Annotated in this window: 32 protein-coding genes and 1 tRNA gene; 25 read left to right on the plus strand and 8 right to left on the minus strand. The window is 33.9% G+C overall.

Annotated features, from left to right (window positions below; translation table 11 throughout):
- The first annotated feature begins 337 nt into the window (after nucleotides 1–337).
- The 3 genes from BUA03_RS06045 to BUA03_RS06055 all read left to right on the plus strand — a co-directional run bounded on the left by BUA03_RS06045 (nucleotide 338) and on the right by BUA03_RS06055 (nucleotide 3,971).
- Entirely contained in the window at nucleotides 338–901 is a 564-nt protein-coding gene (locus tag BUA03_RS06045; protein ID WP_066077735.1) for a porin family protein, read from the plus strand.
- 74 nt (nucleotides 902–975) lie between these two features.
- Nucleotides 976–1,389 carry a type II 3-dehydroquinate dehydratase gene (aroQ, locus tag BUA03_RS06050; RefSeq protein WP_066077733.1) on the plus strand — a complete coding sequence of 138 codons (414 nt, stop codon included), beginning with the start codon at nucleotides 976–978 and terminating at the stop codon, nucleotides 1,387–1,389.
- A gap of 95 nt (nucleotides 1,390–1,484) precedes the next feature.
- Complete coding sequence (locus tag BUA03_RS06055) at nucleotides 1,485–3,971, plus strand: DUF5686 and carboxypeptidase regulatory-like domain-containing protein (RefSeq protein WP_066077732.1); 2,487 nt, start codon at nucleotides 1,485–1,487, stop codon at nucleotides 3,969–3,971.
- A gap of 253 nt (nucleotides 3,972–4,224) precedes the next feature.
- On the opposite strand, the gene BUA03_RS06060 is transcribed toward BUA03_RS06055, so the two are convergent.
- From BUA03_RS06060 to BUA03_RS06075, 4 genes are all read right to left on the minus strand, one after another.
- On the minus strand, nucleotides 4,225–5,094 hold the full coding sequence (locus BUA03_RS06060; RefSeq protein ID WP_066077729.1) for a cation diffusion facilitator family transporter: 870 nt from the start codon (nucleotides 5,092–5,094) through the stop codon (nucleotides 4,225–4,227).
- A gap of 112 nt (nucleotides 5,095–5,206) precedes the next feature.
- Nucleotides 5,207–6,517, minus strand: coding sequence for a UDP-N-acetylglucosamine 1-carboxyvinyltransferase (gene murA, locus BUA03_RS06065; protein WP_066077728.1), 1,311 nt, complete (start codon nucleotides 6,515–6,517; stop codon nucleotides 5,207–5,209).
- A 79-nt stretch (nucleotides 6,518–6,596) separates the two neighbouring features.
- Nucleotides 6,597–7,322 (minus strand): DUF4290 domain-containing protein, encoded by a 726-nt coding sequence (locus BUA03_RS06070; RefSeq protein WP_066077725.1) that lies wholly within the window; start codon nucleotides 7,320–7,322, stop codon nucleotides 6,597–6,599.
- 87 nt (nucleotides 7,323–7,409) lie between these two features.
- Nucleotides 7,410–7,694 carry a DUF493 family protein gene (locus BUA03_RS06075; RefSeq protein ID WP_066077723.1) on the minus strand — a complete coding sequence of 95 codons (285 nt, stop codon included), beginning with the start codon at nucleotides 7,692–7,694 and terminating at the stop codon, nucleotides 7,410–7,412.
- Between the two features lie 147 nt (nucleotides 7,695–7,841).
- Here BUA03_RS06075 and BUA03_RS06080 point away from each other — a divergent pair, with 147 nt between their 5' ends.
- The 5 genes from BUA03_RS06080 (at nucleotide 7,842) to BUA03_RS06100 (ending at nucleotide 12,411) form a co-directional block, all read left to right on the plus strand.
- The gene (locus tag BUA03_RS06080; RefSeq protein WP_066077721.1) at nucleotides 7,842–8,381 is read left to right on the plus strand and encodes an AAA family ATPase; all 540 of its coding nucleotides are present in this window, start codon (nucleotides 7,842–7,844) and stop codon (nucleotides 8,379–8,381) included.
- A 57-nt stretch (nucleotides 8,382–8,438) separates the two neighbouring features.
- A complete protein-coding gene (locus tag BUA03_RS06085; protein ID WP_066077720.1) occupies nucleotides 8,439–10,334 on the plus strand; it encodes a RecQ family ATP-dependent DNA helicase in 1,896 nt (631 codons plus the stop codon).
- Entirely contained in the window at nucleotides 10,334–11,281 is a 948-nt protein-coding gene (gene fmt, locus BUA03_RS06090; protein ID WP_066077718.1) for a methionyl-tRNA formyltransferase, read from the plus strand. The genes BUA03_RS06085 and fmt overlap by 1 nt, the downstream gene beginning before the upstream one ends.
- A gap of 178 nt (nucleotides 11,282–11,459) precedes the next feature.
- Nucleotides 11,460–11,732 carry an HU family DNA-binding protein gene (locus BUA03_RS06095; RefSeq protein WP_066077716.1) on the plus strand — a complete coding sequence of 91 codons (273 nt, stop codon included), beginning with the start codon at nucleotides 11,460–11,462 and terminating at the stop codon, nucleotides 11,730–11,732.
- Between the two features lie 118 nt (nucleotides 11,733–11,850).
- Nucleotides 11,851–12,411, plus strand: coding sequence for a YqgE/AlgH family protein (locus BUA03_RS06100; protein ID WP_066077714.1), 561 nt, complete (start codon nucleotides 11,851–11,853; stop codon nucleotides 12,409–12,411).
- Here BUA03_RS06100 and BUA03_RS06105 read toward each other — a convergent pair.
- Together BUA03_RS06105 and BUA03_RS06110 are read right to left on the minus strand one after the other, a co-directional pair.
- Nucleotides 12,408–13,247 carry an aminotransferase class IV gene (locus BUA03_RS06105; protein ID WP_066077713.1) on the minus strand — a complete coding sequence of 280 codons (840 nt, stop codon included), beginning with the start codon at nucleotides 13,245–13,247 and terminating at the stop codon, nucleotides 12,408–12,410. The two genes, BUA03_RS06100 and BUA03_RS06105, sit on opposite strands and share 4 nt — an antisense overlap.
- A 55-nt stretch (nucleotides 13,248–13,302) precedes the next feature.
- Nucleotides 13,303–13,695: an START-like domain-containing protein gene (locus BUA03_RS06110; protein WP_066077711.1), complete on the minus strand. Its 393-nt coding sequence runs from the start codon at nucleotides 13,693–13,695 to the stop codon at nucleotides 13,303–13,305.
- Between the two features lie 154 nt (nucleotides 13,696–13,849).
- Between BUA03_RS06110 and BUA03_RS06115 the strand changes: the two genes are divergently transcribed.
- The 15 genes from BUA03_RS06115 (at nucleotide 13,850) to BUA03_RS06185 (ending at nucleotide 32,322) form a co-directional block, all read left to right on the plus strand.
- Nucleotides 13,850–13,923 (plus strand) — tRNA-Met (locus BUA03_RS06115).
- 53 nt (nucleotides 13,924–13,976) lie between these two features.
- The gene (locus BUA03_RS06120) at nucleotides 13,977–15,341 is read left to right on the plus strand and encodes a tyrosine-type recombinase/integrase (protein ID WP_066077710.1); all 1,365 of its coding nucleotides are present in this window, start codon (nucleotides 13,977–13,979) and stop codon (nucleotides 15,339–15,341) included.
- A 146-nt stretch (nucleotides 15,342–15,487) separates the two neighbouring features.
- Complete coding sequence (locus BUA03_RS06125) at nucleotides 15,488–18,190, plus strand: restriction endonuclease (protein ID WP_066077708.1); 2,703 nt, start codon at nucleotides 15,488–15,490, stop codon at nucleotides 18,188–18,190.
- Nucleotides 18,191–18,310: 120 nt separating this feature from the next.
- Nucleotides 18,311–19,135: a KilA-N domain-containing protein gene (locus BUA03_RS06130; RefSeq protein ID WP_066077706.1), complete on the plus strand. Its 825-nt coding sequence runs from the start codon at nucleotides 18,311–18,313 to the stop codon at nucleotides 19,133–19,135.
- On the plus strand, nucleotides 19,136–21,055 hold the full coding sequence (locus tag BUA03_RS06135; RefSeq protein WP_066077704.1) for a site-specific DNA-methyltransferase: 1,920 nt from the start codon (nucleotides 19,136–19,138) through the stop codon (nucleotides 21,053–21,055). It begins immediately after the preceding gene.
- 3 nt (nucleotides 21,056–21,058) lie between these two features.
- On the plus strand, nucleotides 21,059–23,191 hold the full coding sequence (locus BUA03_RS06140) for a hypothetical protein (RefSeq protein WP_066077702.1): 2,133 nt from the start codon (nucleotides 21,059–21,061) through the stop codon (nucleotides 23,189–23,191).
- A gap of 2 nt (nucleotides 23,192–23,193) precedes the next feature.
- A complete protein-coding gene (locus BUA03_RS06145) occupies nucleotides 23,194–25,509 on the plus strand; it encodes an nSTAND3 domain-containing NTPase (RefSeq protein ID WP_066077700.1) in 2,316 nt (771 codons plus the stop codon).
- 2 nt (nucleotides 25,510–25,511) lie between these two features.
- Nucleotides 25,512–26,867: a HEPN domain-containing protein gene (locus BUA03_RS06150; RefSeq protein WP_066077699.1), complete on the plus strand. Its 1,356-nt coding sequence runs from the start codon at nucleotides 25,512–25,514 to the stop codon at nucleotides 26,865–26,867.
- 75 nt (nucleotides 26,868–26,942) lie between these two features.
- Complete coding sequence (locus BUA03_RS06155; protein ID WP_066077697.1) at nucleotides 26,943–27,845, plus strand: phospholipase D family protein; 903 nt, start codon at nucleotides 26,943–26,945, stop codon at nucleotides 27,843–27,845.
- Nucleotides 27,846–27,868: 23 nt separating this feature from the next.
- The gene (locus BUA03_RS06160; protein WP_139255610.1) at nucleotides 27,869–28,996 is read left to right on the plus strand and encodes a hypothetical protein; all 1,128 of its coding nucleotides are present in this window, start codon (nucleotides 27,869–27,871) and stop codon (nucleotides 28,994–28,996) included.
- A 159-nt stretch (nucleotides 28,997–29,155) separates the two neighbouring features.
- Complete coding sequence (locus BUA03_RS06165; protein ID WP_066077693.1) at nucleotides 29,156–29,452, plus strand: helix-turn-helix domain-containing protein; 297 nt, start codon at nucleotides 29,156–29,158, stop codon at nucleotides 29,450–29,452.
- 2 nt (nucleotides 29,453–29,454) lie between these two features.
- Nucleotides 29,455–29,922, plus strand: a complete 468-nt coding sequence (locus BUA03_RS06170) for a hypothetical protein (RefSeq protein WP_066077690.1) — start codon at nucleotides 29,455–29,457, stop codon at nucleotides 29,920–29,922.
- Between the two features lie 79 nt (nucleotides 29,923–30,001).
- Nucleotides 30,002–31,057: an AAA family ATPase gene (locus BUA03_RS06175; RefSeq protein WP_066077689.1), complete on the plus strand. Its 1,056-nt coding sequence runs from the start codon at nucleotides 30,002–30,004 to the stop codon at nucleotides 31,055–31,057.
- Entirely contained in the window at nucleotides 31,057–31,257 is a 201-nt protein-coding gene (locus BUA03_RS06180) for a hypothetical protein (protein WP_066077687.1), read from the plus strand. The genes BUA03_RS06175 and BUA03_RS06180 overlap by 1 nt, the downstream gene beginning before the upstream one ends.
- Nucleotides 31,258–31,317: 60 nt before the next feature.
- Nucleotides 31,318–32,322 carry a DUF6371 domain-containing protein gene (locus BUA03_RS06185; RefSeq protein ID WP_066077686.1) on the plus strand — a complete coding sequence of 335 codons (1,005 nt, stop codon included), beginning with the start codon at nucleotides 31,318–31,320 and terminating at the stop codon, nucleotides 32,320–32,322.
- A gap of 577 nt (nucleotides 32,323–32,899) precedes the next feature.
- Here BUA03_RS06185 and BUA03_RS06190 read toward each other — a convergent pair.
- Nucleotides 32,900–33,904 (minus strand): PorP/SprF family type IX secretion system membrane protein, encoded by a 1,005-nt coding sequence (locus tag BUA03_RS06190; protein WP_066077684.1) that lies wholly within the window; start codon nucleotides 33,902–33,904, stop codon nucleotides 32,900–32,902.
- A gap of 5 nt (nucleotides 33,905–33,909) precedes the next feature.
- On the minus strand, nucleotides 33,910–42,813 hold the full coding sequence (locus BUA03_RS06195; RefSeq protein ID WP_066077682.1) for a PKD-like domain-containing protein: 8,904 nt from the start codon (nucleotides 42,811–42,813) through the stop codon (nucleotides 33,910–33,912).
- Nucleotides 42,814–43,277: 464 nt separating this feature from the next.
- Here BUA03_RS06195 and BUA03_RS06200 point away from each other — a divergent pair, with 464 nt between their 5' ends.
- Both BUA03_RS06200 and BUA03_RS16470 read left to right on the plus strand, forming a co-directional pair.
- The gene (locus BUA03_RS06200) at nucleotides 43,278–48,602 is read left to right on the plus strand and encodes a reprolysin-like metallopeptidase (RefSeq protein WP_066077681.1); all 5,325 of its coding nucleotides are present in this window, start codon (nucleotides 43,278–43,280) and stop codon (nucleotides 48,600–48,602) included.
- Nucleotides 48,603–48,662: 60 nt separating this feature from the next.
- Nucleotides 48,663–48,884 carry a hypothetical protein gene (locus tag BUA03_RS16470; RefSeq protein ID WP_139255611.1) on the plus strand — a complete coding sequence of 74 codons (222 nt, stop codon included), beginning with the start codon at nucleotides 48,663–48,665 and terminating at the stop codon, nucleotides 48,882–48,884.
- The last annotated feature ends 391 nt before the right edge of the window (nucleotides 48,885–49,275 follow it).

Consider the following 49,275-nt stretch of genomic DNA (forward strand, 5'->3'; position numbering starts at 1 on the left):
GTTAACATTTTTTATTTGATAAAATTAAAATTTACAGTACCACAAAAAATACAAATACTACATTCATAAGTGATTCTTTAAAAATTAATATTAAATAAAAAAATTAAATTAAGAATAGCTGCGTAAAATATAACACGCTATTAATTACACCATTAGACCACATAAAAGCGTATATTCGCATCAAAATGCATTAAAAACAGACAACGAAGAACAATTCAGCAAAGTTTTGGACCAATTTTTGACTTTTGGATATTTGAAATGGTTCACAATAATTAATAAACAAAACAGTTTTAAGTAAGAGTCCCATTTCAATTAATAATAATCAATAAAAAAAATTATGAAAAAAATAATTCTAGTAGCAGTAGTGCTTCTTGCCGGATCCGTAGATGTGCAAGCACAGTTAGTACGATTTGGATTTAAAGGTGGTTTAAACTACGCAAACCAAAATGGCAGTAATATCACCGTAAACAGTGACAATTACAATACGGACGCGATAACCAGCTATCATGCGGGTTTAGTGGCTGAACTTAAATTAACAGATGGTTTCTCGATACAACCTGAATTACTGTATTCAACTCAGGGAGCTACTTACAAAAATGCGGTTGAAGAATTCGAAAATGAATTGGGTTACTTATCGATTCCTGTTTTAGCCAAATTTAATCTAAACAAAACTGTTAGTTTGGATCTTGGCCCACAAGCATCTTTTTTATTGAGCGAAAGAAATCAATTTGACGTAAAAAATGCAGAAACTTTTGAGTTTGGAGTAGCTGGAGGTTTGAGTTTAAATTTAACTAAAAGATTTTTCATACAAGGTCGTTACGTGTTAGGATTAACAGAAGCTTCAAGAGAAGCAGAGGTTAAAAACTCCGTACTTCAAATTTCAGCTGGATTTAAATTTTAAAGTAATACAATTAAATTTATCAAAACCGTTCTATAAATTGGAACGGTTTTTTTATTTTTACCAAAACAAGTTTTATGAAAATTAGTATCATCAACGGACCCAACCTCAATCTACTGGGCAAACGCGAACCTGAGGTTTATGGAAATCAAACTTTTGAAGAATATTTTACCACTTTGCAAATACAATTTCCGACAATTGAATTTACTTATTTCCAAAGTAATATTGAAGGTGAATTAATTGATAAAATTCAGGAATTTGGTTTTTCTTTTGACGGAATTATCTTAAATGCCGGAGCTTACACACATACTTCAGTAGGAATAGGTGATGCTGTGAAAGCAATTACAACTCCCGTTGTGGAAGTTCACATTTCGAATACGTTTTCTCGGGAAAGTTTTAGACATCAATCCTATATATCGGGAAATGCTAAAGGTGTTATTCTAGGCTTTGGATTAAAAAGCTATGAGTTGGCTGTGCAGTCTTTTGTATAACTTTCAAGTAGTAATAAACTATTTTATAAATGTTTAACATATAATTAATACCTTGTTTTCAAACTTCTTCTATTTTTGTGAGAGAAAAAACTTTCATGAAAAAACACTACTTACTTTTACTGTTCTTAAGTTCCTTTGCTTGTACAGCGCAAATAAAGGGAACCGTTTCTGATGAGAAAGGCAATCCTTTGCCTTTTGTCACTATTTTCCAGGAGGACACCTACAATGGAACAACTTCTAATGAACAAGGAAACTTTGAATTTAATGTGAAGACTAAAGATAAACAAACGGTTGTCTTTCAATTTCTAGGCTTTAAAACTCAAAAAATAGCGATAGAGACCAACAAATTACCTTATTCCATTAACATTAAAATGATCGAAGAAAGTTTTTCATTGAACGAAGTGATCATCAACAAGAAAAACAATCCAGCTTTGGCAATTATAAAAAATGCTATTGCTAGCAGAAAACAAAATACGGAAAAAACAAATCGGTTTAATGCCGACTTTTATTCCAGAGGTATTTTTAAACTGAAAAATGCACCTAAAAAAATATTAGGACAAAAAATTGGTGATTTGAATGGTTCTTTGGACTCTACAGGAACAGGGATCATCTCTTTATCTGAAACCTTTTCGAAAATATCTTTTGAGAAACCCAACAATTTAAAAGAAGTAGTTACTGCTTCTAAAGTAAGTGGTAGGGACAATGGATACAGTTACAATACGGCTCGATCTTCCTTCTATGACTTCTACGAAAACACCATTGATTTTGGTGTTCAAATGATTTCGCCAATAGCAAATAACGCTTTCAACTACTATAATTATAGGTTAGAAAGTACTTTTATTGACGAGAATAAAAATATGATAAACAAAATAAAAGTAACTGCAAAACGGGATAGCGAACCTGTTTTTGAAGGATACCTATATATTGTAGAAGATTCATGGGCAATTTACGCAGTAGATTTAGACATCAAAGGCTATCGAATGAAGGAAGAATTTGTTGATGTGATGACTTTAAAACAAAACTTTAGCTACAACAATAGCAATAAAATTTGGGCTAAAAATACTCAAAGCCTCGAAATTACAGCTGGTGCTTTTGGTATAAAATTTAATGGGAAATACAATTATGTGTATAGTAATTATGAATTTATAACTGCCTTTGCCGCCAAAACATTTACCAATGAAATTACCCGTATCGAAATAGCGGCCAATAAAAAAGACAGCCTTTTCTGGAACGCGAACAGACCCATTCCGCTAACGCTCGAAGAAAGTACGGATTACGTTAGGAAAGATAGTATTTACAAAGTGCGGAATTCTGAAAAATATTTAGACTCTATTGATAGAAAAGACAACAAGTTTAAACCAATGAAGGTACTCAGCGGTTACACCTATAAGAACAGTAAAGAAAAATACAGTCTCAGTTATGAAGGTTTATTAAACCTAGGTTCACTAAGTTTTAATACCGTACAAGGGTATAATTTTGATTCTGGATTCCGCTATACGAATTGGAAAAACCAAGAGGAAAAAGGCAAATACACTTCTATCAGCACCAAACTCAATTATGGCTTTGCTGAAGATCGCTTGCGTGTAACTGGTCAATTCATCCATCGTTTTAATAAAATGAATTATGCAACTTTCTATTTAATTGGAGGAAGCTCCGTGAAACAATTCAATCCGAATGAACCCATTAGTAAAGTTATAAACACTATAAGTTCCTTGGCATTCAAGAATAATTTTATGAAGTTGTATAATTTGGAATCGCTAGCAATAGGATACAATCAAGATATTGCCAATGGAGTAAATCTTGGAGGAAAGGTAGAATACCAGCAGCGCAAACCATTATCTAACAACACTGATTTTTCTTATTTTAACAAAAATGATTTATATTCTTCCAATAATCCTTTGGCCCCGAATGATTTTACCACTCCAGCATTTGAAAAACATCATGTAACCAAAGCCAATTTACTTGCAAAAGTAAATTTTGGAAACAAGTATTCCTCCCGTCCAGACGAAAAATTTAACATTAGAAATGAAAAATATCCGACACTTTACCTCGGATATGAAAAAGCATTTGCATCCAATGATAAAAAATACGAATTTGACCACTTCAACACCCGATTAACCTATGATTTGACGATGGGAAACAAGGGCGTTTTAGGCTTGAATTTAAAAGCCGGAAAGTTTATGAATGCAGATAATATAGCTTTTATCGATTATAAACATTTCAATGGGAATCAAACCCATATTGGACAAACCGAACGCTATTTGAATGTATTCAACTTGCTGCCTTATTATTCTAACAGCACAAATGACAGTTATTTTGAAGCACATGGCGAGTACAACGACAAAGGGTATATTCTGAATAAAATACCATTGTTAAATAAACTAAAATCGACTTTAATATTAGGCGCTCATGCATTGTCTACTCCAAATACCAAACCCTATACGGAAGTCACTGTTGGCTTGGACAATTTAGGTTTTGGTAAATTCAAAATGCTCCGCGTCGATTATGTTCGTTCCTATCAAAATGGTTTTCAAGGGGATGGTGTAGTTTTTGGCCTTAAATTTTTAAATATATTGGAGTAACTGGCTCACTGAACATCTACAAAAAAGCTAGATGAAGAGCATGAATTATGAGGTAGCTACAGCATTTAATAAAAAAAGAGAATTAGGGAATACTGTGTATCTTAAAATAAAAAAGGATTCAAAAAAAGGAGCAGATTTAAAAATCTACTCCTTTTTTTATTGCGTATCTGCTATGAAATCGATAGTGTAACTAAATTATAGTTCTTCCTCAACACAAAGAGTTAATCTGAATATTTTAGTATACGGTCTAATTTTAGTCGTTTGGCTCCACGTGAATCAACACATGTCCGAGTTCTGGGATTTCTTCTTGTAAAGTATCTTTAAGTTTGTGAGCCAAATCGTGCCCTTGTTTTACGGTAATATTTGAATCAACCGTCGCATGCAAATCGACATGATATTGCATTCCTGCTTTTCTAATAAAACATTTTTCAGTATCCAAAATTCCATCTACTTGCAGGGAAACAACTCTAATCTGAGCTATTAAATCATCGTATAAATGTTCGTCCATAATCTCGCCTAAAGCGGGTCGGAATATTTGATAACTGTTGTATAAGATGAATCCCGAAGCAAAAAGTGCTGCCCAATCATCAGCTGATTCATACCCGTTACCTAAAATTAAAGCAATTGAAATCCCAAGAAATGCCGCAATAGAAGTTATAGCATCACTGCGATGGTGCCACGCATCCGCTCGTAGCGACGAACTGTTAGTTTCTATACTTCTTTTCATCACTACCCTAAAAGAATATTCTTTCCAAATAATAATGGCGCCAAGAACAAGTAAAGTCCATGGTTTTGGCAATTGATGTGGTGTTCCTATATTGACAATACTTTCATAAGCAATAATCATAGCTGAAGTGATTAAAAAACCGACTACCAAAAAGGTAATTAACGGCTCAGCCCGACCGTGTCCGTACGGATGATTTTTATCTGCCGGCCTATTGGAATATTTAATTCCAAACAACACTAAAAAAGAAGCAAAAATATCAGTAGTAGATTCAATTGCGTCAGCAATCAAGGCATAAGAATTTCCAAAAAAACCGGCCAACCCTTTGACAATGGCCAAGAAAGTGTTTCCAATGATACTAAAATAAGTTGCCTTTATTGCTGTTTGTTCGCTTGACATGCGCTTTGTTTAAGAAGGATTTAAAACTAAAATCGTTTAAATAAACCACTTGGATTTTGAAATTCAAATCCTTTATGGTCTACTTAAACGAAATTTTTTATGATTTAGTTGATTATGCGCGTACAATATTAGCTCCAATAGCTCTCAATCGTTCATCTATTCGCTCGTACCCTCTATCGATTTGCTCAATATTTTGAATGATACTCGTTCCTTTAGCAGAAAGTGCCGCAATCAATAAAGAGATTCCCGCACGAATATCTGGCGACGACATGGTTGTTGCTTTTAATTGTGATTTAAAATCATGTCCCATAACAACGGCACGATGTGGATCACAAAGCATGATTTTTGCTCCCATGTCAATCAGTTTATCAACAAAAAACAACCTACTTTCAAACATTTTTTGATGGATTAAAATATCCCCTTTTGCTTGCGTGGCCACTACGAGAACAATACTCAATAAATCTGGTGTAAATCCAGGCCAAGGCGCATCAGCAATTGTTAATATAGAACCATCAATATCAGTTTTTACTTCATAACCATCTACGTGAGCAGGAATGAAAATATCATCTCCTCTGCGTTCTAATGTGATTCCTAATTTTCTAAATGTATTTGGGATTAATCCAAGGTTATCCCAGCTCACATCCTTTATCGTAATCTCAGATTTAGTCATAGCAGCCAGACCAATCCAACTTCCTATTTCGATCATATCAGGAAGAATTTTATGCTCGCAACCACCTAAACTTTCAACTCCTTCAATAGTCAATAAGTTAGATCCTACACCTGTTATTTTAGCCCCCATAGAATTCAACATCTTGCATAGTTGCTGCAGGTAAGGCTCACAAGCAGCGTTGTAAACCGTTGTTTTTCCTTTGGCCAAAACAGCAGCCATAACAATATTAGCGGTGCCGGTCACAGATGCTTCATCCAGTAACATAGCAGCACCTTTTAATCCTTTAGGCGCTTCTACCCCATAAAAATGATCTTCCCTATTGTAACGAAATTTGGCACCAAGATTTATGAATCCTTCAAAATGGGTATCTAATCGTCTGCGTCCTATTTTATCTCCACCTGGTTTTGGAATGTATCCTTTACCAAATCGTGCTAAAAGTGGTCCAACAATCATAATAGAGCCTCGTAATGACCCGCCTTCTTTCTTGAATGCCTCTGTTTCCAGGTACTGTATATTCACTTCGTCTGCTTGAAAAGTATACGAGCCAGATCCGTTTTTTTGGATTTTAACTCCTAAATTTCCTAAAAGCGTAATTAGTTTATTGATGTCAATAATATCCGGAATATTATTGATAATCACTTTTTCAGGAGTTAAAAGAACGGCACATAAAATTTGTAACGCTTCATTTTTGGCTCCTTGTGGCGTGATTTCTCCTTTAAGACTAATGCCGCCTTCTATTTTAAAAATTCCCATTTTTTTTAGGTTATGGATTATCGGGCATGGGTTGTGAGTTGCTACTTAAAGAACAAATAACTTATGACCAATAACTGTTTTACAAAGGTTTTCTGTTTTGGTTTTTGTGCACTGGATTTGGTTTTCCCGTTTTTGTATTCTTATTACTAAGAATTTTGGGTTGTCCTACCGGCAAGATTTTATTAGAAACCCGTTTATTGGTGCGTAACAAATCAGTGGTATTTAATAATTCTTCGGTGCTTTGAATCAAATTCAACTTGCCATCGGACAATTCATATAAATGTTCAAAAATAACATCATCTTTTACAGTGTCTTTGTTCCAACTCAAATAGGACTTTTTCATGTGATTAGCGATTACTTTCACTAAAGCGCTTTTCATCTCACCATCCTCCCATTTATTGGCTACATCAATCATGTATTTAATGTTGTTGCCGTAGTACCTGTATTTGGGAAAATTCTGCGGGTATTTCAGGACATCCGGTTTTAATTGCAACACCTCGCGGGAAGGAATTGGATATGGAGAATCAGCATCCAATTTAAAATCAGACATAATAAAAAGTTGATCCCACAATTTGTGCTGAAAATCAAGAACATCACGCAAATGAGGATTCAAACTACCCATAACCTGAATAATGTATTTTGCCGCTTTGTTGCGTTCAACACTATCTTCAATTTGAGTGGCTTGATCAATCAATTTCTGCAAATGGCGGCCATATTCTGGAATGATTAAATGCGATCGCTCTGCATTGTATTCCAAATGATGCACCACATCGTTCGAGTTTTCTTTAATATATTTTGAATTCATATTCGAATGTATCTGTTTTGATTCGTATGTTTTTTTTCGAAAATTAGTAGTATTCGAACATAGTTCCTCAACTATTTTAGTATGTATCTAAAGGGAAATAATTCCTTTTATTGTAGAAACTTCTAGGTATTTATCTACTATTTCTTGTGAATTTTTCACGGTGACATCTACAGATATGCTGGTAAACTTCCCTGTCTTGGATTTTGTAGTTTTTATAACCGAACCCATGCAATCAAAAGCCAACTCAACACGTTCTACATTATCACTTTCTGTTGGTACAATAAATTTAAATAAGTATTCTGCTGGCCATGTATTACTCATATCCAACTCTACTTTCAATCTATCATAAAATTCTTCGGTCTTCTTGTCCATTTTCTATTTAAAAATAAAGGCAAATATACTGTTTCAAACGTACATTATGAATTTTGAATTATGATTTTTTACCGAAACGCATTTTAAAAGCAATGATTTTTTCAAATCCCAATAAGTTTAAGTAAATTTGCCCCTTATTTTTTAAAAGTGCAAAAAGAAATCATAGTTATTATTGGCGGTCCCGGAACAGGTAAAACAACTATCATCGGCGGATTGGTCGCTAAGGGACATTGCTGTTACCCTGAAATTTCTCGGGAAGTTACTTTGGAAGCAAAAAAACAAGGAATCGAACAACTTTTTCTTGAAAAACCTTTGTTATTCAGCGAATTACTGCTTGAGGGACGAAAGAAACAATTTTATAATGCTACCAAAGAGCCTCATGAAATTGTATTCATCGACCGTGGGATTCCAGATGTTTTAGCGTACATGCATTATATTGGCGACAGCTATCCAGCCACTTTTGATATAGCCTGTCGTGAACATACCTATTCAAAAATTTTCATTCTTCCGCCATGGGAAGAAATTTATATCAGCGACGATGAACGTTATGAAAACTTTGAACAAGCCAAACTTATCTACAATCATCTAACGGAAACGTATCAAAATTACGGCTACAATCTTATAGAAGTGCCAAAAGATACGATGGATAACCGAATTCTTTTTATCTTAGATGAAATTTCTAGATAACTCACATGTTTAGAATTTACGATTGAGGATGTTTTAATGGACTGAAACGGGTAATCTATGCAAGAAGCAGTAGCAATTCTTCAAAAATATTGGAAACACGACAAATTCAGGTCGCTTCAAAACGAAATCATCAACTCCGTTTTGAGCGGTCACGATACTTTTGCATTGATGCCTACCGGCGGCGGTAAATCAGTTTGTTTTCAAATTCCGGCTTTAATGAACGAGGGCATTTGTTTGGTAATCTCGCCTTTGGTAGCGTTAATGAAAGATCAAGTTGCTAATTTGCAAAAGCGAAACATCAAAGCTATAGCATTGACCGGCGGCATTCGATCCGAAGAAATGATAGATTTACTGGACAATTGTCAATTTGGAAATTATAAATTTCTCTATTTATCACCAGAACGATTACAATCGGATTGGATATTGGAAAGAATAAAAAATCTTCCCATAAATTTAATAACTATCGATGAAGCGCATTGCGTATCACAGTGGGGACATGATTTTCGACCCGCTTATTTAAAAATTTCAGCATTAAAAAAACATTTTCCAAAAACTCCTTTTTTAGCGCTTACCGCCACTGCAACACCCAGAGTCAAAGAAGACATCATTAAGGAGTTAGGATTGCAGGAACCGCTTATTTTCGAGAAATCATTTGCAAGGGAAAATATTGCTTATATGGTTTTTGAAGTAGAAGACAAACTATTTAGAATAGAACAAATCCTAAAGAAAAATCCACAACCCTCAATAATCTATGTGCGAAACCGAAAATCATGCCTTGAAATTTCGTCACAATTACAAGCATTAGGATTCAGCGCCACCTATTATCACGGAGGACTTTCATCCAAAGAAAAAGACAAAAACATGCAGTCCTGGATGCAGGAAAAAGTACAAGTGATTGTGGCTACCAATGCTTTTGGAATGGGAATTGACAAAGCCAATGTAAAAACCGTTATTCACATCCAACTGCCAGAAAACATAGAAAACTATTATCAGGAAGCGGGACGCGCAGGAAGAAATGGAGAAAGAGCGTTTGCACTATTATTGACCAGTCCGTCTGATAGTATTCAGGCCGAAAATCAATTTATGAATATCCTTCCAGATAAAAAGTTTTTGAATCTAATGTACCTCAAGCTGAATAACTATTTTCAAATCGCTTATGGAGAAGGCATTGATGAGCAGTTTACCTTCAACTTGCACCATTTTTGTTTAAAATATGAATTCCCCACTTTGAAAACCTACAATGCACTGCAATTTTTGGATAGACAAGGAATTATTAACTTGTCCCAAGAGTTTTCAGAAAAAATTACCTTACAATTCCTTATTTCTTCCAAAGAAGTGATTCGGTATATAAGTTTAAACCCGAACGATGAAGAAATCATTCTGGCTGTTTTGCGCACTTATCCGGGAATTTATGAAATGCAAACTGCGTTCAATTTACAATTGATTGCCAAAAAATCAAACCATAAGGAATCTGAAATACAAGCCGTTTTACATAAATTAAAAGAAAAAGAAATTATAGACTATCATTCTAAAAACAATGATGCAACCTTAATTTTCAATGAAGTACGAGAAGATGACCGCACGATAAACAGGGTTGCTAAACATTTAGAGAATCAAAACCAGTTAAAAAAAGAGCAACTACAATCCGTCATTCATTACGTAAATGAGAAAGGAGCTTGTAAAAACAAGTTAATTCTAGACTATTTTGGTGAAAAAACAACGGTTGATTGCGGTATTTGTTCATTTTGCATCACCAAGAAAATTAAGAAAAAAGATACTACGCTACTTTCTAAAGAAATTATTACGTTACTGCAAGCCGAAGATTTAAATTCAAGAGCTATTCAAAACAAGACTAAAAACAGTCCAGACGAAGTTATCTTTGTGCTTCAGAATTTATTAGAAAACAATACTATTTTGGTTAAGCCAAATAACAAATACACCTTAAGATCATAATGGAAAAATTACGAATTATTTTTATGGGAACACCTGAATTTGCCGTTGGAATTCTGGACACAATTATCCAAAATAACTATGACGTTGTTGGGGTTATTACCGCTGCGGACAAACCAGCTGGTCGGGGACAAAAATTAAAATATTCCGCTGTAAAAGAATACGCATTGGCTAACAACCTTACATTATTGCAGCCTATCAGTTTAAAAGAGGAGACTTTTCTTGCTGAACTAAAAGCATTAAATGCTAACCTGCAAATTGTAGTCGCCTTTAGAATGTTACCAAAAGTAGTATGGGAAATGCCGTCTTTAGGTACTTTTAACCTTCATGCCTCACTCCTACCTAATTATCGTGGTGCCGCCCCTATAAATTGGGCTATAATAAACGGCGAAATTAAAACGGGCGTCACCACCTTTTTTATTGATGATAAAATTGATACTGGCGCAATGATTTTAAGTTCGGAAATACCCATTGCTGCAAACGAAAACGCAGGTCAACTACACGATCGATTAATGGACTTGGGAAGTAAAACCGTCGTTGAAACCCTTGAAATGATCGAAAAAGGAAATGTAACCACGATGGTCCAGAAAGACAACGCTAGTATAAAAACAGCGTACAAACTCGACAAGGAGAATTGCAAAATCGACTGGACAAAATCAGCTTTGGAAATAAACAATTTGATACGAGGTTTAAGTCCTTATCCTTCGGCATGGTGCTTTTTTTCAGATAAAAATGAAGAATGGAATGTTAAAATATACGACGCCAGAATTAGTACTGAGGAACACAATTACGCCATTGGGAGTTTAATTTGTACCAAAAAAGAAATGAAGGTTGCGGTAAAAAACGGATTTATCCAAATACTTCAGCTACAGTTTCCAGGCAAAAAGAAAATGAGTACTCCAGAATTACTAAATGGGCTTTCATTTTCAGTTAATGCAAAAGCCTATTAAAGTCAACAAAAACGGGGTTTTTTTGACTTTAACCAGAAATAATCGTTGATTTATGAACAAAAAAATTAAGTTATCAACAAAATAAACTAAATTAACACAAAACACTTGCAAGGAACGTATTTCCTATTAAATTTGTGTATTAACAATTTTTTATAACCAACAATTAATAACTATTATTATGAACAAATCAGAATTAATCGATGCTATCGCTGCTGATGCAGGAATAACAAAAGCTGCAGCAAAATTAGCTTTAGAGTCATTTTTAGGAAACGTAGGAGGTACTTTGAAAAACGGTGGAAGAGTATCTTTAGTAGGTTTCGGATCATGGTCTGTTTCTGCTAGAGCTGCAAGAGACGGTAGAAATCCTCAAACAGGAAAAACTATCCAAATCGCTGCTAAAAATGTAGTGAAATTTAAAGCAGGTGCAGAATTAGAAGGTGCGGTAAACTAGTTTTAGTTCCCCCTATATAAGCAAAACCTTCCATCTGGAAGGTTTTTTTATACGTTTCAACGATTTTATTTGGCATAATAATAATAAAAAACTTAAATTTAATAAAAAATCTACTCCGATGATCACAGATAAATTAAAAAAAGGATATTTGCTTATAGCAGAGCCTACGATAATAGGGGATTTGTCGTTCAATAGATCGGTAATTTTATTAGCTGACTATAACGAAGAGGGGTCCGTTGGTTTTATTATTAATAAACCTTTAAAGTACACGATACACGATTTGATACCAGATATTGAGGCACGCTTTAAGATTTACAATGGTGGTCCCGTGGAACAAGACAATCTTTATTTTATCCATAACATCCCAGAACTGATTCCCAACAGTATTGAGATATCGAATGGAATTTATTGGGGAGGAGATTTCGAATCTACAAAAGAACTGATCAACAAAGGAGAAATAAGCAATGATAACATCCGATTCTTTTTAGGGTATACCGGCTGGCATGAAAATCAATTAGAAAGCGAAATGGAAAGTAATTCATGGATCATCACCGCAAATAGTTACGAGAACAAAATTATAGGAAAATCAGCTACGCACTTCTGGAAAGAGCAAATCATGGAATTAGGCGGAGAATATGTCATTTGGTCAAATGCACCAGAAAATCCATACCTAAATTAGGTATTCCTAATCATTTCATTAAGTTTTTCTAACAGTTGCATCGCTGTATTCGTTTCAAAACTCTTTTTACGGTATTGGGTTATCGGTTGAATTCCTTTTATAACATTGGTAACAAATAATTCATCTGCTTTTTGAAGGTCAAACGGAGAGATGACTGCCTCCTGCACCTCTAAATTTTCCATTTTTTTAGCCAAATTTAGAATTTGTCTTCTCATTACACCATTTAAGCATCCTTCAGAAACGGGCGGCGTAATCAATTTATCGCCTAGTAACATAAAGATATTTCCTTGCAAGGCCTCAACTACGTTTTTACTATCATTTAGCAATAAGCAATTGTCTAAACCATTTTCATTTGCAAAAATGCTTCCTGTTATATTTATAATTTTATTGGTCGTTTTAATTGACGAAAGTAATTGTTTTGTGACATAGAAGTCCTTGTACAAATCTACTTCATACTTCTTTTTTTCAACTTCATATAAACTATTTTCAAGTGGCTGACTGTAAATTAGGAACGATATTGTATTATTTTGTGGTAAATAGTAGCCACCATCATTTCTATAAACCGTAATACGAGCACGGGCTGAAGTCGAGAAACCATTTGCGGCTACCACCGAAAGAATTTGCTCTTCCAAATATTCCATAGTAAAATTCATGGGAATTTCCATTCGAACCACCCGCATAGAAGACATCAATCTAAAGTAATGATCTTCCAAAAAAAGAATTTTATTGTCTATTATTTTAACTGTTTCAAATACACCATCACCGTATAAAAAAGCACGGTTTTGGATCAATATATTGTCGTCCTGAGACACGATGGTTCCATTAAAATTAATCATAAAAAAAGCCCTAAATTTTATTCAGGGCAAATATAAGTCATAAAATATGATTTTACTACACAGAACCAATGAGATGTTTCAGATCCGAAATTTGATTTTCCCACAATAGTGTAGCTTCATCTACCTCATCTTTGTCAGCAAAATCAACAACCATTAAGGAAACGTCTTTGGTAAGTTCATCGACTAAGATATGCAATTCAAAAAAGTACTCGGTATCTTTACTGTTTTCATCAACCCATTTGAATTTCACCTTTTCACCTGTTTTCTTAGAGGCTAATCTTGCTTTTTCCTCGGAGTCATTCCAAATAAAAGTAAAGAATTCGCCACGAGAATTTACATTATCGGCAAACCATTCAGACAGACCTGATGGAGTCGATATATATTGATACAATAATTGAGGCGAGGAATTTATGGGGAACTCGATTTCGTAACGTACTTTTTGATCCATGAGTTGCGTTTTATTTTTCCGAAATATATAGAATATAACTACAAAAAAAAAGTGTTTTGAAAAATATTTTTTTTTATTAAAAATATACTTGCAAGCTCTAATATTATTTTTATATTTGCACCCGCGTTCAAGGGCAGTATTCCTTGGAACATTTGGCGAGATAGCTCAGTCGGTTAGAGCGCAGGATTCATAACCCTGAGGTCCCGAGTTCAAATCTCGGTCTCGCTACTAGATTAAAATCAATAAGCAAGCGGCTTCGTGTACACGAAGCCGCTTTTTTTATGGAATCAATTTCACTACTTTTACGTGCCGTACACGTTTCCGTACACGATTTACCTATGAAACTTAACTATAACACACCAAAATTTTACACTGGAGGAATTGATATTTCACAATGGAATAGACTCTCCAAAACCGAACAAAAAGAGGCACTTTCTAAAGAATGGTATCTCTATTATTCTTTTAGGAATCCTGATACCAAAAAATTAGTTCGACGAAACAATATAAAAGCAGGTGTCAATTTATTAAAGACAAAAGAAGAACGATTAAAATGTTTAGAAATTCTAAAAATAAATCTTCTACACTTATTAAAAAAAGGGTTTGACCCAAATAAAGAAAACACTGCTCTTATCAATGAAGTTTTAAACATTGAGGAGACGGATGAACCAAAAGTTATTGTCTCTGCTATTGACATAGCTCCACAGGTAATTCAAACTAAAACTGACATTACTACCGTTCCCATCCTAAATGAAATGACTATTCGAGAAGCCTTTGACTTTGGATTAAAAATCAAAGCCAAAGTAATAAACAAAACTTCGTACAGTGGATTACAAGGAAGAATCAATCGGTTTTTAAATTGGATGGATTTAAACAATGGATCTACATACGGAATTTCAACATTAGACAAAAAAACGATTATCAATTACTTGAACTTAGTTTTAGAGAACACTAGTGCTCGAAATAGAAATAATACCCGTATCGATTTAAGTTCATTGGTTCAAGTTTTAGTTGATAATGAAATCATAAAAGATAATATTGTTACAAGTATAAATACATTGAAATCCACCCCAGAAAGAAACAAAACCTACTCTATCAATCAAGAGATTGATTTATTAAAATATCTACGAGAAAACGACGAAATTCTACTCTTATTTATCCAATTCATATCGTATAACTTTTTAAGACCCGTTGAAGTTTGCAGGCTCAAAGTAGGTGATTTGGACTTAGAAGGCAAAAAACTATTCGTTAGAGCCAAAAACAAAGCAGTCAAAATTAAAATAATACCTCAAAAACTATTAGACCTATTACCCGATTTATCGAAAATGAACCCTACTGACTACTTATTTTGTCCAACTCAAATTGGAGGGGAATGGGAAGCGGAAGAAAATAATAGAAGAGATCATTTCTCTAAACGATTCAAAACAGTAAAAGATCAGTTTAAATTAGGAAAGGATTATGGGCTTTATAGTTTCAGACACACCTCAATAACAAACTTGTACAGAGAGTTAAACAAAACCTTAACCCCTTTTGAAACCAAAAGTACCTTGATGCAAATTACAGGACACCAAACAATGGAAGCTCTTGAAAAGTATCTCCGTGATATTGATGCTGCTTTACCTGAGGATTATTCTCATTTGTTGAAGTAAGGCACTGTAAAAGAAAAAATTCACTTGTACTTATTTGTGTTATTTTTTTTACCTTTTATTACTTACTTTTACTAATATTTTTTGTTTCAATATTATTTTTAAAGGTATATTTCGAATACACAAAATTAACTCAGCTTATTTTCAAAATGGAATTCAAATTAGAAAGTCTAAAATACCAAGAAACTGCAATACAAACTATTGTGAAAGTTTTAGAAGGAACAGTAAAAAACACATTTGATAATGCGTGTTTTGAAGGTATCCGTTCCAATATGTCACAGCTTACTTTAGATGAAATTCAAGATAACATTAAAAAAATATTGTTCGAAAATGGAATATCTCAAGAAGTAGCTAAACTTTCGACAGATAAGGATATTTGTGTTGAAATGGAAACAGGAACAGGAAAAACACTGGTATATATTAAAACCATTTATGAACTTTTTAAACATTACGGTTTTACAAAATTCATAATTCTAGTTCCGTCGGTAGCAATTAGGCAAAATATTATTGGTACATTCAAATCATTTGATAAGCAGCTGGAAGACATTTACGGATTCAAACCAAATGCCTTTGAATACGATAGTAAAAAACTTCCAAAAGTTACACAGTTTATCGAAGAGCAGCATCCACAAGTGATGATTATGACTTTGGCTTCTTTTAATTCAGAGGACAAAATTCTCAATCAAGCACAACGAGAAGATTTATTCAACAATATCCCTTTCATTGAGGCAATTGGAAAAACAAATCCAATTATTATCATGGACGAGCCACAAGAAGGAATGGATACTGATAATTCAATAAAACAAATCGCAAAGCTTAATCCTTTGTTCAAACTTCGTTATTCTGCAACTCACAAAATAATTAAAAATCTTTTGTACAGGTTAACGCCTTACGATAGTTACAAAGAGGGCTTGGTAAAGAAAATAGAGGTGCTTACGGTAACCGAAAAAAATGATGAAGCTTCCCTTAAAATTGAATTGACCGATATTCAAATAGGAAAAGGCGATCCTAAGGTTAAACTAAAAGCTTGGCATCTCAACAATTCATCGGGTAAGATTGATTTTAAAAACACTGCTTGGTTAAAAGTCGGGGATAATGTAGGGGACAAAACAAACAACCCGAGTTATCTAAATTATAAAATCTCACAAATAAATAAGAGCCTTAAAACACAAAAATGGACAGTAAGCTTCTCTAATGGAGCAGAAATTCTTGAAAAACAAATAGCAGGCAGTTTAGAAAATATTTGGGCATTACAAATAGAATGGTTAATGCACCGGCATTTTACTAAATCACAAAAGCTGCTGGAGAAAAATATAAAATGTTTATCCCTTATTTTTATTGACAGAGTGGCTAATTATATGGGGGAAACACCACTTATAAAAAATCTGTTTGTTCAAAAATACAAGGAAATATATCCAGAATATCATGGAGGAAAGATTCCTACCGCTGAAGAAATTCAAGCAACTCAAGGATATTATTTTGCACAAAAAGCTAGTGGAGAGTATGCAGACAATGAAGGGGGTATAAAAGAACAAAGCAAAATTTATGATTTGATATTAAAAGGTAAAGAAGAACTTTTAACAATATCCAATCCCGTACAATTCGTTTTTTCTCATTCTGCTTTAGGTGTGGGTTGGGATAACCCTAATGTATTTAATATTGCGACTTTAAACAATTCTTATTCCGAAATAAAAAAGCGTCAAGAAATTGGGCGTGGTTTACGTATTTGTGTAAATCAAGACGGCCAGAGAGTATATGATGCTTTAAATGTAAACGAAAATGATCGTGTCAATCAGCTAACAGTAATCCCTAATGAAACTTACGAAACTTTTGTAACTCAATATCAGGAAGAAATTAAATCCGTTTATGGTACAGCAAATGCAGGTGCAGGAATGTCGCATTCACATAAAGGTATTTCAGCCGATGAAGTGAACTTTAAACGTAATCCTTCAAGCGAAATAGACAAAGCCTTTAAGAAATACTGGACGGCTCTAGCAAGAAAGACAGAATATACTATGTCTTTTAATGAAGAGAATTTGATTAACGATTCCGTAAAGAGAATTAATAAAATTGAAATCCCTGATTTTGTAATTGAGGCTTCCAGTTTTTTAATTAATTCAATTGCCGAGGAAGGGAAGAACGACACTTTTCAAGGTTCGGAAAACGTAGTGCAAAAATCAACTTTTACCCCTTTGGATTTAATTGAGGAAATAAGTGAAAACACAGGAGTCAGTTACAATACCTTATTTAAGATAATTAGCCGTTTGAACAATTTAGATCAATTGGTTAAAAACCCTCCTCGATTCATTCATGAAACATCAATTATTATTCGTGATGTGGAATTAGATGAAATGATACGTGGTTTAGATTATCAAATTACTGGAGAAAGTTACCCTTTTGATTTTAATGATTTCATAAAAAACATTTCTAACGAGGCTTATGTAGAAACACCACACAAAGGAGTTTTTGACAAGATGCTTGTTGATAGTGATGTAGAGAGGAAGTTTTCACTCGAAGCTGATACTGATGTCGAAGTGGTTTGTTTTCTTAAACTGCCAACTTGGTATAAAATTCAAACACCAATAGGCCCTTACGAGCCTGATTTTGGATTGGTAATGAAACGTAAAAGTTTAAAAACAGCGAATGAAAGCGAATTCTATTTTGTAATTGAAACTAAAGGAACTAACGACATCCATGACAAAAAAGCACTGAAAGAAAGTGAAATATATAAAATACGTTGTGCGATGAAACACTTCTCAAAATTAGGTTTGGACGTGCATTACAAAGCGCCGGTTAAAGAATATAAATATTTTAAAACACAAGCTGACAGTAGCATTAGTGCAAATATGTAGAAATTAATCGCTTTCCTGATCTTGGGAATCTGATAACATCTCAAAACAAAAAATATAAAACAAAAACCATATTCTTGACATTAGGAAAATGGTCATTACTATAAACGCAAACAGATTATAATGGCTAAATCAAGTAAAATAGCAGTAAAAGGTAGTGAAATAAGTATTTTTTCAAATTTAGAGCAAGATTATATTTGCATTACAGATATAGCCAGATATAAAGACCCTGATCATACCGATGATATTATAAAAAACTGGTTGCGCAACCGCAATACCATTGAACTTTTAGGTTTTTGGGAAATATTAAATAACCCCGATTTTAAACCCGTCGAATTCGACGGGTTTAGAAAAGAGGCAGGCTTAAATAGTTTTACAATGACCGCCAAAAAGTGGATTGAAAACACGAACGCTATTGGAATAATTTCTAAAGCGGGGCGTTACGGCGGAACTTACGCCCATAAAGACATCGCTTTTGAATTTGCTTCTTGGGTTTCTATTGAGTTTAAACTCTATATTATCAAAGAGTTTCAACGTTTAAAAGAAGAAGAAAGTAACACAAAAAAACTAGAGTGGAATTTACAAAGAACCATTTCTAAAATCAATTATAAAATTCATACCGATGCTATTAAAGAAAATTTGATCCCCTTAGCTATCGCACCGGCTCAAAAAAACTTTGTATATGCAGATGAGGCTGATGTATTGAATATCGCTTTATTTGGTAAAACAGCCAAGCAATGGCGGGATGAAAACCCCTCTCTAAAGGGAAATATCAGAGACCAAGCACCTATTGAACAATTGGTGGTTTTATCTAATTTAGAAAGCATCAATGCCATGCTGATTCAACAAGGGTTAAGCCAGCCCGAAAGAGTACAAAAATTAAACGCTCTGGCAATTAGTCAGATGCAATCATTACTAAATAGCAATTCACTAAATAAACTCAAGTAAATGGAAGCCATTAACGATTATATGCCATTAAGCAACGACTGGAATAAAGAGCGGTTACAAATCTTAAAGCAACAATTCCCTGATTGGTTTACTAGTGAAGGAAACTTAAATATAGACGAAGTAAAAAAAGCAGTTAATCCTGATAGCGTTAATGAAACCGAGCGTTACGAATTTCGTTGGTTTGGTAAAAGCCAGGCAAAGCGTAATGCTTTTACACCTAGTAATGCGACACTGGTGTATGATGAAGAGAGAAGTGTCAATCCTGACACAAGTGAAAACCTGATTATTGAAGGCGAAAACCTCGAAGTACTAAAACTATTAAGTGGTTCTTACCGTGAAAAAATAAAGTGTATTTACATTGATCCTCCATACAATACAGGGAAAGACTTTGTGTACAGTGACAATTTTACCCAAGACAAAAAAGGTTATTGGGAAGATGCGGAATTTATTGAGGATGGTGTTAAAATAGACACAAACTCTGAAGCTGACGGACGTTACCATTCCAATTGGCTGAATATGATGTACTCTCGTTTATTGATTGCTAGACAATTACTGCGAGAAGATGGCGTGATTTTTATTTCAATCGACGATAATGAAGTACATCATTTGCGAAAATTATGTGATGAAGTTTTTGGAGAGGAGAATTTTGTAGCGAATGTTGTGTGGCAGAAGAAATATGCCGCTACAAATGATGCAAAAGGGTTTTCAGCTACTCATGATCATATAATTGTTTATCAAAAATCACCTGAGTTTGAACGAATACTTTTGCCTCGAACAAATGAACAAAATAAACCTTATAAAAACGATGATAACGATGGAAAAGGTCTTTGGAGGTCAGATAATTTATTAGTTAAAAGCTACTCTGCAAATGCTGTTTATCCAATGACGAACCCTAATACTAATGTTGAACATTTCCCTGCGGAAGGAAGTAGTTGGCGTGCTAGTAAGGAGACTATGACGAGATGGATTTCTGAAAACAGAATATATTGGGGAAAAGACGGAATAGGTGCTCCTCAATTAAAGAGGTATTTAAATGAGGTGCAAGACGGGAAAGTACCAATTACTTGGTGGCCTTTTGAAGAGGTTGGACATAATGATGCCGCAAGTAAAGAGTTGAAAGCTCTATTTGGTTCAAAATCACCTTTTGATACTCCAAAGCCTTCATCACTAATTAAAAGAATGCTGCAAATCTCAACAAATAAAAATGATATAGTCCTCGACTTCTTCGGTGGTTCAGGCACAACAGGTCAAGCTGTATTGGAATTCAATAAAGAAGATGGGGGAAATCGTAAATTTATTTTAGTTCAAATTCCAGAAGCAATAGACGGAAAGAATGAAGGCTACAAAAAAATAAGTGACATCACCATAGAACGCAATAAAAGAGTAATAGCCAAAATTGAAAAGGAACTTGCCGAAAAAGCGAAGAAAAAAGAAGGAGAGTTACAGCTAGATACCGTTTCAGAACCAACAACCAACAACTATCAACCAGCAACCAATCTGGGCTTCAAAGTATTCAAACTTCAGAAATCAAATTTCCCAAGAGTAGAGTTTGCTCCTGATCCGGAATTATCTGATGCAGAAAATTTAGAACGACTTAAAAAATACATCGCCGACAAAGAAAGTCAGTTGGTTAACGCCTTCAACAAAGAAGAGTTGTTGACAGAGATCTTGTTGAAAAACAACTTCTCATTAAATTATAAAATGGAAGTACAATCCCAATTCATAAAGAACGAAATTTTCTTAGCTTCGGATGAAGAAAAAGAAACACTAATTTGTTTAGATGTAAGTATCGGGCCAGACACAGTAGACTATTTCAAAACCAATACAGAGCAGAAATTAATTTGCCTAGAAAGAGCTTTGGATACGACCACAAAATACAACCTGAAACATTATTTAGGGGATAAATTTAATGCGTTTTAATAAATGGATAAATTAAGTATTAAACTAGAAAATTGTTTTGGGATTGAAAAATTAGAACAAGAATTTGATTTTTCAAAATGTAGAGCAGTTGCAATATACGCTCCCAATGGAATGATGAAAACATCATTTGCTAAAACATTTGAAGCAAAGAGTTTAAATAAAGAGCCTTCTGAAAATTTGTATAATAAAATACCATTTGCAGAAATTATGACAGATGGTAATTTAATTGATATGAATGAAATTGTGGTAATCAATTCATTTGCCACTATAAATACGGATAAGAGCGTTTCTACGCTATTGGTAGATGAAAACAGTAAAATTGAATATGACGAAATTTTCACAGATATTTCAAAACAAAAAACTTCATTAATTGCTAAATTAAATAAGCTATCAGGAATAAAACAAACTGATATAGAACAAACTATTTTGTCAGATTTCAATGATATTGATTTTTTTAAATTTTTATCAGAAATTGATTTTGAAAATATTGAAGATGAATTTTCAGATATAAAGTTGAATGAAGTTTTTGAAACAGACGTCTTAGCTTTCTTAAAAAAGCCTGATGTTATTAACAATATCAATATCTACACAGAGAAATACAATCAACTATTAGAAACTTCCAAATATTTTAAAAAAGGTATTTTTAATCCATCAAAAGCCGATAGTATTGCAAAAATTTTATCAAAGGAAAATTTCTTTAAAGCAAATCATAAAATAAGACTTCATGGTGATGATGATGAAATTGTAGATGATGAAGCCTTTAAAAACAAACTTTCAGAAGAGCGCAAGGATATTTTAGGAAACCACGAATTAATAAAGATTGAAAACGAGATTAAAAAAGCATCTGTAATTAGATTCAGAGAAATTTTAGAGGAGTTTGAATTAATAATTCCCGAATTAAATGATTTAGTGCTTTTTAAGAAAAAACTATGGGGATCATATTTTACAAAAGAAAAAGCATTTATTGAAGAGCTCATACTTAAATTTTCTGATGGGAAGCAAAGATTGGGTGAGATTGAAGAACTTGCAAATAGTCAAAGAACTTCTTGGGAAGATGTAATTGGTAAATTTGAAGAAAGATTTTTTGTGCCTTTTAAAGCAACAATAACTAATAAATCCAGTGTTGTTTTAGGTAAATCTGCCCCAACTATAGTTTTTTTATTCGAAGACTTAAATACTGATAAAAAAAGAGAAATTAAGAAAGAAGATATTGAAGGTGTTAATGTTTTAAGCCAAGGAGAAAAAAGAGCTTTGTATATTTTAAACTTAATGTTTAATATAGAAGCAAGAAAAAAAGAAAATAAAAAAACTCTATTTATTATTGATGATATTGCAGATTCATTCGATTATAAAAACAAATATGCGATTATTCAATATTTAAAAGACATATCGGAAGAGCCCCTTTTCTATCAAATAATTTTAACTCATAATTTTGATTTTTTTAGATCAGTTGAGAATAGAAATATTGCTTCCTATAAAAATTTATTTTTAACATATAAATCAGTTGATGGTATAAAACTTGACCAAGCTAAAGGCATTAAAAATCCATTTATTAATGATTGGAAAGAGAACTTAAATAACCCTAAAAAATTAATTGCCTCAATAACATTTGTTAGAAATATCATTGAATATACAAAAGGTGAAGATGATAATGATTATTTAACGTTAACTTATATTTTACATTGGAGAATTGAAAGTCAAACAATTTACGTTTCCAATTTAAAATATATTTTTGAAAATATATTTCCGGGAATTAATTTTAATACAGATTTAGATCTTACTGACAAAGTTGTTGATGTTATTTTCAATGAAGCTGAAAATTGTCTTGTCGCAGCCGAGGGAATAAATTTAGAAAATAAACTTATATTATCAATTGCAATCCGGTTATATGCCGAAAAATATATGTGGAGCAGAGTCTCTAATCAAGAAGTAATTAATGGATCTACTGGCAAACTTTTTGCTAGATTTAAAAAGGAGTTTAAAGGAATTCTTGATAATGAAATAAACATTTTAGACGAGGTAAATTTAATTACTCCAGAAAATATTCATTTAAACTCATTTATGTTTGAACCTATATTAGATTTATCCGATCTTCATTTAAAGAATTTATATAATAGAATAAAAACATTGCAATAAATATGAATTACGATTTTTCAACTTTAAATGATAAGGATTTTGAAGAACTAATTGTAGATCTTTTAAATGCCCATTTTAAACTTGATTTACAGAGTTTCAAAATAGGTAAAGACAAAGGAGTTGATTTGAGATACTCATCTATAAAAAACAACAACTCAATCGTTGTCCAAGCAAAACATTATTTCAAATCGGGATATTCTCAATTAAAAAGCAGTATTAAAAGTACTGAAGTTCAAAACGCAAAAAACTTAAAACCTGAGAGATATATTTTTGTTACGTCAATGGAACTTTCTAATACTCAAAAAGATGAAATAAAGCATCTGTTTAAGCCATACATTCAAACTTCAAATGATGTTGTAGGAAGAGAAGATTTGAATAGATATTTGAGAGGTAATAAGCAAATTGTAAAAAATCATTTTAAATTATGGTTTTCGAGTACTGAAATAATTTCTAATATTTTAAATAATGCTATTGAAGGCAGGACAAAATCCTATCTTTCATCGGTGAAGTCAAAAGTTCCTTTATATGTTTTAACGAAAAATTTTGATCAAGGAAATATAATTCTAGAAAGAGAAAAAATTCTTCTTATAACTGGACTTCCAGGGGTTGGTAAAACTACTTTGGCTGAGATTTTATTATTTGAAAAAGGACGGAATGATTATCAAATATATTTTATTAGAACAATCAAAGAGGCCGAAGATGTTATTTCTCCAGATGAAGATACAAAACAAGTATTTTATTTTGATGATTTTTTGGGTGAGGTTTATTACGAAATTATAGCAGGTAGTCAGAAAGAAAGTGAAATAGCACAGTTTGTAGACAGAATAAAACACACTCCTAATAAGTATTTAATACTATCTACAAGAACAATAATTCTTGAACAAGCAAAAAACAAATCTGAAAAAATTAAAAATTCTCGAATAGAATCGGGAAAGTATGAATTATGCCTAAATGATTACACCAAACTAAACAAGGCAAAAATATTATACAATCATTTATACTTCAGAGATTTGAAAGCGGAGTTATCAAAGGGAATTATTCAAAATGAATTTTATAAAAAAATCATTTTACATAAAAATTATAATCCTAGATTAATCGAATTTATCACAGATAAAAATAAGGTAAACCTTTTTTCTAAAGAAGAGTATTTAAAATTTGTATTAGATAGTTTGGAAAAGCCAGAAGAGATATGGAGACATTCTTTTTCAAATCAAACAAATTATTTTGATAAATGTTTACTTATTACAATGTTTACATTCCAAGGGAGTATAGAAGAAAGTGCTTTTAATAATAGTTTTAACCTTAGAGTTGAATTTGAAAAAAATAGTAATAATCAAATTATAACTTCCAATATATTTAAATCATCAATTAGAAATTTAATGAATGGATTTATTTTAGCTACAATTACAGATGTAGATAAGAAAATTCAAAGTTTCAAGTTTATTAATCCATCTTTAATGGATTATCTTTTTCTCTATTTAAATGGTAATAATGAAGAACTAAAAGCAATTGTTTCATCTGCAAAATATATTGAACAAATTGGAATTTTTAATCCTGAAAAAGGAAAATTAACTCTCAATAAAGAATTACAAATAATAATTAAAGACAAAATAGATAAGGATCAACTAGATACATTAGACGAATACAAACAGTATACAATTACTGGCTTAAAAATGGAAGTTTTAGTAAAGTATTGTACTGCGATTGATATAGATGACATTTTACTCCATCTATTAAAACAGGTTAATTTAAAACAGACATGGTGGATAAGAAGAAATATATATTATGTATTGACAAATTTATCTAATCTGACTAACTCAATAGAATATATAAAAGATAACTTTTTCATTCTTATTAAACCTTTATTACTTCAGATAGATGATAGGAAAATGTTGTTGGAAATGCCTTCTTTATTTAAGAAGTTTGGAAAAAATTATTCAAAATTTGCTACTACAGACACTGGACATTTATTAGTTTCACATTGTATTAGTTCAATAGTAATAATAGAAGAAAAAGAACTTTTTTCTAGTTACAAAGATTCTATTTTGGATTCGAGTGATGCTGATTTCCACATATACGATTCCTTAAATGATTTTGAAAGAGAATTATTTGATATTTTATTACCCAATTCTAATTTTGTTATAGAGCGAGAATACAATGAAGAAAGTATCAGCAATTTAATAGAAATAAATAATAAAAACCTTGAGGAATCAATGAAGAGAGAAAACAGTACTCAAAAATACTTTGATGAATTTAATCATCGACAAGAACTTGAAAATATACTTATTGAAGACATGTTTAATAGTTTTAATAATTAATTATGCATTCTTACTTCGGACATATATTTCTACCACAAGAAAATAACTTTCAAAAAATTGAAGGCGTTCGTTTATTTATAGATGGAGATGCTTTTTGGATAGAAGCATCCATGTATTTATTTGGTATAGAGAAATATAACTTAATCAAAGGAGCATTTAGTGATTTAGGATATGTTTCATTAATAGAGTGTAACGTTAAGGGATTTACTAATAGTGTAGGCGGGAATGAAGGAAAACTAAGTGTAAACTATATATTATGCGGAATTCAAATAGATAACGAGGATGACTTAAATTTTTCAAGCTTATCAGTAACAATGCCTAGTTTAAAAAAATGGATCAATAAAACCGTTTTTAATGGTTATTTAATTGGCGAAGAAAAAATGTCTATTAAATATCCCGATAACATCAATTTTGGTGAATTTGGAAAATTCAGTTTAGCAGCTTCTTTTGGATTTAATCAAAATCACGATAGTAATAAAACAATAATCCTTAAGGATTACATAACTCTAAAAATTAAAGGAACTACTTCTAATTTATCTCTTTGGGAATTTCTTGAAATTTATAGAAAATTTAAAAAATTCCTTGCCTTTATTAATGTGTTCGACAATGATAATGATTCGTTTGTACTGTCAGATAATAATATAAAATATGAATTTAATGATTCTCTCGTTCAAATGAGATTTTATATGAGTTCCTATAATTTTAAAGATAGAGGAATAGACGATGTCCGTGCACCAAAATTTGATATTGTTCAAAATGATATAAATTCAATATTACAAAATTGGTACTCAAAATCAGAAATTAATCACAGTGTAAGTTTAATTTTAGAAAAATACTTTCAAGATCGATTAAGCAGAGAAACCTATTTTTTGAATAGCTGCTTTGCAATAGAAATATATCACAGAAGATTTAAAAACAATACAAAACTTCCTTCCTCTGAATTTAAAAAATTAAAGAAAGCAATTATTGACAAACTAGAAACACCTCAGGAAATAGCTTTTTTTAAAGAAAAACTGTCTTATGCTAATGAACCAAGCTTTAGAGAGAGATTAAAAAGCTTTGATGATGATTTTCCATTTATTTTACCTGATAATATAAACACCGATGATTTTATTAAAAAAGTGGTTTTAACTAGAAATTTTATTGTTCATAGAGGTTCGCCAGAAGGTACTATTTCTGGGCTCGAATTATATTACGCATCTATTTCCGTCGAAGCATTAACAAAATGGTGTATTTATAAGGAAATAGGTTTTACGGAGAATCATCTGTTATCAATGTTTCAGTATACTCGTGAACAAATAAATAGAATGTTTGGTTTGAATAAAAGATTACAAACTGGAATAATGAAAACTAAATGAATTGAAAAACATTAGAAATAGTTTAGTTTCGATGAATTAATTAAAAGACATAAAAAAGAATAAATTATTATTAAAATGGCAGAATTTTTTACTGGTACAGCGTTAGACGAAAAGCTAACAGATATTATTTGGGAAGCAAAAAAAGAACTCATCATCCTCTCCCCTTTCATTAGACTTGATGATTATTGCAAAAGCATTTTTAAAAAATTAAAAAACAAACCTGAACTAGAAATCATAATCGTTTTTGGTAAAAATGAGGGTGAAACTCAAAGAAGTTTAACGCCCGCTGATTTAGAGTTGTTCAAAGAGTTTAGCAACATAACCATTATTTATTGCAACAATTTACACGCAAAATATTATGCCAATGAAAGCGAAGCTCTCTTAACTTCATTAAACCTTCTTGGGAAATCTATGACCGATAATGTGGAGTATGGCATTTCCTTTCAAAATTCTAAACTCACATTAGATAAACTATACACGGATTCTATCGGATATACAAATGGAGTAATTCTAGACAATCCAATTATTTTTTTAAAACGCCCTATATTCAAGAAAACGAACTTTGGTCTGTCAAAAAAATATGTAGAATCAATAATTCTTTGTGATGTCACGGAAGCTCTATATCGGAACAGAGATTTTGAAAAAAAATATTATAAAGATTTTGATCTTGAGTTATTAGAATCTGACGACAAACCATCAAGAGCAGAATTTATTCCTGAGGAGAAAAGTGTAGAAAAAAAGCAATATCCCATTAATAACGTTAAAACCAATAACAACGATAGAAATCAAGAACCTGAACTAGGCTTTTGCATTAGAACAGGACAACAAATTCCATTTGATATTAAACGCCCCTATTGTTTGGAGGCTTATCGCACTTGGGCAAACTTTGAAAACTGGAATTATCAAGAAAATTATTGCCATAGAACTGGAAAAGATTCCAACGGAAAAACCTCCATGTCAAATCCAATTCTTTATTAGATCTAACTTACATAACAAAAAGCATGAAATATTTTGGATATATAAATAAGGAAACTTTCAAAGTCCTTAATAATACTGAGAAGCTGAACTTTTTAATAAATAACAGCCTATTCGTATATTCGTTAGATCCAATACACACGTCCAATCCATTTACTCAGGAAGAAATAGCAAGCATGAGTATGGTGAAAAAACAGTTACTTGTAATGTCAGTGATATCATCAATGGCGCAAGAAAGCGGTAAAGGAGATGACTGTTTTTATTTCACCGACCAAGATCACAACAACATAGGTATTTTTATCCAAGAAAATAAAAAAACTAAATGCGTAAAAATAGAACCAACTCAAAGCTTCCTAGATGAATTCTATGAAGATTTAACTAAAAAATATGAAGATAAAATCTTATCAGAAAAATATCAATTCTATGAAAAATTTAATGATGACATTTTTGGTTTAGATCACAAAAAGCAAATAAAGCTAGCTTTAAAAAGCTATAAGGAGATTTATAAAAGTCTTCATCAGGACGATAATACATTTATAGGTAATTATGTTGGCAAGAAAAACCATGATTTCGCCATTGAAAGCAAATTAGAATTAGTTGTCTACGAAAAATTGAAATACCAACATAGTTTAATCAATTTATACTCCTATTTTGAATATTTGTACGGAAAAAAATCCTATTTAAAGAATAATTTTTATACCATAAATCAAGAGATCATTGACTCAATAATTAAGTACGAATCACGAAAACAGATAATGAAAGACCTAAATGATAAATATAATTTTGAGAATAATAATGAAATTGATAGTAAAAAAGATATCAACCATCAGGCTCCAAAAAATGATGTTATACCATTTTTGAATTTTATTAGACATGAAAATAAAACAGAAATAGAGCGAATAATAAAACTTCATTACTCAGATTTAAGAGGTGTTTCATTGAGATACTTGATTGAATTTTTAATTGATCAGCAAATACTCTTGATAAACTATGGCGATAAAACTAAAATTTACGAAAGCATAAAAATTTTATTTGACAATAAAGATATCGGTACTCCTTCTTCAGTTTTTGATTTAAAAATAGATAGAGAAAAAGATCATAAATACTTAAATGCAAAAAATAATTTTCTAAATAAATTTGACAAATTGCTTTAATTTAAAAATTTATCTAAAACTTCTTGTATCAGCTTGTAACTCCTTATATCCTTGAAGTTACAAGCTGATTTTTTTGAATAAACCTGTGTTTTTCAGAAATATTTGTAATCGAAATTAATTTTAATAACGATTAATTAAATAATTTTTTAAACATAAGAAATGAACACACAGCAATTTTTTCAATCATTTGACAACCTCCAAGAAGAGGTAAAAGAACTCAAAGCACTTCAAAGAAGAATTCTACTACTATTAGAAAACTTTAGACTTATCTCCTCAGACAAATCCTCTGTATTAGAAGACTGGATTTCTGTAAAGGAAACTTGCGCGCTATTAAGTTGTAGCGAGGTTACTTTGTGGAAAATCAGAAAAGAAGGTATAATTCCCTTTACAAGAATTAAACGAACCATTCGATTTAAGAGAATTGATGTACTTAATTATTTAAACCAAATAGGATAATTATGAAATCAGTACTATTAAACGTCCGTGTGCCTGAAAACCTTAGTGACAGGCTAAACGAGGAATCAATGGATTTAGGAGTGAATCTTTCTGAAATCCTTCGCACCATTATTGCCAATCATTTTGACGTAGAACTTCAAGAAGACGAAATTTATAATTCGAATAAATTCATCTACCTCCTTTCTTGGATTTTAGCAAAAAAAGGACAACCACAAGATCATAGCGAGAAAGAAACGCTAGTAGACCTAAAAAATATTGTGTTGGAAGTGATAAAAGATAATCAACTCCCTGAGCATCTTACAGAAGAATTTGAAAAACTATTATTTGATCTTCAAAGATTCATCGCAGCTTTCGGAACAGAAAATAACCAATTTCGATTTTGTGTTCTATACCAAGAAGACACCTTCGATTACACAGGACTGATTGATTATATAGCTTACAAAGCTTTTGAGAACAGAATTCAACTTTAAATCTATTTGTATACAGAATGTATTACAGCTTGTCTTACATACTGTACTACATTCTGTATACAATTTACAATAATCAGATATGCCAGAACAACAACCAAATAACTTGAATGCAACAATTGATTTCAAACAAAGCCTAGAAACCGATTTGAAAGCTGCATTTGAAAGCACGAATGTAGAAGAAAGTCCTAGTTGCTTTATGATTAAGCCCATGAATGACTGGATTGAAGAAGCCAAAAATCGTCCAATTCCAAATATGCTATTCAGTGAATTATGGTATCAACGGGAGATCTGCATCTTATTTGCCGATACGAATTTAGGAAAATCAATACTAGCCTTGCAAATCTCCAATTCTATCAGTAAAGGGATTTTTATTATAGGATTCAAAAATGAAGTTGAACCACAAAAGGTACTATACTTTGATTTTGAATTATCAGACAAACAGATCGAAAATCGATATTCTAAAAGTTACACCGAACACTATCTATTTAATGAAAATTTAATACGAGTAGAGATAAATCCTGAACAGGAGATACCTGCCAAATTCAAAGACTTTGAAGAGTTTTTATGCTTTTCCTTAGAAAAAGCAATTATTGAAACTCAAGCTAAAATTATAGTTATAGATAATCTTACATACTTAAAGAATGACACTGAAAAAGCAAAAGAGGCCTTGCCTCTAATGAAATTTCTAAACAGTATAAAGAAAAAATATGGCCTATCAATATTAGTACTTGCACATACTCCTAAACGAGACTCCTCTAAACCTTTAAGTAAAAATGACCTATCAGGTAGTAAAATGCTAATTAACTTTTGCGACAGCTGCTTTGCCATCGGTGAAAGCATACAGAAAAATGGACTGCGCTATATCAAGCAAATAAAACAGCGTAATACGGAACTAATATACGACACCGAAAATGTAATTATTTGTACAATTGAGAAGCAGTCCAATTTTTTAGAATTTGTATTTGATAGCTACGATGATGAAATGGAACATTTGAAACCAAGAAATAACAGTGAACAAATTAGTGAGATAATTAAATTAAAAAATCAAGGATTAAGTAATGTTGAGATTGGAACACAATTAGGCATATCAGAAGGAACAGTTAGAAACAAGATAAAAAAAGCAGATACTAATTAATGACCGCACAACTAACCTATCAAATAATACAGACTCTCCCCGAAAAGGAGAAAACACTGCTATTTGATATGTTAGAAGCTGATAGCAAACCCTTTATTATTGAAGAATTAACGACTCCAAAGCGCAAAAAACCAGCTCTAGATTTAAAAGTAATGAAATATTTAATTGAAACCTGTTTTAGTAAAAATAAAGACTCGTAACATTCGTAACAATCGTAAGCCCTGCGAATGTTACGAAGTTTACGAATATAAAATAGTCCCATGTATCAATACTCACTTGATAAATCCAGTAAAAAATTTATTTGTCCTAGCTGCCAAAAAAAAACCTTTGTTAGATACTTTGACAATGAACAAAACAGCCTTGTAGAAGGTAATTTCGGTAGATGTGATCGGGAAAGTAATTGCAAATATCATCTGGCACCCAAACATAATGGTACGATCAAAACCATAGTAAACCCTCCAGTAAAAATAAAAGCATCTACATTAAATCCTGAATTACTAATTCGATGCAAAAAGAATTTCAGTCAAAACAATTTAGTTCTATTCCTCAGAAATTATTTTTCGGATGAAGAGATAGAATCCGTAATTGAAAAGTATTTTATTGGAACATCGGTGTACTGGAAAGGAGCAACTGTGTTTTGGCAAATCAACTCCCAAAATGAAGTAATGGCGGGAAAAGTCATGCTGTATAATCAAAAATCAGGATCACGAATAAAAATACCATCCCCTCACATTACTTGGGTACACAAAATCCTAAAAATAGAACCGTACAACTTACAACAATGTTTGTTTGGATTGCATTTAAAAAATGCTAACACTCATCAAACAATTGCAATTACGGAATCTGAAAAAACTACTGTTATGATGAGTTTATTGCTACCTGAGTACACGTGGATGGCAACGGGAGGCAAAGCAAACTTAAAAAGAGAATTATTATTACCTATCAAAGAATACAATATTGTAGTCTATCCCGACAAATCAGAATTTGACGACTGGAATAAAATTACAGTTGCATTACAAAGAGAAGGATTTAGAATAAGATGTAGTCAATTTATAGAAAATAGAGACATTCCTGTAGGAACAGATTTAGCGGATATTTATCTTGAAGCACAACAAAACAACTATACAATTCCCACTCAAAGAAAACAATCTAAAGTTGAAATTGAAGTACAAAGACTGGCAGAAATTAACCCCGAAATATTGACTTTAATTTCTGTTTTTGATTTGCTTGATGAAAATGATAATCCTATTGTTAAAATTAAATAAAATTGATTAATTTAGCTTCAAATTTTAATATTAACCAGTACACGATTCCGTACACACTTTTGATATAAACTAGTAAAACAAGGATATTTTCGATTATTTTTTAGTAATTTAATCGAATTCATAACCCTGAGGTCCCGAGTTCAAATCTCGGTCTCGCTACAAAAACAAACCCTTAAACAGCAATTGTTTAAGGGTTTTTTGTTGTGTGAAAGTTTCTTAAAAACTTGGAACTCATTCCGTAGGAGTGACGTGAAGGAGTGACGTATTTGTTATTTAGAGTCTCTTTTCTTAAATAGGGCTACGATGACAATTCGTTACTATCGTGTTTGAAGTACCAGCGAAAACAATTCAAATACTAAGATTATTTAAAATCAGCCTTCAATTTGGACAGAAAGACACATTGCCAAGCTGTCTAAATTGTTTTTTAATCTTATTTAATTAGGGCAATTGACGTTTGGATAGCGGCAAATCAATAGTCAATCTGCAGATTAAGGTCCTGTTTTCAGCTTGCCAGGCAATCACTGTATAAAAAATAGCCCCTCATTTGATTTTATTGACAAGCTTTAGCTAGAGTAAATCAATAATTCTTTGCATAATTGGGGCAGCCAAAACACTTTACATCAAGATCAAACTGATACGTCAATGACAATTCATAGATTCCTCCTGTTTTCCCTAATTTTGAGGTACTAAAATCGTGCGATAAACCAAATTTTAAATGCTCGTATTGTAATCCACCAAAAACATTTAACGACGTTACTAAATGACTATTGTCTGCCTTGGTCCCCGGATTTGTAGCGGCAGACAAGCCAAAAAATACCGTTTTAAACATAACCGAAGATCCAAGATCCAAACGATTGTATTCTCCTTGATTCATGTAATTCGCGGTCAGCAGAAACTTTGTTTCATAGGGAAATAAAGCCACATCTATATAATCAACAACTAAAAATTCATACCCTCCACTGGCAGAAAAAAACATATTCAAAGGGATGTTTTTATCGGCTACAAAAGAAATATTGGGTTTGTTGATGTGTTTTAAAGAAAGTCCAAACCACGCATTCTCATTATTAAAAACCATCCCTGCGGTAAAATCAAAAAACTTAAATCTATCATTTAGCACTAAAGGATCTCCACTTGTAGGATTGATAGTGCCGGAACCTATATTAATTTGATCTTCTAGTACCAGATTACCAAAGCCAAACGATTTAGTTCCAAAACCAATTTCTATAGCGGGTCTAAAATACCAATTGTCATTGAGCCTAACTCGGTATGCATAATTGACATTGAATTGGGTAAATCTGTACTGTGTTTTGTTTTCTCGATGATTCAAAATGCTAAAACCAATACCACTATTGCTATTTTCGCTCCACGTATTAATAAAAGCATAATCGGTGTCAATTTTCAAATCCAAATCTGGCCATTGCGATCGGTGGATAATCCCAGCATAAGTTGTTTCCAAAAAACCAGAAAAACCTGGATTTAGTGTTTCGGGAATGAGGAAATATTGAGTAAATATTGGATCTTGCGCTTTTGCTTGATTGAAAAAGCAGCAAGATAATAAGGCAAACAGTATTTTTAATTTCATTTTTTTTAATTTATAAGCACTAATGCTCCTTCATCCTTAATTTTTTTTCCGTAAAATGTTTTAGCGGTAATAGTGAAATAATAATTCCCATTTTCGCCTTCTTTATTATTGATTTTTCCATCCCAGCCTCTAATATTTTCTCCAGATTCAGAATAAATTAAACTGCCCCACGTATCGTAAACATCAAAATGGATATCATTTAATCCTAAAAGAACAGGAGCAAAATAATCGTTGATACCATCGTTATTGGGCGTAAATCCTGTTGGAGGAATTAAGCGATATCCTTTCTCAATCTCTAGATTGATTTGGTGTACATATACACATCCAAAAGGATAAGTAACCGTTTGACTGACCATATAAGTTCCTTCCTTTTTATAAATATGAGTTGGATTTTCTTCGGTTGAAAAAGTAGCATCACCAAAATCCCACGTCATAGCAGTGTAATCTCCGGTTGCAGTATTGGTAAATTGAATAGGATCTTCAATAGCGTAAATTCCGTAAGTACTATATCCTATTGAGGCAGTGGTAAAGGATGGCGTACCTAATTGAGGAATACCGACGTCAAATGTATACGTTGTACTGCAATTTCTAGAGTCGATTGCATTCAGCACCACTAATCCGTTTTGCGATGTACTCATTATTTCATTGTTAGGACCACTAACACTTCCACTTGACCAAACAAACTGATAAGGTGGAACTCCTCCTGAAGTTTTGGCAATAAAAGACTGCTTGACAACTTTAGTTTCACAGTTAAAATCAGTAACCGTCTCTACTTTTACATCTATGGCTGCCGGTCGGATAACTGAGTAGCTTCCAGTTGCACTACATTTCCTAGCATCAGTGACGGTAACCAAATAATTACCAGCAGGAATCGCATTCAAATCCTCTGTTACAGCACCATTTGACCACGTGTAAGAGAAAGGCGGTGTTCCCCCTGAAACTAATAAATTAATTGCACCACTATTAGCATCATCGCAATTTAATGCATTGGTGGTATTTGCAGCTAAGACTAATAGTTGTGGTTCAATTATTAAAAAAGTTTTAGTAATTTGACACGGTGTACCATCAATTATTGTAGCGGTATAAGTGCCTGGTCCAAGATTATTTCTAGTTGTTCCGGCCAAACTGTTGTCGCTCCAAACTAACTTCACATTAGGTATTCCTCCCACTAAGTTTAATTTAATACTTCCGTCTCGAGCGCCAAAACAAGAAATTTGAGTAACATTGGGGTCCATTTTAAATATTGGAGTCTCGGGTATAGTTACTGTTATCGTTTTGATACAGTTATTAGCATCAGTAATCGTAGCTATATAATCTCCCGCTGAAAGATTGTCTTGAATTATTCCAACAGCCAAATTACTCCATAAAACCGTGTATGGCGCAACTCCTCCGGAAACCGCCAGACGAATGGAGGCATCATTATCGCCATAACAAACAATGGGAGTTGTAATGGCTGAAACTGTCACTAGGGCTGGCTGTGTTAAAATCACTGTTAGCCTATCGGTACATCCTGAATTATCGGTTACGATCAAATTATAGGTTCCAGCAAAAACAGCTATTAAATTCTGGCTGGCACTAGCAAAACCATTCGGGCCCGTCCAAGCAAAATTATAACCAGAAGTTGAAGGAGTCCCGCCTATTACAGTAACATTTATGGCTCCCGTTGCAGTGCCAAAGCACTTAATATCAGTTTTACTACCAAATGTTACATCTAAAACTGGCGGTTCTGTAATAGTAAAAGTGGCTGTTTTTGGTCCACAATTATTCGCATCCGAAACCGTTATTTGATATATTCCTGGACTTAAATTGGATAAATCTTCAGTGTTGGCGAAAGCGGTTCCATCTTTGGTCCAAGAAAAACTATAAGCTGAAGTTCCTCCACCCACCGTTATTTTTATTGCTCCATCTGAATCGCCAAAACAAGTGATGTCTTTTTCCAAGTTAGTAGTGATTGCAAGATCAGCTGGCTCTGTAATGTTGACTTCCTGTATTTTTTGACATCCGTTAGCATCAGAAACGGTTAAATGATAGATTCCTGCCACTAATCCTGTGGCACTTAAAGTTGTGTTCGCAATGACGGTATCCCAAGAATAGGTTAGTGGTGCTGTCCCTCCAGAAACAGATACCGTGGCTGAACCTGTACTTTTTCCGAAGCATTCTACATTGATTTGAGACGCAATAGAAGTCACTAATCCATTTGGTTCGGTTATTACTACTTGTTGAATTGTTGAACAAGTGTTGCCATCGACAACCGTTACGGAATAGGTTCCTTTAGCCAGATTGATCCCTGTTGCAGTTGTTTGCATTGGTGTCGTATTCCATGAAAAAGTATAAGGAGCGGTGCCTCCATTTGGCACAATCGTTGCTGATCCCGTATTACTTCCCGAACAGGCAACATTAGTTTGTGCTGAGATAGAAGTAGAAATTGCTGCTGGTTGTTCAATTGTAACGGCGGAAGTTGTTTCACATCCGTTAAAATCAGTAACCCTGACGGTATAATTTCCTTCCGTTAATCCAGTCGCTGTTGCCACTGTTTGAACGGGTACTGTATTCCAAGAATACGTGTACGGCGCTGATCCATTTGTAACAGCAACAGTCGCCTTACCATCACTTCCACCAAAGCAGCTTACGTTATTAAAACTGCTTATAGATGATTCCAGCACGGCTGTGGGTTGTGTGATAGTAACTTGTTGCACTTTTGTACAATTATTGGCATCTGTTACCGTAACAGTATACGTACCCGCTGAAAGTCCGGATGCTGTCGCTGCAGTATTATTTGTCAAAGTGTTCCAAGAAAAAGCATACGGTACTTCCCCTCCACTAACAGCAATAGTGGCCGTTCCAGTGCTGTTTCCAAAGCATAAAATATTTGTTTGCGCACTTATTGATGTAACCAAACGATTTGGTTCCGTAATTACAGCTTGATGGGTAGTTGAACATGAATTAGTATCCGTGATGGTTACCACATAGGTTCCTGCTGTTAATCCGCTTGCCGTTGGCGTAGTCTGAATGGGAATTGTATTCCAAGAGTAAGTCAAAGCTCCACTACCTCCAATAGCAGTTACGGTCGCGCTTCCCGTACTGTCTCCAAAACAAAGAATATTTGTTTGTGCACTTATCGAAGCAGTTATACCTGAAGGTTGGGAAATAATAACTCCTACAATTGTTTTCACACTTCCGTTGCTATCGGTAACTTTGATGTCATAAGTACCTGCAACTAATCCAACGAAAGTATAATCCAAAGAAGAATTATTTAGACTACTCTGAACGATGCCTCCGCCCTGTAAAATTAATTCATATTTGTAAGGTCCGATGGATTGCTGGGTAATAACCACTTTTATGCTACCCGTTAAATAGCCATTACAATAAATGTTAGCATGTGCCGCTGTATCTTCCTGAATGACTAGGGACTGAGGTGCGGTTAAAGTAAAAGATAAAATTACGGGATTGCATAGTCCATCATTTATGGTGAGCGTATAATCTCCTGCAATAAGATTAAAAATATCTTGGCTTGAAGCCAAAAAACCACCTGGTCCTGACCACGAGTAGGTATAAGATCCTGAGCCACCTGTTACCGCGACAGCAATAGACCCATCATTTGCACCAACAGCACTAAGGTTAAAACCGTTATAATTGGACAAAACACTGGAAGTTCCAATTGCTGGATTTACGGTTATGCTGTACGTTTTAGGTTGACCTTGGCAAACCACTCCGTCATTTAGGGTTGCTGTTGCTGTATAAATAAGCATAAGTGGATTTGTCGTGGTATTCGTTAAAGTTTGAACAGGAATTACCGCCGTTGTTCCTGATGTTGTTGCTCCAGTAATTCCCGGAGGAATTGAAGCAGTCCAATTAAAAGTTACACTTCCAGTAGTTGGGCTTGATAAATTTATTGCGGCAGCATCACTTCCCGAACAGATTTTCTGATTCACACTTGAGAATACCACTTTGGGAGATGGATTAACCGTTATTACTACAGGAAAAGCTGTTCCTGCACAAGTTCCTGATTTTGGAGTTACCATATAAGTTGCGATAGCCTTTTGATCGGTAACATTAACTAGCGTTTGGCTAATAGAAGATTGAGGTGTATTTTGTGCATTTGCTCCCGAAATGGCTCCTACCGGACTAATTACAGCCGCACTCCAAGTATAAATGGTTCCGGTTGGAATTTTATTTCCTGAGCCATCAACTGGTGTAACTGAAAATGCAGTAGTACTACAAATGGTTCGTGCCGATGGAGATGTTATGCTTGGTTTTGGTTTTACTAGTATGGTATACTTATAAGAAGCTCCCAAACAAGCCGTTACTCCTGCTACGGTTGCTGTGGCATTATATTCAATAGTTATATCTGTATTTGTGGTGTTGGTCAAGGTTTGTGCAGGAATAGTATTGGTTCCTGAAGTAGCTATGGTTTCACTTATTCCGGCTGGCTGGTTTGTTGTCCAGCTAAAAGTGACTCCCACAGTACTACTATTTAATGTTACTGCTGCAGCATTTTCTCCCGAACAAATCGTTTGTGGTGCAGGAGTAAAAGTTATCACTGGTGAGGGATTTACAGTAATTGTAAAAGTTTTAGTTGTTCCTGGGCATCCATTTATTGATGGTGTTACAGTTATGGTAGCAATTTTTGGAGAGGATGTGGCATTACTTCCTATAAAGGAAGGAATAGTTCCTGATCCGCTAGTGGCTAAACCTACAGATGAATTTGAATTTGTCCAACTGTATGTTGTGCTAGGAATATTTCCTGTCAAAGGAATAGCCACTGTTGACAAACCATTACACACTTCCTGATTAAGGGGCTGTTCGACAGTTGGAGTCGGATTTACGGTAATTGTAAATGATTTTGATATTCCAGGGCAACCATTTGCCGTAGGCGTAACAATTACAGTCGCAATAAGTGGAGTTGTACCTGTATTCAAAGCGGTAAAACTTCCAATATTTCCAGTTCCAGAGGCCGCTAACCCTATCGAAGGCGTATCGTTGGTCCAGGCAAAGGTAGTTCCAGCCACGGCGCCATTAAAGCTAATGGCTGCACTGGACTGGTTGTTACATGCAGCCTTGTTGGCTATTGTATTGACTATTGGCAAAGGATTAACCGTAATTGTAAATATTTTTGACATTCCCACACAACCATTTACTGAAGGCGTTACCGTAATTGTTGCTGTTATTGGAATCGTACCTGAATTTGTTCCCGTAAAAACAGGAATATCATTTGAACCAGATAAAGTGCTCAATCCTACGGCTAAACTAGTGCTAGACCAATTGTAAGTAGTACCTGAAACGTCTCCTGAAAAAACGATTTGAGTACTGGCTTGACCAGCACAAAGAATTATATTGTTTAAAACATGAACCGTTGGCTTTGGATTTACAGTGACAACAACATCAAAGGGAAGTCCGGGACATCCACTTGCCATTGGTGTTACCGAATAAGTTGCTGTCTGGGGTATTGCGGTTAAGTTTGTCAAAGTACCGCTTATAGTAGAAGCATTCGTTCCTGAGACGCCACCAGATAAACCCCCTGTAACAGTTGGGATGTTCCAAGTATAGGTCGTACCACTTGGAATTATATTTGGGCTTGTATTAGATGGTGTTGTTGTAAATAGTTCACCGCTGCAACTGGTGGAATTTATCGTGGCTGTTATCGATGGCTTTGGATTTACCTTAATGGTATAATTAAATACCGCTCCAAAACAGGATGCCCCACCCGAAAGTGATGCAGTTGCTACATAGGTAATTAGTATAGGAGTAGCAGTACTATTTGACAATACCTGCGCCGGAATGGTGTCCGTTCCGCTTGTTGTCATTCCTGTAATCCCTGCCGGAACAGTTGCAGTCCAATTAAAAATTACTGAAGGTGTAGTGCTACTAAGGGTAACTACCGCACTTCCATTCCCCGAACAAATAGTTTGTATACTTGGAGAGAAAGTTACCACTGGTGATGGATTAACCGTAATTTTAAAAGTTTGAGGTGTTCCTGGACAACCATTTGCCGAAGGTGTCACCGTTATTACAGCTGTAATTGGTGTTGTTCCTGAATTTGCAGGTACAAAAGAAGGAATAGATGCAGTGCCACTAGCTGCCAATCCTATTAAAGCATTAGAATTACTCCAGGCATAAGTGGTCCCAAGAACTGCACCACTGAAAGTCTGCACTGCTGTTGCAACTCCTTTGCAATATTCTTTATCTAGAAGCGGTTGTAAATTTGGAGTTGGATGTACCGTTATCGTAAATGTTTTTGGTGTTCCGGTGCAACCAGAGGCATTTTGTGGAGTGACAGTAAGTGTCGATGAAATTGTAGTTTGACCAGTATTAGACGCTGTAAAGGCCGGAATTGGTCCGGTTCCAGAAGCGGCAAGACCTATAGCAGTACTACTATTTGTCCACGAAAAGGTGGTTCCAAGTACAATGGGACTAAAAGCAATACTGTTTTGATTGGCATTGTTGCATAAAGTGATAGAAGCAATAGTATTTACTGTTGGATCAGGGAATACTGCTATCGTGAATGTTTTTGCTGTTCCTGTGCATCCATTTAGGGTTGGCGTCACCGTTATCGTAGCTGTTAAAACAGTCGTTCCGACATTAATCAACGCAAACGGGTTGATATTCCCTGTTCCATTGGTAGGCAACCCAATGGCTGAATTATTGTTTGTCCAGTTGTAAACGGTATTGGGGATACTTCCCGCAAATAATATGGCATCAGATTGTTGCCCTTTGCATTTTGATTGACCTGAAATTACATCCACTGTTGGCGTGGGGTTGATGGTAAAGCTAACTTTTGTAGCTGTTGTTGTCCCACATTCATTCGTTACTACTAATTTGATCTCATAGTTTCCCGGTGAACTATATGAAATGGAAGGCGTTGCACTTGTTGACGTCGCTGGTATTCCTCCTGTAAATTCCCAAGCATAAGTAGCGGTTTGTATCCCGCAATTTCCTACTATAGCTATTGGATTTATAACTGTAATAGGTAACGATTGGCAACGATTGGCAATCGAATTGATGCTGACAGTAGGCGGTTGCTTAACGATTACCGTTTTAGCTAAAGTTGTAACGGGTCCGCAGGAATTCGTCATTGTAAGTTTTATCGAATATGTCCCAGGAGTAACAAAATTGAACGTGGGACTTGCTGATGTTTCACTTCCCGTTACATAATTCCAAACGGCTGGTGCAGCACCACAAAATCCACTTGCATAAGCAACTTCCCAAGCGTAAAGTGGCGGAGTACAGGGATTTATTATACTCGTTGCATTTGTAGTTACCACATTTAAGGGAGAACACCCTTCAGTAGTATTTAAAGTAAATTGAGGAATGAAAGGGGATTCGATGCAAATTGTGCTTGTGAAAACCGAAGGATTACCGCAATAACCATAGGTCGTCAAAGTAACTGAATAAGTACCTGGCGAAGTATAACTATGATTAATATTTGGAATTCCAGTAGATGTTATACTTGAAATAGGACTTCCATCACCGAAATTCCATTCGTAAAGTGTGTTTTGTACACAGCTCTGATTCAATGATGGTGTTGAATTATTTATAAATACAATATTTGAATTAACACATCCATTAATTGGATTTGCAAATTTAGAAACTGGAGGTCTTAAAATGCTTATTGGTGAGATAGTAGATTTTGTTGTTCCACAAGAATTAGTCATAACTAAAGTCGCTGTTATACTTGCATTAGGACAGCTTGTAGAGTCATATATATGCGGTACTGGATAATTAGCAGATAAGGCTGGATTAATAGAATTATAATAAACCGATTCATTTAATTGCGTTTGGGTTAAAACAAGTGGTGGCGTATTATCCCCATAATCAATTGTATAGATTGTAGTAGGTGAGTTTTTACCCCAGTTTGCTATAACAAAATCTAAATTGGGAGTTGGAGCACATAAGTTTTCTGTACTACCAGGACTACTCAAACTTCCAGAAGGATTAGACTCGTTTTTTACAGTATACGTTTTACTACTTGAACAACCATTTGAACCTGTAGCGGTTATTACCATTTGAAAAGCACCTAATTTCGTATAAGAATGGTTTACTGGAAAACTAACATTAGATGTTGAAATACCATCTCCCCAATTTATTGAATAGGAACTAATACAAGAAACTGATGCTGACAAATTTTCTACAGAAATTGAATAATTTGGGTTCGATGCAGATGCTGAACCACAATTACTAAATTGATTGGACAGATTCAATGGATTAAAAACAACATTGTTATCTTTAAAATTTACATTGGGCTGCTGTTTTATTGTTACTGTCTTCGTTATTGTATTTGAACAGCCACTGGCGTTTGTAACCGTTAACGAAACATTAAATGCGGCTGTTCCGCAACCTAATGAAGTAAAAACAGCTGATGGATTTTTAAGAGCAGATGTAGTTCCATCCCCAAAATTCCAAGTGTAAGTAGTTCCAGAGCTTGTTGTATTAAATTGAACTGCAGTTCCAGAACATTCGTTATCAGTAAAAGTAAAATCTACAACTGGAGGCGCATTAACAATTACGGTAACACTTCCATTTTGCGGAATTTCTGTGATTGGCATCGATCCGTCTCGAACACTTAGTAAAGCATAGACAAAACTTCCTATAGCAGCCGTTGGCACGTTGATCGTTGCAGCATTGCCTGAGGTAGTGGTTACAGTAGGTTGTTGCACTCCATCTATCTTATAGGTAAACGTATAAGGTGCCGTTCCTCCCGCTCCCGTAAAAGTGATTACCGGCAGGGCTCCCTCTTTACAAACAGAAGAGTCACTGGTAGTTATGGTTGCAGAAGGGGATGCGAAATTAGCGTCTCCTTTATTTAGGATTTTTTTTTCCTTTATAGCAAAGCTGCTGGTGACTTTAGCGCTTAATTGAGGAACTGAAAATAGTAAAACAAAGAAAAATAGAATCCTGTAAAGGTGTTTCATAACTGTATTTTAAAAAAGTAAACCGAGAATTCATCCGTTTTCACTGTAAGAAAAAAGATAATTTTGACCAAATATAGCGTATTCGTTTTTGACCTTTTTATGGTTTGCAGTAAAGACACCATTTTACAAATAAAAAAAGAAATGCAACAAAAGTACTGATGCTTAAAACAAACAATTAAATGATCCTCTAGTAAGCAATTTCAAGGTGATTCACAGCATTATGTATCGTATTGCAAATAGGCATTTGCTGTTGTGACGACTGGCTGTTCGAAACTTTGTAGCAAAATGGCAGCAGACAGAAAACTTTTTTGTTTCATTTTAAAAAACACCCATCATTTAACAATTTAAATAGCGAAAACGTAGTCATGGTGTTTTTAATTGATTAAATAATACGTTAAACCGTAAAAATTATTGTTTTTTTTAATTATTTAACATAGTTTTGGCCTTCCAAAACCAAATCCTTTATGAAGAAAAATTACTTTGTAGCTTTATTTATTATTTTGCTATTCCATCAATTCTCTTACAGTCAATCTATTAACAATTGGCAGCTGAAAAATAACTCAGAATTATCTAAAGTAGTTGCTAAGCCGGAGAGAAAAATTATCCCAAACAAATACAAAGTTTTTTCATTAGATTTCAAATCTTTAAAATCTAACTTTAAATCAGCATCAAAAAGAGATTCTAATAATAGGCTTGCAACAACGTTACTTTTAGACTTCCCTCTGGAAAATGGTACTCTGGAAAGTTTTATTATAGAAAAAACCAGTGTTTTACACCCCGATCTAGAAGCTAAATATCCAGAAATTCAATCTTTCTATGGGGTAAGTAAAAATAATCCTTTAAATAAAATCTATATAAGTATGTCTCCTGAAGGCTTTACAGGTGTTATTACTGGTGAAAAAACTATTTACATAGATACTTTTTCAAAAGATGATGTCAACACCTATATTGTGTACGATCGAGCAGAATATGAAAGAAGCTCGAATGATTCCTTTGTATGTCATACAGATATGGATGAAGATCCAACAAAACCTGTATCTAGCAATTCAAAGACAACCAATCTAAAAGACTCAAAATTAAGAACATACAGAATTGCTATCGCCTGTACCTCTGAGTATACCGCTTATTATGGAAATACTATAGCAGGAGCTTTAGCAGGTATAAATACTACTATAACACGTGTCAACAGCATTTATAGAAGGGATTTAGCAGTACAATTTCAAGTCGTAGCTAACAACGACCGTTTAATTTACAAAGATAATTTCAACAAAGACGCCACTCCAGATGCAGACCCCTATGATAATTATGATGGTGGCCAAATGTTGGGAGTAAATACAGCAAATATAACAGGTTTAATTGGAGTTGGGAATTATGATATTGGCCACGTTTTTAGTACTGGAGGTGGAGGAATTGCTAGTACTGCTCCGTGTGGAGCAAACAAAGGTGCTGGTGTAACTGGAATTGTGACGCCACAATTTGATCCTTTTGATATTGATTATGTGTGCCACGAAATTGGTCATCAGTTTGGCGCAGGACATACCCAAAATAATGCATGCCAATTTTCTCCTGCTTCTGGTTTAGAGCCAGGAAGTGGTTCCACAATTATGGGGTATGCTGGAATTTGCCCACCAAACATTCAAAATAATAGTGACGCTTATTTCCATGCAATCAGTATCCAACAGATGACAACAACCATCAATGGAAATACTTGTGAAACAGAAGCCGTAATAGCTAATGCAGCGCCAACTATTGCAGCACTAACAAACTATAGCATTCCTAAATCAACACCGTTTATCTTAACCGGCGCAGGAACTGACAGTAATGGTGATGCGCTTACTTACAGTTGGGAACAAATGAATGGAACAACAGGTGGTGTAACTGGAACACCATTATCTACTAGGACTACCGGACCCAATTTTAGGTCATTTTCACCAACGACTTCCCCTTCTAGAACTTTTCCAAACCTTGATGCTATTATTAGCAATACAAATCCAACTTGGGAAGTTTTGCCAAGTGTAGCACGAACTTTAAATTTTAGATTGACAGTAAGAGATAATAATTCTCTTGGAGGACAAACTAATCAAGGAAATTTGATTGTTACAATAGGAAATGTTGGGCCATTTGCTGTAACGTCTCCAAATGCAACTACTACTTGGTATGCAGGTGAATCGAAAACAATAACTTGGGACTTCGCAGGTACAGATACAGCTACTTATGCTTTAAACGTAAATATAAAACTGTCTACTGATGGAGGACTTACCTATCCGACAACGCTGTTAGCAAATACTCCAAATGACGGAAGCCAAGCTATTACAGTTCCAAATACTATTGGAACAAATAATAGGATAAAAGTAGAAGCGGTTGGAAACATATTTTTTGATATTTCCAATGCTAATTTCGAAATTAAATCAAATAAATTCGACTTAGTAACTTCTCAATCTACTGTTTCCGTTTGTAAACCCGCTAATGCTGTATACACTTTAAATTATACTCCTGCTCCAGGATTTAATGAGACGGTTACATTTTCAGCTATAAATTTACCCGCTGGAGCAACTGCAGTTTTTTCCCCTACAACAAGAACTACTGCCGGTTCTGTCACTATGACTATTTCAAACACAAATTCAGTAACAATAGGAACATATGTAATTAATGCAAGAGGCACATCTACTACAGCAACTATAAATTTACCTGTAACGCTAAATATTTTTGATAATACAATAGGAAATGTAGCTTTGTCATCACCTATAAATGGTGCAGAAAACCAACAAACTTCAGTTTTATTACAATGGAACAGATTAACCAATGCATCGTCTTATACCATTGAAATAGCATCAAATCCTAACTTTTCTACACTTATTGAAACTGCCACAATTGCTTTAAATTCATACCAAACTACAGCCCTAACCTCTGGAACAATAAATTACTGGAGAGTTAAACCAAATAATCCTTGTACAACAGGTGCTTATTCAGAAACATTTACTTTTCAAATTGCTAGTGACTTTTGTAAAAAATACATTAATGTAACTTTTTCTCCTAATGCGGTATGGGAATTAGGAACTACAAATGCAGTAAGTGCTGTGATTGATATCCCCGACAACATAAATATTAGTAAAGCCAGTTTTTATATGAAAGCTAGCCATGCAGCCATCTCAGATATAAAAATGCAATTTAGCGGACCAACAGGAATCTTTGTAGAAGTATATAATAGAGATTGCACTGGAGCTAATTTTGATGTAACTTTTGATGATGCCGGAACCCCATTAACTTGTGGAAATGTTGATCCACTTACAACAGCAGCTTTAGAGGGAATTCAACAAGCCAGCCAACCTTTAGCTAAATTCAACGGGTCAAGTTCTCTTGGAAAATGGACTTTACTCGCCACGGATAGAGTTGCCGCTACATCTGGCGGAACTTTTACAAATTTCGAAATAACCATCTGTGGTAAATTACAAATTGTAAATAACATTGCTTCCGTTAAAAACACTGTTAATTTACCTATTGGTACTACGACCACTGTTTTACCAAGTAAATTAGAAGCTACACAACCTACCGCAACAGCTTTCCAATTAGTATATAAAATAACACAACTCCCAATCAATGGAATTTTAAAATTAAATAATGTTGCTGTACTTGTTGGTGGGACTTTTACACAAGCTGATATCAATAATAATTTAGTTAGCTATACGAATAATGGCATAAACACAAATGCTGACAGTTTCAAATATGCTCTTACTGGAATAAATTCTGCTTTTTTAGGAGGTCAAACTTTTAATATTACAATTTGTTCCCCAATCACACCTACATTTAACCCGGTGGCTGCTATTTGTTCTGGAGCTACATTGACACCTTTACCAACTACATCCTTGAACAGCATTACAGGAACTTGGTCACCAGCATTAAATAACACTGCAACAACTACTTATACATTCACTCCAAGCGCAGGACAATGTGCAACATTAGCTACGCTAATCATAGGTGTTGACCCTGTATCAATAGGCGGTGCCGTAAATGGAGGAGCTGCTATTTGTGCAAATTCAACAAGTGGTCTTTTGACCTTAACTGGATTTACAGGAACTATAATAAATTGGGAAAGCTCAGTAAGTCCATTTACAACATGGACAACCATCACTAATTCAAACAACACTTTTACCTCAGCAGCCTTAACTGAAACTACTCGATTTCGAGCTGTTGTAAAAAATGGGGCTTGCAGCATCGCAACCTCTGCTCCAGCTACTGTTACTATTGAAAATACAACTTGGAACGGAACCGCATGGTCTAACGGACTACCAACAGCGAACAAGGGTTTAATAATTACCGGAAACTTGACAGCTGACTCCAACTTAGTTGCTTGTAGTTTAATAATAAGCAACAATGCCGTAGTTTCAGTACCAAGTGGGTTTAATTTTATTATTGCTAATGACATCAATGTAGCAGTGGGATCGTCATTAACTTTTGAAAACAACACCAACTTATTACAAACTAAAAACACTAATAGCAACTCTGGTAAAATAATTATAAAAAGACAAACTTCAGATTTGAAATTATCAGATTATGTTTTATGGTCATCACCAGTTTCTGGACAACAATTACAGTCGTTCTCCACAGCTACCCTATCCAATCGTTTTTACACGTATAATCCAAGTACCAATTTGTACAACGCAATCGTTCCTACAAATAGTTTTGCAACTGGAACTGGTTACTTAATTCGCATGCCAAATAATCATCCTACATCACCAACAATTTGGGAAGGCCAGTTTCAAGGGGTTCCTAACAATGGGGATTATAGTATTCCAGTCACAAACAATGCCTTTAATGCTATTGGGAATCCATATCCTTCAACTATAAATGCCAATACTTTTATTGCGACAAATACGATTACGGAAGCATTGTATTTTTGGAGAAAAACAAACAACACTGCCACTTCTTCTTATGCCACGTACACCACGGCTGGAGGAACAGCTAATGCAGGAGGCCTAAGCAGTATTGTACCTAACGGTATTATTCAGGTGGGTCAGGGATTTCTTGTAAAAGCAACAACACCAAATATTGCCTTCACTAATGCTATGCGTGTAAACAATACCGCCAATCAATTTTTGAAAACTAAAGAAACGGAGTTGCACCGAATTTGGCTAAATCTTTCCAAAGAAGGTACGCCTGTAAACCAAATGATGATTGCTTACATGCCAAAAGCAACTGCAGGAATTGATCCAGCCGTAGACGGAAGATACATTAATGATAATGCAACAGCTCTAAACTCGCTGATTGAAAATGAAGAATTTGTAATTCAAGGACGAAGCCTTCCTTTTATTGATACAGATGTTGTTCCGCTTACTTTCAAAACTAACCTTGCGGGTAGCTTTACCATCGGGATTGATCATGTTGACGGTTTGTTTACTGACAGTCAAAACATTTTCTTGAACGATAAGGTTACAAGTGTGAATCATGACTTGAAAAAGGCTAACTATTCGTTTACTGCAACAGCAGGAACATTCAATGATCGATTTGAAATTGTGTACAAAGGAAATTCGACATTAGGTCTTGCAGAGGGCGTTTTTAATGAGAATACGGTGCTTGTTTACAATCAAAAAGGAATGATGAACATCAATGCTGGTAAACAAACAATAGCTGCTGTAAAAATATTTGATATTCGAGGAAGATTAGTTTATGAAAAAAACAACATCAATTCGTCTCTAACGGCATTAGATTCCTTTGTGGCCGCGCATCAAACCTTGATTATCCAAATAACATCTGACGAAAATAAAGTAGTCCGTAAAAAGCTGCTGTATTAGCGATAGTTTTGAAGTTTAACCTAACCAACTACATCAGCTTATAATCATCAAAAAGTAAAAATGAAACATACTTTATTAAAAACATATAGCACACTTTTTTGCCTTTTCTCTAGTTTTTTATTGTTTGCAATTCCACCGGGGGACGAAAGTGATACGGGAAATTTAGAAAGTGCTGATGCACCTGCTGCACCAATAAACGGTAAATTGTTTATACTGGTCATTGCAGGAATAATTTTCGCTTATTATACGTTAAAAAAATCAAGAGAGAAACAAGCCGCTTAAATAAAACAATTTTCTTGTTTAGTTAACTACTAAAAGTAAAAAATATAATCAAAATTCGAATCTAAAATTTAGATCAAAGTCTTTTAAATTTAATTCTTTAAAACCAACAATTTAAAAAAAACAACTATGGTAATAATTATAATATTAATAGAACTCATGAATTCACTTACTGTAATACTAACCAATTAAAAATTATTTTGGTATTACTATTAGCAGGAATTATAGCCAACAGTAATTAAAAACAGTTGGCTATAACTACCTATTTTATGATTAAAGGCAGCTAATGAAATTAGTTATATGCTGCTCCCCAAAAAACGTACAATTTTTTGCTTTAAATTAAGATAGGATTAAAAACCTTAAATTAGCAGAATTATGTCAAGAACAAGAAGAG

It is taken from the genome of Flavobacterium fryxellicola, from assembly GCF_900143245.1.
GTDB lineage: Bacteria > Bacteroidota > Bacteroidia > Flavobacteriales > Flavobacteriaceae > Flavobacterium > Flavobacterium fryxellicola.

Coding starts and splice junctions, on each gene's coding strand:
- BUA03_RS06045 (WP_066077735.1), top strand. CDS start 338: ATGAAAAAAATAATTCTAGTAGCAGTAGTGCTTCTTGCCGGATCCGTA.
- aroQ (WP_066077733.1), top strand. CDS start 976: ATGAAAATTAGTATCATCAACGGACCCAACCTCAATCTACTGGGCAAA.
- BUA03_RS06055 (WP_066077732.1), top strand. CDS start 1,485: ATGAAAAAACACTACTTACTTTTACTGTTCTTAAGTTCCTTTGCTTGT.
- BUA03_RS06060 (WP_066077729.1), bottom strand. CDS start 5,094: ATGTCAAGCGAACAAACAGCAATAAAGGCAACTTATTTTAGTATCATT.
- murA (WP_066077728.1), bottom strand. CDS start 6,517: ATGGGAATTTTTAAAATAGAAGGCGGCATTAGTCTTAAAGGAGAAATC.
- BUA03_RS06070 (WP_066077725.1), bottom strand. CDS start 7,322: ATGAATTCAAAATATATTAAAGAAAACTCGAACGATGTGGTGCATCAT.
- BUA03_RS06075 (WP_066077723.1), bottom strand. CDS start 7,694: ATGGACAAGAAGACCGAAGAATTTTATGATAGATTGAAAGTAGAGTTG.
- BUA03_RS06085 (WP_066077720.1), top strand. CDS start 8,439: ATGCAAGAAGCAGTAGCAATTCTTCAAAAATATTGGAAACACGACAAA.
- fmt (WP_066077718.1), top strand. CDS start 10,334: ATGGAAAAATTACGAATTATTTTTATGGGAACACCTGAATTTGCCGTT.
- BUA03_RS06095 (WP_066077716.1), top strand. CDS start 11,460: ATGAACAAATCAGAATTAATCGATGCTATCGCTGCTGATGCAGGAATA.
- BUA03_RS06100 (WP_066077714.1), top strand. CDS start 11,851: ATGATCACAGATAAATTAAAAAAAGGATATTTGCTTATAGCAGAGCCT.
- BUA03_RS06105 (WP_066077713.1), bottom strand. CDS start 13,247: ATGATTAATTTTAATGGAACCATCGTGTCTCAGGACGACAATATATTG.
- BUA03_RS06110 (WP_066077711.1), bottom strand. CDS start 13,695: ATGGATCAAAAAGTACGTTACGAAATCGAGTTCCCCATAAATTCCTCG.
- BUA03_RS06120 (WP_066077710.1), top strand. CDS start 13,977: ATGGAATCAATTTCACTACTTTTACGTGCCGTACACGTTTCCGTACAC.
- BUA03_RS06125 (WP_066077708.1), top strand. CDS start 15,488: ATGGAATTCAAATTAGAAAGTCTAAAATACCAAGAAACTGCAATACAA.
- BUA03_RS06130 (WP_066077706.1), top strand. CDS start 18,311: ATGGCTAAATCAAGTAAAATAGCAGTAAAAGGTAGTGAAATAAGTATT.
- BUA03_RS06135 (WP_066077704.1), top strand. CDS start 19,136: ATGGAAGCCATTAACGATTATATGCCATTAAGCAACGACTGGAATAAA.
- BUA03_RS06140 (WP_066077702.1), top strand. CDS start 21,059: ATGGATAAATTAAGTATTAAACTAGAAAATTGTTTTGGGATTGAAAAA.
- BUA03_RS06145 (WP_066077700.1), top strand. CDS start 23,194: ATGAATTACGATTTTTCAACTTTAAATGATAAGGATTTTGAAGAACTA.
- BUA03_RS06150 (WP_066077699.1), top strand. CDS start 25,512: ATGCATTCTTACTTCGGACATATATTTCTACCACAAGAAAATAACTTT.
- BUA03_RS06155 (WP_066077697.1), top strand. CDS start 26,943: ATGGCAGAATTTTTTACTGGTACAGCGTTAGACGAAAAGCTAACAGAT.
- BUA03_RS06160 (WP_139255610.1), top strand. CDS start 27,869: ATGAAATATTTTGGATATATAAATAAGGAAACTTTCAAAGTCCTTAAT.
- BUA03_RS06165 (WP_066077693.1), top strand. CDS start 29,156: ATGAACACACAGCAATTTTTTCAATCATTTGACAACCTCCAAGAAGAG.
- BUA03_RS06170 (WP_066077690.1), top strand. CDS start 29,455: ATGAAATCAGTACTATTAAACGTCCGTGTGCCTGAAAACCTTAGTGAC.
- BUA03_RS06175 (WP_066077689.1), top strand. CDS start 30,002: ATGCCAGAACAACAACCAAATAACTTGAATGCAACAATTGATTTCAAA.
- BUA03_RS06180 (WP_066077687.1), top strand. CDS start 31,057: ATGACCGCACAACTAACCTATCAAATAATACAGACTCTCCCCGAAAAG.
- BUA03_RS06185 (WP_066077686.1), top strand. CDS start 31,318: ATGTATCAATACTCACTTGATAAATCCAGTAAAAAATTTATTTGTCCT.
- BUA03_RS06190 (WP_066077684.1), bottom strand. CDS start 33,904: ATGAAATTAAAAATACTGTTTGCCTTATTATCTTGCTGCTTTTTCAAT.
- BUA03_RS06195 (WP_066077682.1), bottom strand. CDS start 42,813: ATGAAACACCTTTACAGGATTCTATTTTTCTTTGTTTTACTATTTTCA.
- BUA03_RS06200 (WP_066077681.1), top strand. CDS start 43,278: ATGAAGAAAAATTACTTTGTAGCTTTATTTATTATTTTGCTATTCCAT.
- BUA03_RS16470 (WP_139255611.1), top strand. CDS start 48,663: ATGAAACATACTTTATTAAAAACATATAGCACACTTTTTTGCCTTTTC.